Annotated in this window: 52 protein-coding genes and 1 pseudogene (1 of these 53 only partly in view); 36 read left to right on the forward strand and 17 right to left on the reverse strand. The window is 69.7% G+C overall.

The features are described 5' to 3' along the window. The 4 genes from OC490_RS18335 to serA form a co-directional block, all read left to right on the forward strand. Positions 1–1,737, forward strand: the 3' portion of a protein-coding gene (locus OC490_RS18335; RefSeq protein ID WP_200710221.1) for an acetolactate synthase large subunit. It extends 117 nt beyond the left edge of the window; 1,737 of the gene's 1,854 nt are visible here — the last part of the coding sequence; its start codon lies off the left edge, out of view; its stop codon occupies positions 1,735–1,737. A gap of 20 nt (positions 1,738–1,757) precedes the next feature. Then, positions 1,758–2,285 (forward strand): acetolactate synthase small subunit, encoded by a 528-nt coding sequence (ilvN, locus tag OC490_RS18340; RefSeq protein ID WP_262059039.1) that lies wholly within the window; start codon positions 1,758–1,760, stop codon positions 2,283–2,285. Between the two features lie 112 nt (positions 2,286–2,397). Next, positions 2,398–3,396 carry a ketol-acid reductoisomerase gene (gene ilvC / locus OC490_RS18345; RefSeq protein ID WP_043680264.1) on the forward strand — a complete coding sequence of 333 codons (999 nt, stop codon included), beginning with the start codon at positions 2,398–2,400 and terminating at the stop codon, positions 3,394–3,396. A gap of 232 nt (positions 3,397–3,628) precedes the next feature. Next, entirely contained in the window at positions 3,629–5,218 is a 1,590-nt protein-coding gene (gene serA, locus OC490_RS18350) for a phosphoglycerate dehydrogenase (protein WP_262059040.1), read from the forward strand. An 83-nt stretch (positions 5,219–5,301) separates the two neighbouring features. Here serA and OC490_RS18355 read toward each other — a convergent pair whose 3' ends face one another. Further along, positions 5,302–6,864: an MFS transporter gene (locus tag OC490_RS18355; protein WP_262059041.1), complete on the reverse strand. Its 1,563-nt coding sequence runs from the start codon at positions 6,862–6,864 to the stop codon at positions 5,302–5,304. A gap of 110 nt (positions 6,865–6,974) precedes the next feature. Here OC490_RS18355 and OC490_RS18360 point away from each other — a divergent pair, with 110 nt between their 5' ends. Continuing rightward, positions 6,975–7,550, forward strand: a complete 576-nt coding sequence (locus OC490_RS18360; RefSeq protein WP_262059042.1) for a TetR/AcrR family transcriptional regulator — start codon at positions 6,975–6,977, stop codon at positions 7,548–7,550. Here OC490_RS18360 and OC490_RS18365 read toward each other — a convergent pair. Continuing rightward, on the reverse strand, positions 7,501–8,736 hold the full coding sequence (locus tag OC490_RS18365; protein ID WP_262059043.1) for an MFS transporter: 1,236 nt from the start codon (positions 8,734–8,736) through the stop codon (positions 7,501–7,503). The genes OC490_RS18360 and OC490_RS18365 overlap by 50 nt on opposite strands. Before the next feature lie 338 nt (positions 8,737–9,074). Here OC490_RS18365 and OC490_RS18370 point away from each other — a divergent pair, with 338 nt between their 5' ends. Further along, positions 9,075–9,374, forward strand: a complete 300-nt coding sequence (locus tag OC490_RS18370; RefSeq protein WP_262059044.1) for a DUF6355 family natural product biosynthesis protein — start codon at positions 9,075–9,077, stop codon at positions 9,372–9,374. A 33-nt stretch (positions 9,375–9,407) separates the two neighbouring features. Here OC490_RS18370 and OC490_RS18375 read toward each other — a convergent pair whose 3' ends face one another. Continuing rightward, on the reverse strand, positions 9,408–10,610 hold the full coding sequence (locus tag OC490_RS18375; protein WP_262059045.1) for a PucR family transcriptional regulator: 1,203 nt from the start codon (positions 10,608–10,610) through the stop codon (positions 9,408–9,410). 143 nt (positions 10,611–10,753) lie between these two features. On the opposite strand from OC490_RS18375, the gene OC490_RS18380 reads away from it, so the two are divergent. From OC490_RS18380 to OC490_RS18400, 5 genes are all read left to right on the forward strand, one after another. Next, positions 10,754–11,680, forward strand: coding sequence for a proline dehydrogenase family protein (locus tag OC490_RS18380; protein ID WP_262059046.1), 927 nt, complete (start codon positions 10,754–10,756; stop codon positions 11,678–11,680). 59 nt (positions 11,681–11,739) lie between these two features. Next, complete coding sequence (gene pruA, locus OC490_RS18385; protein ID WP_262059047.1) at positions 11,740–13,371, forward strand: L-glutamate gamma-semialdehyde dehydrogenase; 1,632 nt, start codon at positions 11,740–11,742, stop codon at positions 13,369–13,371. A 54-nt stretch (positions 13,372–13,425) separates the two neighbouring features. Further along, the gene (locus OC490_RS18390) at positions 13,426–14,274 is read left to right on the forward strand and encodes an alpha/beta fold hydrolase (RefSeq protein ID WP_262059245.1); all 849 of its coding nucleotides are present in this window, start codon (positions 13,426–13,428) and stop codon (positions 14,272–14,274) included. Between the two features lie 75 nt (positions 14,275–14,349). Beyond that, positions 14,350–14,889, forward strand: a complete 540-nt coding sequence (locus OC490_RS18395; RefSeq protein ID WP_262059048.1) for a GNAT family N-acetyltransferase — start codon at positions 14,350–14,352, stop codon at positions 14,887–14,889. Between the two features lie 266 nt (positions 14,890–15,155). Further along, positions 15,156–15,287 (forward strand): hypothetical protein, encoded by a 132-nt coding sequence (locus tag OC490_RS18400; RefSeq protein ID WP_019068673.1) that lies wholly within the window; start codon positions 15,156–15,158, stop codon positions 15,285–15,287. A 58-nt stretch (positions 15,288–15,345) separates the two neighbouring features. Here the strand turns inward: OC490_RS18400 and OC490_RS18405 are convergent, their stop codons facing one another. Continuing rightward, positions 15,346–16,905 carry a purple acid phosphatase family protein gene (locus OC490_RS18405; protein WP_262059049.1) on the reverse strand — a complete coding sequence of 520 codons (1,560 nt, stop codon included), beginning with the start codon at positions 16,903–16,905 and terminating at the stop codon, positions 15,346–15,348. Between the two features lie 142 nt (positions 16,906–17,047). Here OC490_RS18405 and OC490_RS18410 point away from each other — a divergent pair, with 142 nt between their 5' ends. The 10 genes from OC490_RS18410 to cimA all read left to right on the forward strand — a co-directional run bounded on the left by OC490_RS18410 (position 17,048) and on the right by cimA (position 30,134). Then, entirely contained in the window at positions 17,048–18,091 is a 1,044-nt protein-coding gene (locus tag OC490_RS18410) for a 3-isopropylmalate dehydrogenase (protein ID WP_262059050.1), read from the forward strand. 264 nt (positions 18,092–18,355) lie between these two features. Further along, entirely contained in the window at positions 18,356–19,444 is a 1,089-nt protein-coding gene (locus OC490_RS18415; RefSeq protein WP_262059051.1) for a branched-chain amino acid aminotransferase, read from the forward strand. A gap of 106 nt (positions 19,445–19,550) precedes the next feature. After that, positions 19,551–20,621 carry a hypothetical protein gene (locus OC490_RS18420; RefSeq protein ID WP_262059052.1) on the forward strand — a complete coding sequence of 357 codons (1,071 nt, stop codon included), beginning with the start codon at positions 19,551–19,553 and terminating at the stop codon, positions 20,619–20,621. Between the two features lie 15 nt (positions 20,622–20,636). After that, a complete protein-coding gene (locus OC490_RS18425) occupies positions 20,637–21,953 on the forward strand; it encodes a KamA family radical SAM protein (RefSeq protein ID WP_262059053.1) in 1,317 nt (438 codons plus the stop codon). An 83-nt stretch (positions 21,954–22,036) separates the two neighbouring features. Further along, positions 22,037–22,720: an urease subunit gamma gene (ureA, locus tag OC490_RS18430; protein ID WP_262059246.1), complete on the forward strand. Its 684-nt coding sequence runs from the start codon at positions 22,037–22,039 to the stop codon at positions 22,718–22,720. Continuing rightward, complete coding sequence (locus OC490_RS18435) at positions 22,717–24,387, forward strand: urease subunit alpha (RefSeq protein WP_262059054.1); 1,671 nt, start codon at positions 22,717–22,719, stop codon at positions 24,385–24,387. The genes ureA and OC490_RS18435 overlap by 4 nt, the downstream gene beginning before the upstream one ends. Before the next feature lie 17 nt (positions 24,388–24,404). After that, positions 24,405–25,421 (forward strand): agmatine/peptidylarginine deiminase, encoded by a 1,017-nt coding sequence (locus OC490_RS18440; RefSeq protein WP_262059055.1) that lies wholly within the window; start codon positions 24,405–24,407, stop codon positions 25,419–25,421. Positions 25,422–25,446: 25 nt separating this feature from the next. Beyond that, positions 25,447–26,049, forward strand: coding sequence for a TetR/AcrR family transcriptional regulator (locus OC490_RS18445; RefSeq protein WP_262059056.1), 603 nt, complete (start codon positions 25,447–25,449; stop codon positions 26,047–26,049). A 120-nt stretch (positions 26,050–26,169) separates the two neighbouring features. Further along, positions 26,170–28,227, forward strand: a complete 2,058-nt coding sequence (locus OC490_RS18450; protein ID WP_262059057.1) for a hypothetical protein — start codon at positions 26,170–26,172, stop codon at positions 28,225–28,227. 302 nt (positions 28,228–28,529) lie between these two features. After that, the gene (gene cimA, locus OC490_RS18455; protein WP_262059058.1) at positions 28,530–30,134 is read left to right on the forward strand and encodes a citramalate synthase; all 1,605 of its coding nucleotides are present in this window, start codon (positions 28,530–28,532) and stop codon (positions 30,132–30,134) included. A 7-nt stretch (positions 30,135–30,141) separates the two neighbouring features. Here cimA and OC490_RS18460 read toward each other — a convergent pair whose 3' ends face one another. The 3 genes from OC490_RS18460 to OC490_RS18470 are packed head-to-tail and all read right to left on the reverse strand — an operon-like array spanning position 30,142 to position 33,081. After that, a complete protein-coding gene (locus OC490_RS18460; protein WP_262059059.1) occupies positions 30,142–30,600 on the reverse strand; it encodes a hypothetical protein in 459 nt (152 codons plus the stop codon). Positions 30,601–30,635: 35 nt separating this feature from the next. Beyond that, complete coding sequence (locus OC490_RS18465) at positions 30,636–31,166, reverse strand: hypothetical protein (RefSeq protein WP_262059060.1); 531 nt, start codon at positions 31,164–31,166, stop codon at positions 30,636–30,638. A gap of 40 nt (positions 31,167–31,206) precedes the next feature. Next, entirely contained in the window at positions 31,207–33,081 is a 1,875-nt protein-coding gene (locus OC490_RS18470) for a ricin-type beta-trefoil lectin domain protein (RefSeq protein ID WP_262059061.1), read from the reverse strand. A 134-nt stretch (positions 33,082–33,215) separates the two neighbouring features. Here OC490_RS18470 and OC490_RS18475 point away from each other — a divergent pair, with 134 nt between their 5' ends. Then, positions 33,216–36,227: a glycoside hydrolase family 3 protein gene (locus tag OC490_RS18475; RefSeq protein ID WP_262059062.1), complete on the forward strand. Its 3,012-nt coding sequence runs from the start codon at positions 33,216–33,218 to the stop codon at positions 36,225–36,227. 106 nt (positions 36,228–36,333) lie between these two features. Continuing rightward, positions 36,334–37,680, forward strand: coding sequence for a hypothetical protein (locus OC490_RS18480; protein ID WP_262059063.1), 1,347 nt, complete (start codon positions 36,334–36,336; stop codon positions 37,678–37,680). On the opposite strand, the gene OC490_RS18485 is transcribed toward OC490_RS18480, so the two are convergent. After that, positions 37,677–38,105, reverse strand: a complete 429-nt coding sequence (locus OC490_RS18485; RefSeq protein ID WP_262059064.1) for a MarR family winged helix-turn-helix transcriptional regulator — start codon at positions 38,103–38,105, stop codon at positions 37,677–37,679. The two genes, OC490_RS18480 and OC490_RS18485, sit on opposite strands and share 4 nt — an antisense overlap. Before the next feature lie 62 nt (positions 38,106–38,167). Here OC490_RS18485 and OC490_RS18490 point away from each other — a divergent pair, with 62 nt between their 5' ends. Then, positions 38,168–39,235 (forward strand): FUSC family protein, encoded by a 1,068-nt coding sequence (locus OC490_RS18490; protein WP_262059065.1) that lies wholly within the window; start codon positions 38,168–38,170, stop codon positions 39,233–39,235. On the opposite strand, the gene OC490_RS18495 is transcribed toward OC490_RS18490, so the two are convergent. Together OC490_RS18495 and OC490_RS18500 are read right to left on the reverse strand one after the other, a co-directional pair. After that, positions 39,199–39,861: a response regulator gene (locus tag OC490_RS18495; RefSeq protein ID WP_262059066.1), complete on the reverse strand. Its 663-nt coding sequence runs from the start codon at positions 39,859–39,861 to the stop codon at positions 39,199–39,201. The two genes, OC490_RS18490 and OC490_RS18495, sit on opposite strands and share 37 nt — an antisense overlap. Next, the gene (locus OC490_RS18500) at positions 39,858–41,021 is read right to left on the reverse strand and encodes a sensor histidine kinase (protein ID WP_262059247.1); all 1,164 of its coding nucleotides are present in this window, start codon (positions 41,019–41,021) and stop codon (positions 39,858–39,860) included. The genes OC490_RS18495 and OC490_RS18500 overlap by 4 nt, the downstream gene beginning before the upstream one ends. A 182-nt stretch (positions 41,022–41,203) precedes the next feature. On the opposite strand from OC490_RS18500, the gene OC490_RS18505 reads away from it, so the two are divergent. The 3 genes from OC490_RS18505 to OC490_RS18515 are packed head-to-tail and all read left to right on the forward strand — an operon-like array spanning position 41,204 to position 44,420. Beyond that, positions 41,204–42,145 (forward strand): ABC transporter ATP-binding protein, encoded by a 942-nt coding sequence (locus OC490_RS18505; RefSeq protein ID WP_262059067.1) that lies wholly within the window; start codon positions 41,204–41,206, stop codon positions 42,143–42,145. Beyond that, positions 42,142–43,674 (forward strand): DUF1349 domain-containing protein, encoded by a 1,533-nt coding sequence (locus OC490_RS18510; RefSeq protein WP_262059068.1) that lies wholly within the window; start codon positions 42,142–42,144, stop codon positions 43,672–43,674. Before OC490_RS18505 ends, OC490_RS18510 begins: the two co-directional genes overlap by 4 nt. Further along, positions 43,671–44,420, forward strand: a complete 750-nt coding sequence (locus OC490_RS18515) for an ABC transporter permease subunit (protein WP_262059069.1) — start codon at positions 43,671–43,673, stop codon at positions 44,418–44,420. Before OC490_RS18510 ends, OC490_RS18515 begins: the two co-directional genes overlap by 4 nt. Here OC490_RS18515 and OC490_RS18520 read toward each other — a convergent pair. Genes OC490_RS18520 through OC490_RS18530 form a run of 3 tightly spaced genes read right to left on the reverse strand, consistent with a single transcriptional unit; the run spans position 44,401 to position 45,733 of the window. Continuing rightward, complete coding sequence (locus OC490_RS18520) at positions 44,401–44,652, reverse strand: DUF397 domain-containing protein (protein ID WP_262059070.1); 252 nt, start codon at positions 44,650–44,652, stop codon at positions 44,401–44,403. The two genes, OC490_RS18515 and OC490_RS18520, sit on opposite strands and share 20 nt — an antisense overlap. Then, positions 44,649–44,915: a DUF397 domain-containing protein gene (locus OC490_RS18525; protein ID WP_262059071.1), complete on the reverse strand. Its 267-nt coding sequence runs from the start codon at positions 44,913–44,915 to the stop codon at positions 44,649–44,651. Before OC490_RS18525 ends, OC490_RS18520 begins: the two co-directional genes overlap by 4 nt. Beyond that, the gene (locus OC490_RS18530; protein ID WP_262059072.1) at positions 44,915–45,733 is read right to left on the reverse strand and encodes a helix-turn-helix domain-containing protein; all 819 of its coding nucleotides are present in this window, start codon (positions 45,731–45,733) and stop codon (positions 44,915–44,917) included. The genes OC490_RS18525 and OC490_RS18530 overlap by 1 nt, the downstream gene beginning before the upstream one ends. 112 nt (positions 45,734–45,845) lie before the next feature. On the opposite strand from OC490_RS18530, the gene OC490_RS18535 reads away from it, so the two are divergent. Continuing rightward, positions 45,846–46,259, forward strand: coding sequence for an ATP-binding protein (locus OC490_RS18535; protein WP_262059073.1), 414 nt, complete (start codon positions 45,846–45,848; stop codon positions 46,257–46,259). On the opposite strand, the gene OC490_RS18540 is transcribed toward OC490_RS18535, so the two are convergent. Continuing rightward, positions 46,252–46,698: a DUF1772 domain-containing protein gene (locus OC490_RS18540; protein ID WP_262059074.1), complete on the reverse strand. Its 447-nt coding sequence runs from the start codon at positions 46,696–46,698 to the stop codon at positions 46,252–46,254. The genes OC490_RS18535 and OC490_RS18540 overlap by 8 nt on opposite strands. Before the next feature lie 91 nt (positions 46,699–46,789). Here OC490_RS18540 and OC490_RS18545 point away from each other — a divergent pair, with 91 nt between their 5' ends. The 6 genes and pseudogenes from OC490_RS18545 to OC490_RS18570 form a co-directional block, all read left to right on the forward strand. Beyond that, positions 46,790–47,368, forward strand: a complete 579-nt coding sequence (locus OC490_RS18545; protein ID WP_262059075.1) for a TetR/AcrR family transcriptional regulator — start codon at positions 46,790–46,792, stop codon at positions 47,366–47,368. 106 nt (positions 47,369–47,474) lie between these two features. Further along, complete coding sequence (locus OC490_RS18550) at positions 47,475–47,801, forward strand: PadR family transcriptional regulator (RefSeq protein ID WP_262059076.1); 327 nt, start codon at positions 47,475–47,477, stop codon at positions 47,799–47,801. Next, positions 47,798–48,154 (forward strand): DUF1048 domain-containing protein, encoded by a 357-nt coding sequence (locus OC490_RS18555; protein WP_262059077.1) that lies wholly within the window; start codon positions 47,798–47,800, stop codon positions 48,152–48,154. The genes OC490_RS18550 and OC490_RS18555 overlap by 4 nt, the downstream gene beginning before the upstream one ends. Position 48,155: 1 nt before the next feature. Continuing rightward, entirely contained in the window at positions 48,156–48,458 is a 303-nt protein-coding gene (locus OC490_RS18560; protein WP_262059078.1) for a DUF1048 domain-containing protein, read from the forward strand. A gap of 111 nt (positions 48,459–48,569) precedes the next feature. Next, the gene (locus OC490_RS18565; protein ID WP_262059079.1) at positions 48,570–49,748 is read left to right on the forward strand and encodes a hypothetical protein; all 1,179 of its coding nucleotides are present in this window, start codon (positions 48,570–48,572) and stop codon (positions 49,746–49,748) included. Positions 49,749–49,828: 80 nt separating this feature from the next. Next, a pseudogene (locus OC490_RS18570) lies at positions 49,829–50,266 on the forward strand (helix-turn-helix transcriptional regulator); the annotation flags it as partial. Between the two features lie 14 nt (positions 50,267–50,280). Here the strand turns inward: OC490_RS18570 and OC490_RS18575 are convergent. Next, positions 50,281–50,889 (reverse strand): YceI family protein, encoded by a 609-nt coding sequence (locus tag OC490_RS18575; RefSeq protein WP_262059080.1) that lies wholly within the window; start codon positions 50,887–50,889, stop codon positions 50,281–50,283. Positions 50,890–51,266: 377 nt separating this feature from the next. Here OC490_RS18575 and OC490_RS18580 point away from each other — a divergent pair, with 377 nt between their 5' ends. After that, the gene (locus OC490_RS18580; protein WP_262059081.1) at positions 51,267–52,850 is read left to right on the forward strand and encodes an acyl-CoA carboxylase subunit beta; all 1,584 of its coding nucleotides are present in this window, start codon (positions 51,267–51,269) and stop codon (positions 52,848–52,850) included. 57 nt (positions 52,851–52,907) lie between these two features. Then, positions 52,908–53,099, forward strand: coding sequence for an acyl-CoA carboxylase subunit epsilon (locus OC490_RS18585; protein ID WP_262059082.1), 192 nt, complete (start codon positions 52,908–52,910; stop codon positions 53,097–53,099). Positions 53,100–53,164: 65 nt separating this feature from the next. On the opposite strand, the gene OC490_RS18590 is transcribed toward OC490_RS18585, so the two are convergent. Next, the gene (locus OC490_RS18590; RefSeq protein ID WP_262059083.1) at positions 53,165–54,826 is read right to left on the reverse strand and encodes an NACHT domain-containing protein; all 1,662 of its coding nucleotides are present in this window, start codon (positions 54,824–54,826) and stop codon (positions 53,165–53,167) included. 94 nt (positions 54,827–54,920) lie between these two features. Further along, a partial coding sequence (locus OC490_RS18595) for a GTP-binding protein (RefSeq protein ID WP_262059084.1) occupies positions 54,921–55,288 on the reverse strand: 368 nt, incomplete at its 5' end.

The following is a 55,288-nucleotide window of genomic DNA, read 5'->3' on the forward strand; positions in this document are numbered from 1 at the left end:
GAAGTCGGGGCCGACACGGTATTCGGCATCCCCGGCGGTGCGATCCTTCCGGCGTACGACCCGCTGATGGACTCGACGCGGGTGCGTCACGTCCTGGTCCGGCACGAGCAGGGCGCGGGTCACGCGGCCACCGGCTACGCGCAGGCCACCGGCAAGGTCGGCGTCTGCATGGCGACCTCGGGCCCCGGCGCCACCAACCTGGTGACGCCGATCGCCGACGCGCACATGGACTCGGTGGCGCTCGTGGCGATCACCGGGCAGGTCGCGTCCAAGGCGATCGGTACGGACGCCTTCCAGGAGGCGGACATCGTCGGCATCACGATGCCGGTCACCAAGCACAACTTCCTGGTCACCAAGGCCGAGGACATCCCGCGCGTCATCGCGCAGGCCTTCCACATCGCCTCCACCGGCCGTCCAGGACCGGTGCTGGTCGACATCGCGAAGGACGCCCTCCAGGCGAAGACCACCTTCTCCTGGCCGCCGGTCATGGACCTGCCCGGCTACCGCCCGGTGACCAAGCCGCACGCCAAGCAGATCCGCGAGGCCGCCAAGCTGATCACCGCCGCGAAGCGGCCCGTCCTCTACGTCGGCGGCGGCGTCCTCAAGGCCCACGCCACCGCCGAGCTGAAGGTCCTCGCAGAACTCACCGGAGCGCCCGTCACCACCACCCTGATGGCGCTCGGCGCATTCCCCGACAGTCACGAGCTGCACGTGGGAATGCCGGGCATGCACGGTGCGGTCACCGCCGTCACCGCGCTGCAGAAGGCCGACCTGATCGTCGCCCTCGGAGCCCGCTTCGACGACCGCGTCACCGGCAAGCTGGACAGCTTCGCCCCGCACGCCAAGATCGTCCACGCCGACATCGACCCCGCGGAGATCGGCAAGAACCGCGCCGCCGACGTCCCGATCGTCGGCGACGCCCGTGAGGTCATCGCCGACCTGGTGCAGGCCGTGCAGAAGGAGCACAGCGAGGGCCACACCGGCGACTACAGCGCCTGGTGGAAGGACCTCAACCGCTGGCGCGAGACCTACCCGCTCGGCTACGAGCAGCCCGACAACGGCTCGCTCTCCCCGCAGCAGGTCATCGAGCGCATCGGCCAACTCGCCCCGGAGGGAACGATCTTCGCGGCGGGCGTCGGCCAGCACCAGATGTGGGCTGCGCACTACATCCAGTACGAGAAGCCGGCCACCTGGCTCAACTCCGGCGGCGCCGGGACGATGGGCTACGCGGTCCCGGCCGCGATGGGCGCCAAGGCCGGCGCCCCGGACCGTACGGTCTGGGCGGTCGACGGCGACGGCTGCTTCCAGATGACCAACCAGGAACTCACCACCTGCGCCCTGAACAACATCCCGATCAAGGTCGCCATCATCAACAACGGCGCCCTCGGCATGGTCCGCCAGTGGCAGACCCTGTTCTACAACCAGCGCTACTCCAACACCGTGCTGCACAGCGGCCCGGAGGCGGACGGCAAGCAGCCGAGCGCGGGCACCCGCATCCCCGACTTCGTCAAGCTGTCGGAGGCGATGGGCTGTTACGCGATCCGCTGCGAGTCCCCCGACGACCTCGACAAGGTCATCGAGGAGGCGAACTCGATCAACGACCGCCCCGTCGTGATCGACTTCATCGTCCACGAGGACGCCATGGTGTGGCCGATGGTCGCCGCCGGCACCTCCAACGACGAGGTCATGTTCGCCCGGGACGTCCGCCCCGACTTCGGCGACAACGAAGACGACTGAGCGAGAGAGACCACAGAGAAATGTCCAAGCACACGCTCTCCGTCCTGGTCGAGAACAAGCCAGGTGTCCTCGCCCGGATCACCGCCCTGTTCTCCCGGCGCGGCTTCAACATCGACTCCCTCGCCGTCGGCGTCACCGAGCACCCCGACATCTCCCGCATCACGATCGTGGTGAACGTGATCGAGGCACTCCCGCTCGAACAGGTCACCAAGCAGCTCAACAAGCTCGTCAACGTGCTGAAGATCGTCGAGCTGGAGTCCGGATCGGCCGTTCAGCGCGAACTCGTTCTGGTGAAGGTGCGCGCCGACAACGAGACGCGCTCCCAGATCGTCGAGATCGTCCAGCTGTTCCGCGCCAAGACCGTCGACGTCTCCCCGGAGGCCGTCACCATCGAGGCCACCGGCTCCAGCGACAAGCTGACCGCCATGCTCAAGATGCTGGAACCGTACGGCATCAAGGAACTGGTCCAGTCCGGCACCATCGCCATCGGCCGCGGCGCCCGCTCCATCACCGACCGCTCGCTGCGCGCGCTCGACCGCTCCGCGTAGAACCCGTGTGCGGGCGGCCCCGGCCGCCCGCATTCCGAGACCCCCGAACTTCGATTCCGCCCGCCGTCATACGGTGGGACGCAACACCTGCACACCAAGGAGAGAACCCAAAGTGGCCGAGCTGTTCTACGACGCCGACGCCGACCTGTCCATCATCCAGGGCCGCAAGGTCGCGGTCATCGGCTACGGCAGCCAGGGCCACGCCCACGCGCTGTCGCTCCGTGACTCCGGCGTCGACGTGCGCGTCGGTCTGCACGAGGGCTCCAAGTCCAAGGCGAAGGCCGAGGAGCAGGGCCTGCGCGTGGTGACGCCGTCCGAGGCCGCCGCCGAGGCCGACGTCATCATGATCCTGGTGCCGGACCCGATCCAGGCCCAGGTCTACGAGGAGTCCATCAAGGACAACCTCAACGACGGCGACGCGCTGTTCTTCGGCCACGGTCTGAACATCCGCTTCGACTTCATCAAGCCCCCGGCCGGCGTCGACGTCTGCATGGTCGCCCCCAAGGGCCCGGGCCACCTCGTCCGCCGCCAGTACGAGGAGGGCCGCGGCGTTCCGTGTATCGCGGCCGTCGAGCAGGACGCGACCGGCAACGGCTTCGCGCTCGCGCTGTCGTATGCGAAGGGCATCGGCGGCACCCGCGCCGGCGTCATCAAGACGACCTTCACCGAGGAGACCGAGACCGACCTGTTCGGTGAGCAGGCCGTTCTCTGCGGTGGTACGGCCGCGCTGGTCAAGGCCGGTTTCGAGACGCTGACCGAGGCCGGCTACCAGCCCGAGATCGCGTACTTCGAGTGCCTCCACGAGCTGAAGCTCATCGTCGACCTCATGTACGAGGGCGGCCTGGAGAAGATGCGCTGGTCGATCTCCGAGACCGCCGAGTGGGGCGACTACGTCACCGGCCCGCGGATCATCACGGACGAGACCAAGGCCACGATGAAGCAGGTCCTCGCCGAGATCCAGGACGGCACCTTCGCGCGTGAGTGGATGGCCGAGTACCACGGTGGCCTGAAGAAGTACAACGAGTACAAGCAGAAGGACGCCGAGTCCCTGCTGGAGACGACCGGCAAGCAGCTCCGCAAGCTGATGAGCTGGGTCGACGAAGAGGCGTAAGTCCTGGGGCCGAGGGGCCGGAGCGAGTGCTCCGGCCCCTTTGTCCAACCCGTCCAGCCTCGGACGGGTGATCCTTCCGCAGAGGCGTAAGACGACTGTCGGCGCGCCACTACACTGCCGTACTACATACGCGTCAGGCCCACAGCGTCGTGCGTCTCCACGCGGCCCGTACCTCCACCGCCTGCGGCCGTCGGGACGGCCGTCCGCACGCAATGGACTTGTGAGGACTCACGTGAGCTCGAAACCTGTCGTACTCATCGCTGAAGAGCTGTCGCCCGCGACGGTGGACGCCCTCGGCCCGGACTTCGAGATCCGCCACTGCAACGGCGCCGACCGGGGCGAACTGCTCCCCGCGATCGCCGACGTGGACGCGATCCTGATCCGTTCGGCCACCAAGGTCGACGCCGAAGCGGTCGCCGCCGCACGGAAGTTGAAGGTCGTCGCACGAGCCGGCGTCGGCCTGGACAACGTCGACGTCTCCGCCGCCACCAAGGCCGGCGTGATGGTCGTCAACGCCCCCACCTCGAACATCGTCACCGCCGCCGAGCTGGCCTGCGGTCTGCTGCTGGCGACCGCACGCCACATCCCGCAGGCCAACGCCGCGCTGAAGAACGGCGAGTGGAAGCGCAGCAAGTACACGGGCGTCGAGCTGGCCGAGAAGACCCTCGGTGTCGTGGGTCTGGGACGTATCGGCGCCCTCGTGGCGCAGCGCATGTCCGCGTTCGGGATGAAGGTCGTCGCCTACGACCCCTACATCCAGCCCGCGCGGGCCGCGCAGATGGGCGTCAAGATCCTGTCGCTCGACGAGCTGCTCGAAGTCTCCGACTTCATCACCGTGCACCTGCCCAAGACCCCCGAGACGGTCGGTCTGATCGGCGACGAGGCGCTGCGCAAGGTCAAGCCGACCGTGCGCATCGTCAACGCCGCGCGCGGCGGGATCGTCGACGAGGAGGCGCTGTACTCCGCGCTCAAGGAGGGCCGCGTCGCCGGCGCCGGCCTCGACGTGTACGCGAAAGAGCCCTGCACGGACTCCCCGCTGTTCGAGTTCGACCAGGTCGTCTCCACCCCGCACCTCGGCGCCTCCACGGACGAGGCGCAGGAGAAGGCCGGTGTCTCGGTCGCCAGGTCGGTGCGCCTCGCGCTCGCCGGTGAACTCGTCCCCGACGCGGTCAACGTCCAGGGCGGCGTCATCGCCGAGGACGTCAAGCCCGGCCTCCCGCTCGCCGAGAAGCTCGGCCGCATCTTCACCGCGCTGGCGGGCGAGGTCGCGGTCCGCCTCGACGTCGAGGTCTACGGCGAGATCACCCAGCACGACGTCAAGGTGCTCGAACTCTCCGCGCTCAAGGGCGTGTTCGAGGACGTCGTCGACGAGACCGTGTCGTACGTCAACGCCCCGCTGTTCGCGCAGGAGCGCGGCGTCGAGGTCCGGCTGACGACCAGCTCGGAGTCCGCCGACCACCGCAACGTCGTCACCGTGCGCGGCACGCTGAGCAACGGCGAGGAGGTCGCGGTCTCCGGCACGCTGGCCGGTCCCAAGAACCTGCAGAAGATCGTCGCGGTCGGCGAGTACGACGTCGACCTCGCGCTCGCCGACCACATGGTGGTGCTGCGGTACGAGGACCGTCCCGGTGTCGTCGGCACGGTCGGTCGTGTCTTCGGCGAGGCGGGCATCAACATCGCCGGTATGCAGGTCTCGCGGTCGGTCGCGGGCGGCGAGGCGCTGGCCGTGCTGACCGTCGACGACACGGTGGCCGTCAATGTGCTGGCGGAGGTGGCCGAGGAGATCGGGGCGACGTCGGCCCGTTCGGTGAACCTGGCCTGAGGCCCAACCCGCGTCACATGTGAACGCCGGGCGGGTTGCGGAGAGAATCCTCAACCCGCCCGGCGTTCCTGTGTGTTGAGGCCTCATACCTGCGCTTCCTGCGGCTCCGGCGCCACCGGCTCCGGCGCCTGCACGCGCAGCCCCCGCAGGGTCCGCGTCGCCGCGAAGGCCGCGCCCAGCAGCAGTACCGCCCCGCCGATCGCCGCGCCGTGCATGCCGTCGGTAAAGGCCTGCCGTGCGGTTGCCGTCAGGGCATCTCCCGCGTGCCCCGGCAGTTGGCGGGCGACGGCCAGGGCGCCGCCGAGGGTCTCGTGGGCCGGGGCGGGGGCCGAGGCCGGGATGCCGTGGCGGTAGACGGCCGTACCGATGGAGCCGAGGACCGCCATGCCCAGCGCGCCGCCGAACTCCGCGCCCGTCTCCATCAGCGAGGACGCGACGCCCGCCTTCTCCACCGGTGCGCTGCCCATCGCGAGGTCCATGATCTGGGACATCACCATGACGATCCCGGAGGCGAGGACACCGGCGGCGGCCAGGGCCGGCCAGAGGGCGTCGGTGCCGGTGATGGCGAGCATGCCGTAGCCGCAGGCGGCGATCGCGAAGCCGGCCGCGACGACGTGGGCGCGGTCGACTCCCTTCTGGACGAGGGTCGTTGCGAGCGGGGCCGCCATGCCGATCGGCACCGAGGGGAGCAGCGCCCACAGGGCCGCCTCCAGCGGACTCTTGCCGAGCACCGACTGCAGGTACTGCGTGGTGAAGAACGCCGAGCCCATCATCCCGAAGGCGGAGACGAGGTTGAGCACGACGGAGGGGGCGAAGCCGCGGCCACGGAAGAGAGTGGGGTCGATCATCGGGGACGCTGCCGTGCGCTGGCGGTGCACGAACAGGGTCGCGAAGAGCAGGCCCACGGTGATCGAGACGACGTACTGCACGTGCCAGCCCTCGGACGGGATCTCCTTGAGGCCGTAGATCACGGGCAGTACGGCGGCCAGGGACAGCGGGACGCTCGGCCAGTCGAAGCGGCCGGGGGCGGGGTTCTTCGACTCGGGGAGCAGGAACGGGCCGATGAGCAGGAGCAGGGCCATCGCGGGCAGGTTGATCAGGAAGACCGAGCCCCACCAGAAGTACTGGACCAGCACACCGCTCAGCACCGAGCCGAGCGCGACACCGGCGGTCATCACGCCGGACCACAGACCGATCGCCTTCGCGCGCTGGCCGGGGTCGGTGAACATCGTGCGCAGCAGCGCCATCGTCGAGGGCATCAGGGTCGCGCCGCCGATGCCGAGGACGGCGCGGGCGGCGATCAGGGTCTCGGCGCTGTCCGCGTAGGCGGCGATGAGGGACGCGGTGCCGAAGGCCGCCGCGCCGATCAGGAGGAGCCGGCGGCGGCCGATGCGGTCGCCGATCGAGCCCATCGTCATCAGCAGGCCGGCCAGGACGAAGGCGTAGATGTCGAAGATCCACAGTTGCTGGGTGCCGCTGGGCTCCAGGTCCGCGCTGATCGCCGGGATGGCGAAGTAGAGGACGGAGACGTCCATGGAGACCAGCAGCAGCGGCAGCATCAGGACGCCGAGGGCGGTCCATTCGCGGCGCCCGGCAAGGGAGTTGGGAGTGCCGGCGAGGTTCGTCGAGCTCGGTGGGTTCGTCATGGCAGTGAATGTACGCGCGTCTTAAACGCTTGTCTATGACGTGTGTATAAATCGCTCGTGTAAATCGTGCGTCTAGGACAGTTGTATGGATCGGCGGTAGCCTGGCGCGCATGGGACACCGTGAGGATCTGCTCGAAGGCGCGAAGCGCTGCCTGCTGGAGAAGGGGTTCGCGCGCACCACGGCGCGCGACATCGTGAAGGAGTCGGGGACGAACCTCGCGTCCATCGGCTACCACTACGGCTCGAAGGACGCGCTGCTCGCGCAGGCCTACGTCTCGCTGGTGGACGACATGTCCTTCGAGTGGGGTGACCGGCTCGAAGGGGCGCCGGGCTCGCTGGAGCGGTTCAGGGAGGTGTGGTCGAACGTCGTCGCCTCCCTCCGTGAGCCGGGCTCGATGTGGCGGCTCAGCGGGGAGATCATGGCGATGGGCGACCAGCTGCCGGAAGCCCGTGATCAGTTGGCGCTCGCGCAGCGCGAGGGCGGCCGAGGACTGGTCTCGCTGCTCATGGCTGTGCCGGAGGAGGAGGTGTCGGACGAGACCGCCGACACGCTCGGCTCGTTCTACATGGTCGTGATGTCCGGGCTCATCATGCAGTGGACCTTCGACCCGAAGACCGCACCCGACGCCGACCGGCTCACCGAGGGTCTCCGTCAACTGCTGGAGGGCGCGCGGAAGGCACCGTGACCCGCCGGTTCCGCAGCGCCGGCGCCAGCGCCACCAGCATCAGCAGCGCGGTCAGCCCGAAGGCCCACGGGTAGCCGGTCAGGCCCGCCGTGATGCCGAAGCCGGCCGCGCCGAGACCCATACCGCCGTCGTAGGCCAGGTTCCACAGCGCGCTGACCGTGCCGTACGAGGCGGCGGAAGCGCGGGTGTACATCAGGGTCAGCGTGGCGTTCTGGGTGATGCCGAAGCCCGCACCGAACAGGGCGGTGCCCGCAATGACCGCTACTGGGTTGGTAGTTGGGGCGATGACCAGGACGCCCGCCGCCGACAGGAGCAGGCCGGGCAGCACGAGCCGCTCGCTGCCGTGCCGGTCGCCGTGGCGGCCTGCCAGCCAGCGCGTCAGGGTCGAGGTCGCGGTCTGCACGAACAGGGCCGCCGCGACGACTCCGGCGGACGCCGAGGGCACGGCCAGCGGCAGGAACGTGACGAGGATGCCGGCGGCGGTGGCGGTGGCCGCGAAGACCAGAACCGGCCGTAGCAGAGCGCCGGTTCGCAGTCCCCGTACGACGCCCAACGGCTGCTCGGAGCGGTCCGCGCGGTCCGGCAGTCCGAGTACGAAGACGATCGCGGCCAGTGCCGCGAGGCCACCGGCCACGGCGACCGGGCCGTAGCCCGCGCGCCCGGCCAGCCAGAGCCCCAGCGGCAGCGCGACCAGCGACGGTACCCCGGACACCACACCCACCAACGCGAGCCCCTCGCCCCGGCGTTCGTCCGGGATCAGCGACGCGGTGAGCGCACCGCCCGCGACGATCGTCAGCGCGAAACCGAGTCCGCGGACGAAGCAGACCGTCGCGATCCAGGCTGCCTGCCCGGAGACGGTCAGTACCAACGCCGGGGCACCGAGCAGGAACAGCCCGGCGATCAGGGTCGGTCGATAGCCGAAGCGGCCGACGAGCCGGGGAGTGACCAGCTCGCCCAGGACCGTCGCGAGCATCAGCGAACCGGTCGCGAGCCCCGCCGCGCCGCCGCCCCCGCGCTCGGCCGCATATGCCGGTACGACCGAGAGCAGCAGGAAGAAACTGAGACTGGCGCCGACCATGCTGATGAAACGGAGGAGGAGGGGGCGGGTGAGGAGCGGGGGGAACGAGGCCCGCTCGCTCGAAGTGGCCTCATCGGCAGGGGAGTCGGAGGTCGGGCCGGTCGTCATGACTTCGACACTAGATTCCGACCGGGCTGCCGGTCAGGTCCAATTCCGGGCCGGTGGACCGGTCCGTCGGCCGCGTTCCGCCGAGCCGGGGTCAGGTCGGCGGGCGGGGCGTTGCCCACCCACCGCGGCCTGATCGAGGACATCGAAGAGGGCCATTACCTCAGGTGAGTTGGCCGGCGGCGCTCCACGGGTGATTGTCACTCGATCGGTCCAGCGACAAATCGATTCCCCGGGTGAACGGCCCGGCGTTCGATCCACCGCGCCGGCCGACGCGGCGATCGTGGGGCCGGTATCAGACCGCCCGACCGCCCAACCGATCGCCGACCAAGGAGTTTCCTTTGCGAGTTCGTCGTGTCGTGACCAGCGCCCTCGGTGCCGCAGCCCTCGTGCTCACCTCGCTCGGCTCGGTGGCCGCCGCCCCCGCGTCCGCCGCCCCCGCGTCCGCCATCATCTGCGGCTTCTTCAAGACCAGTACCAACGCCTACTACAGCCACTGCACCAGGGACGGCTCGCATGTCGTCATCAAGGTCAAGGTCGCCCTGGCGCGCGACCACGAGCTGTGCGTCAGCCCCGGCACGACCTGGCTGGGCTCCGCCCGGAAGATCCAGGGCGCCTACTACGTCGGGCGAACCTGCTGACGCGTCGCGTCGCCCAGCAGCCCCCCAACCGCCTTACAGCCGCGCCCCCTTCAACACCATGTGCAGCAACAACCGGTCCTCCCCGTCGTCCAGGTCCAGCCCCGTCAGCTGCTCCACCCTTGACAGGCGGTAGTAGAGCGTCTGCCGGTGGATGCCCAACTCGGCTGCCGTACGCCCCGCTTGGCCCGCGCGGTCGAGGTACACCTCGGCGGTGCGGGCGAGTTCGTGATGGGCGGGGGAGAGGAGGGGGGCCACGGCAGGGTCGTGGGCGGACTCCGGGGGGAGGGAGGTCAGCAGGCGGTACGGGCCGATGCGGGACCATTCGGCCACCGGGGCGAAGCGGGGTTCCGCGAGGGCGGTGCGGGCCGCTGCCGCTGCCTCCTGCCAGGCGGTGGCGAGGTCGGTGAGGCCGACGCGGGGCCGGGCGACGCCCGCCGCACGGCGGGCGCCGGGCGGGCCGTCCTTCAGCAGACGGGTCGCCGCCGCCTCCGCCGAACTTCCCGCGTCCGTCGACCGCAGCCGTACCAGCACCGCCAGGCACTGCTGCTCCGCGGCCCCCCACGGAACCGTGCACAGCGCCGTCGCGTGCGGCACCGTACGAGCTGATGGGGCGTCGTCCGGGTCGGCGGTCGACGGCCAGGGGGCGACGCAGACCATCGTGTGCGGGCCGTCGCCGCGTGCGCCGAGGGCCGTGCGCAGCGCCGCCACCGCCATGTCCCCCTGCCAGCCGCGCTCGGCGGTCAGCACCGCCCGCAGCTCCCGGCTGAGATCCGCCCCGTGCTGCGCCTCGTCGGCGAGCAGCGCGCCGATGCGGGTCGTCACCTCCATGGCCGCGTCCAGCTGTGGGGCGGTGGGGCCGGGATCGTCGTCGTCCAGGAGCCAGACGTACCCGAGGACCACGCCCCGATGGCGGACGGGGAGGCAGATGCGGCCCCGGTAGACACCCGCCTCGGGGGTGGGCGGGATCCGGACCGGGCCGGTCGCCCGCGTGATGCCGAAGCCCTCGAACCAGGTGCGGATCGCCGCCGTGGAGCGCCGGGTCAGGATCGAGCGGGTGCGGACCGGGTCCAGCGCGGACGCGTCCAGGTCGCCCTCACCGTCGTAGGCCCCGAAGGCGATCAGCTCGAAGTCGCGGTTCTCCAGGGTCGCCGGGGCGCCGAGCAGCTCGGAGATCTCGTCGACGAGCTCTTGGTAGTCGCCTCTGGAATCGGATGTCACCCGGGCATTCTCGCGCATTCCTCCGCCGATCCCGTGCCGCCTTCATACATCTGTCTGAGATCCGTGGCACGGATGCGTGACAGCTGTCGATGGTCGACGATCGGAGACAACCCTAGGTTTCACGGTGGTTCCCCGTATGTCCGACCGCTTGGAGGTACCCCGTGCTGGGTCCCGTGATTCTCGCCGCCTCGCGCAGCGATCAGATGCGTCGGCTGATCTCGGCGGCGCCGGTGACCAAGCAGGTCGTGGACCGCTTCATCCCCGGTGAGACCGTCGACGAGATCGTGCCGATCGTCCAGGACCTCACCGCCAAGGGCCTGGAGCTGACGATGGACGTCGTCGGCGAGGACATCACCACCCCCGAGCAGGCCGCCGCCGCCCGTGACGCCTATCTCCAACTCGTCGACCGGCTCAAGGAGTTGGAGCTGGGTACCCGGGCCGAGATGTCCATCAAGCTGTCCATGTTCGGGCAGGCGCTGCCCGGCGGTCACGAACTCGCCCTCGCGAACGTCCGGCCCGTCGTCGAGGCAGCCGCCGCCATCGGTACGACCGTCACGCTCGACGCCGAGGACCACACCACCCTCGACTCGATGTTCGCGATCCACGAGGAGCTGCGGAAGGACTTCCCGCAGACCGGCTGCGTCATCCAGGCCTACCTGTTCCGCACCGAGTCCGACGCCCGCCGCCTCGCCGAGGCCGGCAGCCGCGTCCGGCTCGTGAAGGGCGCCTACAAGGAGCCCGCCGAGGTCGCCTACCAGCAGAAACACGAGATCGACAAGGCGTACGTCCGGATTCTGCGGATCCTGATGGAGGGTTCCGGCTACCCGATGATCGGGTCCCACGACCCGCGACTCATCTCCATCGCGCAGGAACTGGCCCGGCGCGCCGGGCGCAAGCTCGACGAGTACGAGTTCCAGATGCTGTACGGCATCAGGAGCGACGAGCACCTGCGGCTCGCCGCCGAGGGTCACCGCATGCGCGTCTACACGGCCTACGGCACCGACTGGTACGGATACTTCATGCGCCGCCTGGCGGAGAAGCCGGCCAACCTTCTCTTCTTCGCCCGCTCGACCCTCACCAAGGGCTGACCGAGGCTGACCAGGGATTGACCCCAACACCCGCTCACGTACAAGGAGTTACGGATCTCATGGACGCTGTGACCCAGGTCCCCACCCCCGTCAACGAGCCGGTGCACGGCTACGCGCCCGGCTCTCCCGAGCGCGCCCGTCTGGAGGTCAAGCTCAAGGAGCTGGCCGAGAACCCGATCGACCTGCCGATGACCATCGGCGGCGAGCGGCGGATGGGCGGCGGCGAGCGCTTCGACGTCGTACAGCCGCACAACCACAAGGCGCGGCTGGGCACTTACGCCAACGCCACCCAGGGCGACGCCCAGGACGCGATCGACGCGGCCCTCGCCGCCGCGCCCGCCTGGCGTGCCATGTCCTTCGACGACCGCGCCGCGATCATCCTGCGCGCCGCCGAACTGCTCTCCGGACCGTGGCGCGAGACCCTCGCCGCCTCCACCATGCTCGGCCAGTCCAAGACCGCCCAGCAGGCCGAGATCGACTGTCCCTGCGAGCTCGTCGACTTCTGGCGCTTCAACGTCAAGTACGCCCGCGACCTGCTCGCCGAGCAGCCCCCGGCGAACTCCCCGGGCGTCTGGAACCGTCTCGACCACCGCCCGCTCGAAGGCTTCGTCTACGCGATCACGCCCTTCAACTTCACCGCGATCGCGGGCAACCTGCCGACCGCGCCCGCGTTGATGGGCAATGTCGTCGTGTGGAAGCCGTCGCCGACGCAGACCCACTCCGCCGTTCTCCTCATGCAGTTGCTGGAGGAGGCGGGGCTCCCCAAGGGCGTCATCAACCTCGTGACCGGCGACGGCATCGAGGTGTCGAAGGTGGCTCTTGAGCACCGCGACCTGGCCGCGATCCACTTCACCGGGTCCACCAAGACCTTCCAGTACCTGTGGAAGACGGTCGGCACCAACATCGAGAAGTACCGCTCCTACCCGCGCCTCGTCGGCGAGACCGGCGGCAAGGACTTCGTCGTCGCCCACCCGAGCGCCGACCGCGCGGTGTTGAAGACGGCGTTGACCCGCGGCTCCTTCGAGTACCAGGGGCAGAAGTGCTCCGCGACCTCCAGGGCGTACATCCCGGCGTCGATCTGGAACTCCGGATTCAAGGAGGAATTCGCCGCCGAGGTCGAGTACTTGACCATGGGCGACGTCACCGACCTCGCGAACTTCATCGGTGCGGTGATCGACGAGCGCGCGTTCGCCAAGAACAAGGCGGCCATCGACCGTGCGAAGGCGGACCCCAACTGCACGATCGTCGCGGGCGGTTCGTACGACGACTCGGTGGGCTACTTCGTCCGCCCGACCGTCGTCGAGTGCAGCGACCCGGCCAACGAGGTGTTCACGACCGAGTACTTCGGCCCGTTCCTCGCGGTCCACGTCTACGAGGACGACGCCTACGACGAGATGCTGACCCAGATGGAGTCGGTGTCGGACTACGCGCTGACGGGCTCGGTCATCGCGGGCGACCGCGCGGCGGCGGCGTACACGATGGAGAAGCTCCGCTACGCGGCCGGCAACTTCTACATCAACGACAAGTCCACCGGCGCGGTCGTCGGCCAACAGCCCTTCGGCGGCGGCCGTTCCTCGGGCACCAACGACAAGGCCGGCGCCCCGCAGAACCTGATGCGCTGGACGCTGACCCGCGCCATCAAGGAGACCCTGGTGGCCCCGACGGACTACACGTACCCGCACATGGGCTGACAGCCACACAGTGAGCCCACAGCGGGCAGACTCCCCGTCATGACCCCAACCCGTATGCAGGACACGGCGGTTACGGCGGACGACGGAGTACGGCTGTGGGCCTCCCGGTCCGGCCGTGGCACACCCGGCACCTCACCCCTGGTGCTGTGCCACGGCGGGCCCGGACTGTGGGACATGTCCGAGGACGTGGCCGGGATGCTCGACTCCCGCGCCACGGTGGTCCGTTGGGACCAGCGCGGTGGCGGCCGGTCGGAGCCGTGCGCGGGCCCGTGGACCACCGAACGGTTCGTGGCCGATCTCGACGCCGTACGACGGCACTTCGCGCTGGAACGGCCGGTGCTGCTCGGCCATTCCTGGGGCGCGTCGCTCGCCCTGAACTACGCCCTTGCCCACCCGGACCGGGTCGCCGCGCTCATCTACGTCAGCGGCACCGGCATCGGCCCGGACGCCGACTGGCACGGCGCCTTCGAGGAGAACCTCCTCGCCCGGCTCGGCGAGGACCCCCAACGGCTCGCCCGCTGGCGGGAGTTGCCCGGCGACAGCCGGGAACGGGCCGTGCTCCAGTGGTCCGCCGAGTTCGAGGACCGGAAGCGGGCCGTCGAGCACGCGGAGCGGATGGCCGACCCCTGGTTCCCCATCAACTTCCCCTGCAACAAGTCCCTGAACGCCGAGGCGAGACAGACCGCCGGCACCCCCGCCCGGTACGCCGCCTGCCAGGCCCTCGACCTCCCCGTGCTCATCGTCGACGGGGAGCGGGACATCCGCCCCCGCTCGGCCGTCGACTCGCTGGAGCGGGCGCTGCCCCGGGTGCGGCGGGTGACCCTGGCGGGCGCCGGGCACCTCCCGTGGGTCGAGGACCCGCACGGGTTCCGCGAGGCGGTGCTGAGAGAGATGCGCTCATGACGTACGTCAACGCGGTCATGACAGCGATGCGGCGATGACGGCACGCCATGAGCCCGCGTCTCCGATACTGACCCCGTGACCATCCGTATGCGCACCGCCCACACGGCCGACCTCACCCCGGCCGACCTCCGCGCCGCCCGCGCCCTGCTGGACGCCGCCTTCGCCGGTGACCTCACCGACCAGGACTTCGAGCACGGCCTCGGCGGCGTCCACGCCCTGCTCGCCGACGAGGACGGGCTCGTCGCGCACGGCTCGGTCGTGATGCGCCGGGTGCGCTACCGCGGGCGCTGGCTGCGGGTCGGATACGTCGAGGGGGTCGGCGTACGGCCCGACGCCCGCCGCCGGGGGCACGGCGGCCGGATCATGGCCGAGCTGGAGCGGATCGTCGACCACGCCTACGACGTCGGTCTGCTCGGCGCGAGCGACGACGGCGCCCGCCTCTACACCGCGCGCGGCTGGCGGCTGTGGGGCGGCAAGATCTCCGCGCTCGGCCCGGACGGCATCGTCCATCTGCCCGAGGAGGAGGACAGCACCTACGTCCGCCCCGCGCTCGCCGGGCCCCTCGACCTCGACGCCGATCTCCTCTTCGACTGGCGGGACGGGGACGTGCTCTGACGCCTCGCCGCGTTTTGTGAAACCGCAGGTCAACGCCGCGTGACTCGTTTCACCGTCTCAGATAGTAGGAAGTCCGAGTAATTGTGGAGACAGATGCACGGTCCTGTCCTAGCTTTGTAGGAGCCGAACGTCTCGCTAGACCAAGCGAATGGCGGCCGTGAGCCGGACACCGCGCAGGCAACCCCTGCGGTCCGTGGCTCCCCGCCTCTTCCGGCGTCTCGTAACCCCCTCAGCACTCCAGGAATCATCGAAGGAGTCGATTCTCCATGGCCGAGACGACCGTCCGCCGCCGCGTCCGCCACGTGACCCGCACCAGCGAGTCCGAGCGCAAGAACGCCGCCGCCGCTCTCCAGCGCGCCCTCGACCGCCGGGACAACGGCGGCGAGACCGGCCACTGAGCCGTAGTAACACCACTCCACAGCCGGGAGCCGCGCCCGCACGGGGTGCGGTGCGGTCTCACCGACCGCGCCGCACCTCGAAGTGGTCGATGCGCTTGCCGTTCTGGTCCAGCGCCGACACCTTGAGCCTCGGGGTGCTGCCGCTCTCCGCCTCCACCGAGAGGAGGGAGAAGCCCCGGTAGCGCACCCGCGACCACTCCACCGTCTCCGCCTGGCTGTGCTGGCCCTTCGCCCACTGCATGGTGTCGACCGTCCCGTGCCGGGTGACGTGCCCCTCGTAGCTCTCCTTGACGCCCGCCGGGAAGCCGTACAGATCCCGGCCGCCGCCGCCCGCCGTGACGTAGACGATCCCGTCCTTCGTCGGATCGGTGGACGCGCCGATGGGTACCGCCCTGCCGACAGTGCCCTTCTTGATGGCGTCGGTCCGCTCGTACACGTGGTTGTGCCCGTTGATCACCAGGTCCACCTGGTGCTTGGCGAACACCGGCAGCCACTCGCTGCGGACCCCGCCGTCCGAGGCGTGCGCGGAGGTCGAGTAGGCGCAGTGGTGGAAGAAGACGACCAGGAAGTCGACGCCCTTCGTCGCCCGCAGGTCCTGCAACCTGCGGTCCAGCCACTTCGTCTGCTTTCCGCCCGTGTAGCCGAGGTTGGCGGTGATCTCGTACGACACGTCGTTCGCGTCGAGGGCCACGACGCCGACGTTGCCGTACACGAAGGAGTACACGCCCGGCGCGTGCGACGGGTCGAAGCCGTTGTCCGGGAGGGACCAGCGGGCGAGTTGGCCGCCGTAGCCGTCGGGGGAGTACCAGGCCTCCATGTCGTGGTTGCCGGTCGTCACCATCCACGGGACGGTCCGGGAGACACCCTCGTTCTGCTTGAGGAAGAGGTCCCAGTACGTCGGGTCGTAGCCGTCCGTCTTCTTGCCCTGCCCGTTGGTGTCGGCGTAGCAGATGTCACCGGCGTGCAGGTGGAACGCGGGGTTCTCGCGCAGGATCACCTGGTCGTTGGCGGCTGCCGCGTTGCTCACGCCCTGGTCGCCGAAGGCCGTGAACACGAACTTCTCCGGGCTCGCGGGCGCCGTACGGAACGAGCCGATCGTCGAGCGGTGGGCCGGGGCGGCCGGGTCGAAGCCCTCGTGGCCGACGCCGTAGTAGTACGTGGTGCCGGGGCGGAGGCCGTCCGGGGCCGCGTGGACGTAGTACTGCTCGACCGCGGGGCGGACGCCGGTCAGGCCGGGGGTGTGCAGGGCGCGGACCTCGGCGGTGATCCTGCGGCTGAGGCCGTCGGGCTTCGTCCCGATGCGCAGGTACGGCTTCTTGACCGCGAACGGGACCTGCCAGGAGACCCGCATCTCCGTCTTCGGGTCGGCGCCGAAGGCGAGATGGCGGCCGAAGGGGGTGACGACCGCACCGGGCACCTTCGACGTGGCGGGGGAGGCCGACTTCTGATCGCTCGTCGCCGTACCACTGGCGCACCCCGTCAGCAGCCCGCCCGCCACCGCGCTCGCCGTCACCAGCGTGCGGCGCCGGGACAGCTTGGTGCGCAGGTACTCGTACTGCTCGGCCATGCTCATGCGCACCGCGAGGTGCTCCGGGATGCCGACGTCAGGTGTCTCCATGTCGATGAAGCTCCCCCATAAGTCCAACGGGGGCCATGCGTAAGGGTGAACGTACGTCGAACGGCTGACGCCCCCGCTTCTCGGCTGTCCGTATCGCGGACACCCCGTGTCATCCCATGGGACGCGGAGTACGGTGTCGGGCATGTCTCGCAGCATCGATCTCGCAGTGATCCCCGGTGACGGCATCGGTCAGGAAGTCGTGGCCGAAGGTCTCAAAGTCCTCTCCGCCGTCCTTCCGCAGGACGTGAAGCTGGAGACCAAGGAGTTCGACTTCGGCGCCCGCCGCTACCACGCGACCGGTGAGACCCTCACCGAGGACGACCTGGCCGCACTGAAGCCGCACGACGCGATCCTGCTGGGCGCGATCGGTGACCCGTCGGTCCCGTCCGGTGTCCTGGAGCGCGGCTTCCTGCTGAAGCTCCGCTTCGCCTTCGACCACCACGTGAACCTGCGGCCGAGCAAGCTGCTCCCCGGTGTGGCGACCCCGCTCGCCGGTGAGCCGGAGATCGACTTCGTCGTGGTCCGCGAGGGCACCGAGGGCCCGTACACCGGCAACGGCGGCACCATCCGCAAGGGCACCGAGCACGAGGTCGCCACCGAGGTCTCCGTCAACACCGCGTTCGGTGTCGAGCGGGTCGTCCGGGACGCCTTCGCCCGTGCCCAGGCCCGCCCCCGCAAGAAGCTCACGCTGGTCCACAAGAACAACGTGCTGACCTTCGCGGGCCACCTGTGGACGAACGTCTTCAACAAGGTCGCGGCCGAGTTCCCCGAGGTCACCACCGACTACATCCACGTGGACGCGGCGACGATCTACCTCGTCACCGACCCGGCCCGCTTCGACGTGATCGTCACCGACAACCTCTTCGGCGACATCATCACCGACCTCGCCGCGGCCGTCTCCGGCGGCATCGGCGTCGCCGCGAGCGGGAACATCAACCCGTCCGGCGAGTTCCCCTCGATGTTCGAGCCCGTGCACGGCTCGGCGCCCGACATCGCGGGCCAGGGCAAGGCCGACCCCACCGCCACGGTCCTGTCCGTCGCCCTCCTGCTGCGCCACCTCGGCTACGAGTCCGAGGCCGTGCGCATCGAGGAGGCCGTCTCCGCCGACCTCGCGGAGCGCACCGGCAAGCCCGCCCGTTCCACCAGCGAGATCGGCGACGCGCTCGCCGTACGAGTAGCCGGCTGACCCCGCGCCCACTCGAAGAACTCTCGTAGTCTTCTGAAGCCGCCGGGTCGCAACCGCACCCGGCGGCTTTTCTTATGTCCCCGCCGGGTGCCACCATCATCCTCCGGGTCGCATTCACGCCGTTTTCGTCCACGGTCCTCCTCGCGCGATAATCGAACGCGGAGCCGCGGAATGAGGCAATGCTCGGACGTCCTAACACTGGCCACTGGCAGTCGAGGGCGTGAGCGCGGCCCGTCACACACAACCGGTGAAGGACAACCACTCATGACGACGCCCACGATCGAGCTCAAGCCCTCGGCCTCGCCACTTTCCGCCGCCGAACGCGACGCGATTCTGGCCAACCCCGGGTTCGGCCGCCACTTCACCGATCACATGGTGACGATCAAGTGGACCGAGGGCCGCGGCTGGCACGACGGCCAGCTCGTGCCGTACGGCCCGCTCTCCCTCGACCCCGCGAACATGACCCTCCACTACGCGCAGGAGATCTTCGAGGGCCTCAAGGCGTACCGGCAGGCCGACGGCTCCGTCGCCACCTTCCGCCCGGAGAAGAACGCCCGCCGCTTCCAGACCTCCGCCCGCCGCCTCGGCATGCCCGAGCTGCCGGTCGAGACGTTCATCGAGGCCTGTGACGTGCTGGTCCAGCAGGACCGCGACTGGGTCCCGGCACACGGCGGCGAAGAGTCCCTCTATCTGCGCCCGTTCATGATCGCGACCGAGGTCGGCCTGGGCGTGAAGCCCGCCAACGAGTACCTCTTCCTGGTCATCGCCTCCCCGGCCGGCGCCTACTTCCCCGGCGGCGTGAAGCCCGTCTCCATCTGGGTCTCCGAGGACCACGTCCGCGCCGTCCCCGGCGGCATGGGCGACGCCAAGACCGGCGGCAACTACGCCGCCTCCCTCCTCGCCCAGGCCGAGGCCGCCGAACAGGGCTGCGCCCAGGTCTGCTACCTCGACGCGGTCGAGCGCAAGTGGGTCGAGGAACTCGGCGGCATGAACCTGTACTTCGTGTACGGCAACAAGATCGTCACCCCCACCCTCACCGGCTCCATCCTGGAGGGCGTCACCCGCGACTCCCTCCTCACCCTCGCCCGCGACCTCGGCTACGAGCCCGAAGAGGGCCGTATCTCCATCGAGCAGTGGCAGCGCGACTCCGAGAACGGCACGCTGACCGAGGTCTTCGCGTGCGGTACGGCCGCGGTCATCACCCCGGTCGGCACGGTCAAGCGCACCGGCGCCGAGTGGCAGCAGTCCGCGGGCGAGCCCGGCGAGGTCACGCTGAGGCTCCGCGGCGCCCTCCTCGACATCCAGCGCGGTGACGTCGTGGACAAGCACGGCTGGATGCATCCCCTGGGCTGAGCGCGACTCCCGGTCGACCTCCGGAAGCCGGTTCGACGCGTATCGCCTCCCCCGTGCGGGTATCCACTGATTCCGCGGGACACGGGAACACGGGGGAGGGGACGCGGTGAGTGGTGGGCCGATACCGCGACTGCGGTGGCTGCTGCGGGCGTTACGCACGCCGCGCCGCCCGCAGAGCCTCACCGTCCTCGCGCTGCTCGCCGCCGGCGCGGGCGTGTTGCTGTGGTTCGCCAAGCACATGGACAACTACGGCGAGAACCTCGCCCTCAACCTGGGCACCGACCTGGTCGGCGTGGTCATCACCGTCTTCGTGATCGGTCCGCTGATCTCCCGCGCCCAGGAGGGCCGGGTCCGCGAACACACCCGGCTCGACTACGAGTGGTTCGCCGCGCAGGTGTACGGCTCCACGTCCAACGTGAAGGTCCTCGACACCTTCTCCAACCTCTTCGGCCCGCAGTTCTCCGAGCGCCTCTTCCGCGGTGTCCGCTCGGCCACCGCGCACGGCGCCCGGGTGCAGATCCTGCTCCTGGACCCCGACTCCCTCGCCGTGATCCTGCGCGGGCGTGAACTCGGCGAGCAGAGCGCCGACATCCGCCGCGACATCATGCGCAACCTGCGCACCCTGGACCGGTTCGCGCAGCGGCTCGACGAGCACTCCCGGAGTCTGCTGGAGGTACGGCTGTGCTCGACCTCCCCCGGAGTGACCCTCTACCGCTGGGACGAGCGCTGTCTGGTCTCCTTCCTCACCGTCGGCCGACTCTCCGGCGAGGGCGTCCAGTTGGAGGTCGCCGTCCGCTCCCCGCTCGGCACCTTCGTCGAGCAGCGCTTCGACGAGCTGTGGCAGCAGGGCAGACCGATGGACCGCTTCACCCATCTGCCGGTGACCCTGGTCGACGCGGCCGACGGACGGCGGGAGTTCAGCTGCCGCTTCGTCTACGTCGAGGACCGCCTGTACGTCGAGGCCCCCGACCTCGTCACCTACCTGGCCCGCCGCCGCCTCGACCAACTCTCCGCCCACAGCGGAGTGCTGGGCCCGGGCGAGGCGTACGAGGTCATGGTGGTCGACGACCGCAGCGAGCTGCACGGGCGGCTCATCCACCACTTCACGGAGAAGTACGATGCGCAGGCGGCGGCCTTCGTGGAACTACGGCCGCCTACGGTCCTGGTCACGGAATAGAGGGCCCCGGCACATATGAGTTCAGCGCACCACCCCCGCTTTCGCGCCTTCACGCCCCGCGACCTGGACGGCCTGCTGCAACGCGTGTCCTTGTCCGCCACCGAACGACTCGCCCTGAGGGCCGTCTCCTCGGTTCTGCCCTTCCGCACGAACGGTTACGTCGTCGACGAGCTGATCGACTGGTCGGCGGTACCCGACGACCCGATCTTCCGGCTGACGTTCCCGCAGGCCGGGATGTTGCCCGAACCCGACCTCAAACAGATGGCCGACCTCCTCTCCCAGGAGGCGCCGAAGGCCGAAGTCCTGCGCACGGCCCACGAGATCCGGATGCGGCTCAACCCGCACCCCTCGGGCCAGCTCGACGCCAACGTGCCCGTGCACGAGGGCGAGCGCCTGGAAGGCCTCCAGCACAAGTACCCCGAGACGGTGCTGGTCTTCCCGCGCCAGGGCCAGACCTGCCACGCCTACTGCACGTACTGCTTCCGCTGGCCCCAGTTCGTCGGCGAGTCCGAACTCCGCATCGCCACCGACGACATCGCGACCACCTCCGCCTACCTCCGCGCCCACCCCGAGGTCACCAGCACGCTCATCACGGGCGGCGACCCGCTGGTCATGAGCACCGAGGTGCTGAGCCGCTATGTCGACCCCCTCCTCGACATCGACACGATCCGCTCGATCCGCATCGGCACCAAGTCCCTCGCGTTCTGGCCGTACCGCTTCACGACCGACCGGGACGCCGACGACCTGCTCCGCCTCTTCGAAAAGGTGGTGGCAAGCGGCCGTCACCTGGCGTTGATGGCCCACTTCACGCACCCCCAGGAGCTGCGCCCGCCGGTCGTACGGGAGGCGATGCGCCGGGTGCGGAGCACGGGCGCCGTGATCCGCTGCCAGGGCCCACTGGTGGCCGGTATCAACGACAGCGCCGAGGCCTGGGCCGAACTGTGGGACGAGACGACCACGCTCGGCGCGGTGCCGTACTACCAGTTCGTCGAGCGCGACACCGGCCCCCAGGGCTACTTCGGCGTTCCGCTGGCCCGTGGCCACCAGATCTTCCGCGACGCCTACGCCCGCGTCTCCGGCCTCGCCCGTACGGTCCGCGGCCCGGTGATGTCGGCGATGCCCGGCAAGGTCTGCGTCGACGGCATCGCGGAGGTGGCCGGCGAGAAGGTCTTCGTCCTCCACCTGATCCAGGCCCGCGACCCGTCCCTGGTCGACCGCCCGTTCTTCGCGGCCTACGACGAGACCGCGACGTGGTTCACGGACCTGAGGCCGGCGTTCGGGGCGAGTGAGTTCTTGCCTGGGCTGGGATACCTGGAGCACCGCACAAGCTGACATCGAACCACTTCAAACGGACTTGTTTCCTTTTTCCGTGACCCACGTTTAGAGTGCTGCTCTAAATGAAGGGACGGATCCTCATGCGGCTCACCCCCACCGAACGCGACCGCCTTCTGCTCTTCGGTGCCGCCGAGCTGGCCCGCGCCCGCAAGGCGCGCGGCCTTCGGCTCAATGTGCCGGAGGCCACCGCGCTGATCGCGGACACGGTGTGCGAGGCGGCCCGGGACGGGCGGCGGCTGGCCGAGGCCATCGAGCAGGCCCGGTCGGTCCTGGGGCCCGAGGACGTCCTGCCGGGCGTCGCGGACGTCGTCACCGAGGTCCACGTCGAGGCGGTCTTCGACGACGGCTCCCGGCTCGCGATCGTCTCCGACCCCATCGGCGGGGGAGCACTCGCGGACCGTGCCCCGGGCGCACTCCTCCCCGGACCCGTGCACGCCGAGCCCGAGGCGGTCGTCCGGCTCGCCGTCACCAACACGGCGACCGTCCCCGTCTCCGTGACCTCCCACTTCCACTTCTTCGAGGCCAACCCGCGCCTCGACTTCCCACGCGCCGAGGCCTACGGCATGCGGCTCGCCGTCCCCGCCGGATCGTCCGTCCGCTTCGGCCCGGGCGAGAGCGCAGAGGTCGGCCTGCTGCCGATCGGCGGCGAGCGGATCGCGATCGGTTTCGCCGGGCTCGTCGACGGACCGTTGGACGCGCCGGGCGTGAAGGAAGAAGCCCTGCGCCGGGCAACTGCCTGCGGCTACCTGGGAGTCGAGCAGTGAACCCGTACGAGTACGCCGCCACCCACGGCCCCCGCGCCGGTGACCGCGTCCGCCTCGGCGACTCGGGCCTGACCGTCCGCGTGGAGTCCGACTCGCAGCGCTACGGCGACGAGTTCCTCGCCGGCTTCGGCAAGACCGCCCGCGACGGACTGCACCTCAAGGCCGCCGCCGTGCGCGAGACCTGCGACGTGGTCGTCAGCAATGTCGTCGTGATCGACGCCGTGCAGGGTGTCCGGAAAGTCTCCATCGGGATCAGGGAAGGGCGCATCTGCTCCATCGGGCGGGCCGGCAACCCCGACACCCTGGACGGGGTCGATGTCGTCGTCGGCACCGGTACCTCCATCGTGTCCGGCGAGGGGCTCATCGCCACCGCCGGTGCCGTCGACACCCATGTGCACCTGCTGTCGCCGCGCATCATGGAGGCCTCCCTCGCCTCGGGGGTGACCACGATCATCGGGCAGGAGTTCGGCCCGGTGTGGGGCGTCGGCGTCAACTCGCCCTGGGCACTGCGCCACGCCTTCAACGCCTTCGACGCCTGGCCGGTCAACATCGGCTTCCTGGGCCGGGGTTCGTCGTCCGACGCGGCCCCGCTGGTGGAGGCGCTGGCCGAGGGCGGGGCCAGCGGCTTCAAGGTGCACGAGGACATGGGCGCCCACACCCGCGCGCTGGACACGGCGTTGCGGGTCGCCGAGGAGCACGATGTCCAAGTCGCCCTGCACAGCGACGGGTTGAACGAGTGCCTGTCCGTCGAGGACACCCTGCGTGTGCTGGAGGGCCGGACGATCCACGCCTTCCACATCGAGGGCTGCGGCGGCGGACACGTGCCGAATGTCCTGAAGATGGCGGGAGTTGTCAACGTCATCGGCTCCTCCACCAACCCCACCCTCCCCTTCGGCCGGGACGCGGTCGCCGAGCACTACGGCATGATCGTCTCCGTCCACGACCTGAAGACCGACCTGCCCGGCGACGCGGCGATGGCCCGCGACCGCATCCGCGCCGGGACGATGGGCGCCGAGGACGTGCTGCACGACCTGGGCGCGATCGGCATCACCTCGTCCGACGCGCAGGGCATGGGCCGGGCGGGGGAGACGGTCCGCCGTACGTTCGCGATGGCCGGGAAGATGAAGGCCGAACTCGGCGCCCCGGAAGACCACGACAACGAGCGCGTCCTGCGCTACATCGCCAAGCTGACCATCAACCCCGCTGTCGCGCACGGACTTTCGCACGAGGTCGGCTCCATCGAGGTCGGCAAGCTCGCCGACCTCGTGCTGTGGCGGCCCGAGTACTTCGGCGCGAAACCGCAGCTGGTGCTGAAGTCCGGGTTCCCGGCCTACGGCGTGGTCGGCGACCCCAACGCGGCGACCGACACCTGCGAACCCCTGGTCCTGGGACCGCAGTTCGGCGCGCACGGCAGCACGCCCGCGGACATCTCCGTGGCCTTCGTCGCACAGGCGGCCCTGGACCAGGGCAACGACGCGATGCCGACTCGGCGCCGTCGTGTGGCAGTTCGCGGCACCCGTGGCATCGGCCCCGCCGACCTGCGCCGCAACTCCCGTACCGGAGCGGTCGACGTCGACCAGCGCACCGGGCTGGTCACCCTGGACGGCGAACCGATCCGCTCCGAGCCCGCCGACTCGGTCTCCCTCAACCGCCTCTACTTCCTCTAGGCCCCCCGGAGTTCCTCATGACCTATCGCATGCCGCCCGAGTGGGCCCCGCACGAGCGGACCTGGATGGCCTGGCCCGGGCCCAACCCCACCTTCGCCACCGACGAGGAACTGGCGGATGCCCGCGCCGCCTGGGCGTCCGTGGCCCGTGCCGTGCGCCGCTTCGAACCGGTGACGATGGTGCACGGCCCGGGTCAGGGCGGGTCGGCGCGCGAGCTGCTCGGCCCGGACGTCGACCTGGTCGAGCGCGACCTCGACGACGCCTGGATGCGGGACATCGGCCCCACATTCGTCACCGACGGCTCTCAACTGGCCGCCGTGGACTGGACGTTCAACGGCTGGGGCGCCCAGGACTGGGCCCGCTGGGAGCACGACTCCAAGATCGCCCGCCATGTGGCCGACCTGGCCGGAGTCCCGGCGTTCAGCAGCACCCTCGTCAACGAGGGCGGCGCGATCCACGTCGACGGCGAGGGCACGGTCCTGCTCACCGAGACGGTCCAGCTCGGCGCCGGCCGCAACCCCGGCCGGACGCGCGAGCAGGTCGAGGCGGAGATCCACGCCAGGCTCGGCACCACCAAGGCCGTCTGGCTCCCGCACGGCCTCACCAGCGACTACGGCGTCTACGGCACCCAGGGCCACGTCGACATCGTCGCGGCCTTCGCGCGGCCCGGCACCGTACTGGTCCACAGCCAGCGCGACCCGGCCCACCCGGACCACGCCCGCTCCCAGGAGTACCTCGCCCTCCTCCGCGCCGAGACCGACGCGAAGGGCCGCCCGCTGGAGGTCGTGGAGGTCCCGGCGCCGACCGTGCTCAAGGACGAGGACGGCGACTGGGTCGACTACTCCTACATCAACCACTACCTCTGCAACGGCGGGGTCGTGCTCTGCGCCTTCGACGACCCGCACGACGAGATCGCGGCCGGGATCTTCCGGCGCCTCTTCCCCGAGCGGACGGTCGTGCTGGTGGACGCCCGTACGATCTTCGCGGGCGGTGGCGGCATCCACTGCATCACTCAGCAGCAGCCGAAGATCTGAGGATCCGGAGCGAGGGAGACGGGCGATGGCCGGTGCACGGAAGAACGCGCCGCCGCGCGAGGAAGTCCTCGCCGCAGCCATGGGCATGATCGCCGAACGCGGTCTGGAGAAACTCACCATGGCGGCGCTCGGCCACGAGGTCGGCATGAGCAGCGGCCATCTCCTCTACTACTTCCATTCCAAGGACGAACTGCTCCTCCAGACCCTGGAGTGGAGCGAGGGCAGGCTCGGCGCGGAGCGCGGACGCCTGCTGACCCGCACGGCGGCGACGGCCCGTGAACGCCTCGACGCGTATATCGACCTGTACGTCCCCGAGGGCCACCGCGACCCGCACTGGACGCTCTGGCTGGAGGTCTGGAACCGCTCGCAGAACGCCGACGAGGAGGCCCGCGACCGGCAGGCCGCCATCGAGGGCGTCTGGCACCGCGACCTCGTCGCCCTGATCGCGGAGGGTGTCTCGCGCGGCGAGTTCCGCCCCGTCGACCCCGACCGCTTCGCCGCCCGCCTCCGCGCCCTCCTCGACGGCTTCTCCATCCACGTGGCGATCGGCCTGCGCGGCACGGACCGGGCACAAGTTCTCGGCCACGTAAGGGAGTTCATCGCCGAGAGGCTTCTCGCGGACTCCTGAGGGCGCGTCCGGGTTGTACGCAGACGAGCGCATTGACCCGAGGTGCCCGGTGCGCTTGCATCCCTGTGAGTCCCCGGTGCGGGACCGGGGGAAGACGAGGTTTCGGGGGAAACCATGTTGATGTCCAGACGCACCTCCAGCATGTCCTTGGGGGCCGCGCTGCTCCTGGCGCTGGGTGCCGCCGCCGTGCCGGCCGCCGCGGCACCGCACCGGCCGCCCCGGGTGGAACGGGTCAGTACCGCCGCCGACGGCAGCCAGGCCGACGGGTCGTCCGGCGACGTCGCGATCAGTGCCGACGGCCGGTATGCCGCGTTCACGTCGACGGCGCCGAGCTTCGGCTGCGCGCAGTACTTCACCTGCCTGCGGGTGAAGGACCTGGCCACCGGCGGGGTGACCGCGATCGACCTCGGCAGCGGCTACACGTACGGCTCGCCGGAGATGAGTGCGGACGGGAGCCGCATCGGGTACTCCGCGGGGGTCCGCTTCACCGCCCCGTACCTGTACGACCGCGCCACCGGCGGCTCGGAGAAGCTGTGGCCCGAAAGCCCGCCCGGCTTCAACGAGTTGGGCCGCGTGGAGTCGATCAGCCCGGACGGCACGCACGTCGCGTACACCATCGGCAACCGCAACGGCCCGCAGGCCACCCGGCTCCTGTACGTCCGCGACACGGCCACCGGCACCGACGAGCTGATCTCGCCGGCCGAGGAGGGCGACAAGGCCGGAGCCTCGGTGAGCGGCGACGGCGAACGGGTCGCTTACGGCGTCCGCAGCGACTCCGAGACGGATCCGGCCGACGTCTTCGTCAAGGACCGGAGGACGGGCGAGCGGACCCAGGTCGACACGGGCCTCGGCGCCGCCTCCCTGGTCCGCATCACCGCGGACGGCCGGCGCGTCCTCCTCGACGCCGAGAGCGGCCTGTACGTCCACGACCTGCGCACCGGTGAGACCCGGCGGGTGGCCGAGGGGCGTCCCCTGTCGGCCACGGCGGACGGCCGGTACGCCGTCGTCGCGGGTGCGGACGGCACGCGGGCGCGCGACCTGCGGACCGGGCGGAAAGGGGCCGCCCTCCCGGCGGACGCCCAGGTCGGACCGGACGCGCTGACCGCCGGCGGGCGTGCGGTGGCGTTCGGTTCGGCGGCGTCCTACCTGGTGCCGGGCGACACCAACGGAGAGTCGGACGCCTTCGTCTTCTCGGGCGGGCTCGGCACGCACCCGGACCCGATGCCGTACGTCACCGAACGGATCAGTCTGGCGCGGGACGGACAACAGCTCACCGGGGCGTCCCACGACCCGGCGGCGGCGGACGGCCGAGTCGTCTCGTTCACGTCGGACGGCGGTGTGTTCGTCAACGCGTCCGGCGGCATCTCCCAGGTCAGCGACGGCACCCAGAAACCGTCGTCCGACGGCACGGCCTGCACCGGCGGACGCATGGTCGGCTATGTGGCGCCGCACGCCACCGACGGCGCCCCGGAGGTCTTCGTCCGCAACCGCTCCGTCGGCAAACTGACCGGCCTCACCTCCTACCAGGGCGTCCGCTTCGCCTGGATGGGACAGCCCGAGGTGGACGCCAGCTGTCAGTGGATCACCTACACCGCCACCCTGCCCGCCTCCGACACCGACCCGCGACCCCAACCCCGGGTCTACCGCTTCAAGTTCAACGGCGGCACCACCGACGTCGTCAGCGCCCCCACGGGTGAGCCGGCGGGCCACCCGTCCATCGGTTACGACGGCCGGTACATCGCCTTCGAGCAGGGCGGCGCCGTCTACGTCCGTGACCTGGACACCGGCATCCTGGAGAAGGCCGGCGACAGCGCGTCGGCGCCCTCCCTCGGCGCGGACGGCCGCGAGGTCGCCTTCCAGCACGGCCGGGACGTCTACGTCCGCAACCTCGACACCAGGACCACGACCCGGGTCGGCAGGGGCACGCAGCCCTCGCTCTCCGGGAACGGCACACGGGTCGCGTACACCGCCGGCCGTTCCGTATATCTGCTCGAACTCGCCACCGGCGAACGGCAGTTGATCAGCGTGGACCGCTGGGGCGGCCGCAACGACCTCCCGGCCCTGCACCCCTCCGTGAACGCCGACGGCACGGCCGTCGCGTTCGAGTCGGCGTCACCCGATCTGGTGGCGGGGGACACCAACGGGGTGTCGGACGTCTTCCTGCGGACGGTGCAGTGATCGACCGCATCCTGAGACACCCATGAGCGGAGCACGGGGGCTGTGCCAGACTGCCTCCGTGTTCTCGTTCGCCACGATTATTGGCAGCAGGCGCGCCGGTCCGCAGTGACCGCCTCGTACGACCAGGTACGGGCGGCCACCGTCGTCACTCGACCCGCGCGCAGACCTCTCGCACCCGCGAGGGGTTTTTCGCTTTTCTGGCCCATCTTCAGCCGGGAACGCAGTGCGAGGGATCATTGAGGGACGGTGGAGCCGGTCATTCCGGTACAGACCGAGATTCAGATCCTCAGGAGCCAGACACCATGACGGAAACCAGCGCACTCGACGATGCGTTCCACGTCTTCGACACGACCCTGCGTGACGGCGCGCAGCGGGAGGGCATCAACCTCACCGTCGCGGACAAGCTGGCCATCGCCCGGCACCTGGACGACTTCGGCGTTGGCTTCATCGAGGGCGGCTGGCCGGGCGCCAACCCGAGGGACACCGAGTTCTTCGCCCGCGCCCAGCAGGAGATCGACTTCAAGCACGCGCAGCTCGTCGCGTTCGGCGCCACCCGTCGCGCCGGCGCCAAGGCCGCCGAGGACCCGCAGGTCAAGGCGCTCCTGGACTCCGGCGCCGATGTCATCACCCTGGTCGCCAAGTCCCACGACCGGCACGTCGAGCTGGCCCTGCGCACCACCCTCGACGAGAACCTGGAGATGGTCCGCGACACCGTCTCCCACCTGGTCGCCCAGGGCCGCCGCGTCTTCGTCGACTGCGAGCACTTCTTCGACGGCTACCGCGCCAACCCCGAGTACGCCAAGGCCGTCGTCCGTACGGCGTCCGAGGCCGGCGCGTCCGTCGTGATCCTCTGCGACACCAACGGCGGAATGCTCCCGGCGCAGGTCCAGGCGATCGTCGCCACCGTCCTCGCCGACACCGGCGCCCGGCTCGGCATCCACACCCAGGACGACACCGGCTGCGCGGTCGCCAACACCCTCGCCGCCGTCGACGCGGGCGCGACCCACGTCCAGTGCACGGCCAACGGCTACGGCGAGCGCGTCGGCAACGCCAACCTCTTCCCCGTCGTCGCGGCCCTGGAGCTGAAGTACGGCAAGAAGGTCCTCCCCGACGGCAAGCTCCGCGAGATGACCCGCATCTCGCACGCCATCGCCGAGGTAGTGAATCTGACCCCCTCCACGCACCAGCCGTACGTCGGTGTCTCCGCCTTCGCGCACAAGGCCGGCCTGCACGCCTCCGCGATCAAGGTCGACCCGGACCTGTACCAGCACATCGACCCCGAGCAGGTCGGCAACACCATGCGGATGCTGGTCTCCGACATGGCGGGCCGCGCCTCGATCGAGCTCAAGGGCAAGGAACTCGGCGTCGACATCAGCGGCGACCGCGAGCTGGTCGGCCGGGTCGTGGACCGCGTCAAGGAGCGCGAGCTCAAGGGCTACACCTACGAGGCGGCCGACGCGTCCTTCGAACTCCTGCTGCGCGCCGAGGCGGAGGGCAAGGCCCGCTCCTACTTCGAGGTCGAGTCCTGGCGCGCGATCGTCGAGGACCGCCCCGACGGCAGCCACGCCAACGAGGCCACGGTCAAGCTGTACGCCAAGGGCGAGCGCATCGTCGCCACGGCGGAGGGCAACGGCCCGGTCAACGCCCTGGACCGCGCCCTCCGTGTCGCCCTGGAGAAGATCTACCCCCAGCTCGCGAAGCTCGACCTCGTCGACTACAAGGTCCGCATCCTGGAAGGCGTCCACGGCACGTCCTCCACGACCCGCGTCCTGATCTCCACGTCGGACGGCGCGGGGGAGTGGTCGACGGTGGGCGTAGCGGAGAACGTGATCGCCGCGTCCTGGCAGGCGTTGGAGGACGCGTACACCTACGGCCTCCTCCGCGCGGGCGTCGAGCCCGCCAAGTAGGCCGCCCTCAGCAGGAGTTCTCGGCGAGTTTCTCGAACTCGCCGAGGCTCATGGCCTTGTCGTCGGCCCAGACCTGGCCGGGCTTGAGGGTGGACAGGTTCTTGGCGGTGAAGGTGACGGTGCCGGTGTACTCGTAGTTGGGCACGGCCTTGCCGAAGGCGAGTTCGTACGAGTAGCCCGGCATCACCCGCTGCGGGCCCACGGGCGTGGCGCGCCAGGCGGTCGGCGGTGAGAATAGGGGGAACCGCGCGTCGGCCCCGCTCCGGTCGACCGTCGTGTCCCAGCCCGAGAGGTTCTGTTCGGGGTCGCCGTGGGTGCCGAAGAGCGACAGCCCCGTGATCATGTCGTTGCCGCACGGCCGCAGCACCGCCGTGAAGCTCCCGCGCGCGTCCCGCTCCACGGCGACCAGCGGCAGTATCTCCGCCCCGCACCCACTGAGCAGCAGACCCCCCGCCACCACACCCACAACCGCCGCCGCGCCCCGTCGACCCCGCCCCCGGGTCAGCACGCGTCGTCCACGAGGTCGTCGAAGTCGTCCCGGCTCATCGCGCGGTAGTCGGCCCAGACCTGGCCGGGGCGCAGCGACGTGAGGTCCTTCGCGGTGAAGGAGAGGACGCCGGTGTACTTGACGCCGGGGCCGTCGATCACCTTGAACTCCAGGTAATAGGTGCGGTCGGGCGCCAGCGTCTGTGGCCCGACCGCCTCGGTTCGCCACGAGCGGGGCGGCTCGAAGAGCGGGAACGTCGTCGTGCCGAAGCGCTCCCCGGGGGGCCCTACGAGGGGTGTCCCCCAGCCGGTGTCCGAGTCCGGGTCCTCCGGTGTCTCGCTCGCCCCGTCCGCCATTTCTTTCTCGGTCCAACTGTTGAGGTCGATGCTCGCCGCGCGGTCGTGACCGCACGGCTTCACCAGCGCGACCGGCCGGCCGGCCGAGTCCAGCCAGGCCGCGGCCAGTGACAGCTGCGCCGGACTGCACGCGCTCAGCAACCCCACCCCGGCCGCCACACCCACGCCCGCCACTACGACACGTCTCATGTCCCGCCCCCCGTCGAGGGCGGGACACGACCCGCCCTGCCTACTGCAGATGCCACTTCTGGTTGGCAGCCCCCGTGCACGTCCAGATTTGCGCCCTCGCCCCGTTCGTCGACGAATTGCCCGTCACATCAAGGCACTTGTTGGCCGCCGTATTCACCACATCACCGGTCGTGGAGTTGTACGACCACTGTTGCGCGGCGGTTCCATTGCAGTCGTACAACTGCACCTTCGCCCCGTCCGCGGTCGAAGCCGACGTCACGTCAAGGCACTTGCCGAGCGAGCGCACCGTCCCGTCGGTCCCCACGGTCCACTGCTGCGCGGTCGAGCCGTTGCAGTCGTAGAGCTGGACGGCCGTGCCGTTGGTGGTCGAACCCCCGGCCACGTCGAGGCACTTGCTCGCGAGGCCGACGAACGCGCCGGTCCGGCTGTCGCCGCCGGACTGCGTGCCCGTCCAGGTGAAGGTCGCGGACGTCTTGCCGGGGAGGGAGTAAGTCGCGTGCTGGCCGCCCCAGTTGATGGTGACGGTCTTCGCGGTGGACGCGTCGTTGTACGCGATCAGCGCCTTCGAACCGTCCGGGTTGCGCCACGCCACGTTCGGCACGTTCGTGGAGGCCGTCGAAGCGATCCGCTGGGCGCCCGGCCGTACGAACTTCGTCAGCTGGCCCATCGTGTAGTACTCGACCGTGTAGTCGACGGTCCCGCTCGCGCCGTCCCCGTTGTGCACGGTGATCAGGCCCGTGCAGGTGCCGCAACCCCCGTTGTGCGGGCCCATGTTCTGGTCCACGGCCAGGGACCACTTGGTCACCGACTTCGCCCAGTTGCGGGTGTAGTCGATGATGTTGTTCATGTCCTCGCGCTGCTGGTTGGCGATCCAGGTGCCGCCGGAGTGCTCGGTGCCGAAGGCGTCGAGGGTGGGGTACTGGTTGTGGACGGTGGTCTGCTTGGTGACGCCGCTGATGTCGCTGTAGCCGTGCCAGGCGATCCCGCCGAAGTTGGGGTTGGAGCGGACGGCCGCGTCGTCCACGGTCGAGGCCGCGTAGGAGTCGTAGACGTCCCAGTTCCAGTCGTGCGCCAGCACCTTGGTCGTCAGGCCGGACGCGTTGAGCTTGGGCAGCAGTTCGCTCTTCGTGAAGTAGGCCAGCCCGGACGCGTTCCAGCTCATCGACGGGTACCCGGAACAGCAGGTCGGCTCGTTCTGGACGGTCACGTACGAGACCGGAACGCCCTGGTCCTTGTACGCCTGGAGGTACTTGACGAAGTAGTTGGCGTACGCCCCGTAGTCCTCGGACTTCAGCCAGCCGCCGTTGAGCGAGCCGCTGTCCTTCATCCAGGCGGGTGCCGTCCATGGCGAGGCCATGACAGTCAGAGAGGGGTTCAACGAGAGCGCCTGCTTGGTCAGCGGCACCACGTCCGCCAGGTCGTGCGCGATCGAGAAGGAGGTGAGGTTCGGGTCGGTCTGGCCGGCCGCCACGTCGTCGTACGAGTACCCGTACCGCGCCAGGTCCGAGGCGCCCATCGGGTTGCGCAGGAACGACAGCCCGATGCCGTCCGTCGGCGAGAACAGCTTGGTCATGGTCGCGTTGCGGGTCGCCGTCGACAGCGCGCCGCTGCTGTTCATCAGCCAGGCCGCGGTGTCCGTGAAGGACGCACCGCCGCCGGTGAAGGTCTGGTAGCGGGTGTTCTCGTCGACGGTGATGTTCTCGCCGCTGCCGCCCGTCCCGGACGAGAAGGCGAACGGAGTCTGGGCCTGGAGGCCGCGGGTGACATGGCGTCCGGCGGCGTCGTCGGTGGTGGTGAGCCAGGCCGTGACCTGTTCGCCGGCCGCGTGCGCGGGTGGTACGGCCGCGGTGAAGCCGGCCACGGAGAGCAGTCCGGCGAGCAGCAGCCGGGCCGTGCGGGGGGTTCTCCTGGACATGGATGCGTTAGCCCTTCCTGACGAGACGTCTTGACGGGTCTGCGGGCCGTTAGTTAACTCACGGCGTGATCTAAGTCATGAGTGAACTGTGCGAACCCAGAGTGAACCAGAGCTCCAGAGCCGAGGGAAGGTCCATGCCAAGAACCGCCCTGCTCGTTTCCACCGCCCTGTGCGCCGCGCTGCTGACACCGGCCGCCGTCTCCCGGGCGGCAGCCGCCGCCGACCCAGCCCCCACCCCCGTCGACCGCTTCGAGGGCGAGGTGCCCTTCGCGAGCCAGCCCGCCGAGGGCATCTTCACCTGGGGCGGTGACACCGACGACCCGCCGCAACTGGCCCTGACCGCGAGACCGGACGCCCCCGAGGGCGAACACGTACTCTCCGGCACCTACGACATCAGCGGCTACGGCGGCTTCACCCACGACTTCGCCGCGACCGAGCCCGCCCACGACTGGTCCGCCCATCAGGGCATCCGTTTCTGGTGGGACGGCCAGAACACGGGCAAGTCGACCAACTTCGAGATCAAGGACGGCGGCGTCAACGGCGAGGCCTCCGAGCTGTGGACGACGTCCTTCACGGACGACTTCACCGGCTGGAAGCAGATCGAGATCCCGTTCACGAACTTCGTCTACCGCACGGACTACCAGCCCGTCGGCGGCATCGACCACGTCCTCGGCCTCGACCGGATGTGGGGCTACGCGGTCACCCTCCCGGTCGGCATCCACAGCCAATTCGCCATGGACGACGTCGAGTTGTACGGCAAGGCGGATCAATCGCTGCGCGCCTCCGTCGTCACCGACTCCGCCGTCCACCCGGTGAAGGAGGGCGGTACGGCCACGGTCGGGGTCACCGTCGCCACCACCGGCGCGGTGCCGCTCGACGACCCGGTGACCGTCGCCTACTCGTCCGAGGGCGGCACCGCGGAGGCCGGCAAGGACTACACCCCGGTCTCCGGCACGCTCACCTTCCCGGCGGGCACCGCCTCCGGCACCACGCAGACCGTCAAGGTCCGCACCCTCAAGGACAAGTCCGCCGAGAACGCCGAGACGATCCCGCTGAAGCTCACGGTCACCGGCGCCAAGGCCCCGACCGAGACGCCCCAGGTCGTCATCGACGCGCACGGACTGCCGTACCTGGACAGCAAGTTGCCGATCAAGAAGCGCGTCGCCGACCTGGTGAAGCGCATGTCGCTGGAGGAGAAGGCCGGGCAGATGACCCAGGCCGAACGCGGCGGCATCGGGACCGGCGGCGACATCGCCACCTACGACCTCGGCTCACTGCTCTCCGGAGGCGGCTCGACCCCGACGCCCAACACGGCAGCCGCCTGGGCGAAGATGATCGACTCGTTCCAACTCCGGGCGCAGGCAACGCGGTTCCAGATCCCGCTGATCTACGGCGTCGACGCGGTGCACGGCCACAACAACCTGGCCGGCGCCACGATCATGCCGCACAACATCGGCATCGGCGCGACCCGCGACCCCCAACTCGCGGAGAAAACCGGGTCGGTGACGGCCAGTGAGGTCCGCGCGACCGGTGTCCCGTGGGACTTCGCGCCCTGCCTCTGTGTCACCCGTGACGAACGCTGGGGCCGCTCCTACGAGTCCTTCGGTGAGGACCCGGCGCTCGTGCAGTCGATGGAGACGATGATCCAGGGTCTCCAAGGCGCCGCGAACGGCAAGCAGTTGAAGGACGACGACAAGGTCCTGGCCACCGCCAAGCACTTCGTCGGCGACGGCGGTACGGCCTACGGCTCCTCCACCACCGGCACCTACACCATCGACCAGGGCGTCACCACCGTCACCCGGCAGCAGCTGGAGGCCATCCACCTCGCGCCGTACCAGACGGCCGTCGACCGGGGCATCGGCACGGTCATGCCGTCCTACTCCTCGCTCGACATCGTCGGCGACGGCCTCGGCCCGGTGAAGATGCACGCCCGCGCCGACATGATCAACGGCGTCCTCAAGAACCGGATGGGCTTCGACGGCTTCGTCATCAGCGACTGGAACGCCATCGACCAACTCCCCGGCGACTACGCGTCCCACGTCAGCACCTCGGTCAACGCGGGCGTCGACATGATGATGGTCCCGTACAGCTACAAGGACTTCACCTCGACCCTGATCGCCCAGGTGAAGGCCGGTGCCGTCACCGAGAAGCGGATCGACGACGCCGTATCGCGCGTCCTCACCCAGAAGTTCAAGCTCGGCCTCTTCGAGAAGCCGTACGCCGACACGAGCAACGCGGCGCAGATCGGCTCGACTTCGCACCGGGCCGTGGCACGGCAGGCGGCGGCGGAGTCGCAGGTGCTGCTGAAGAACGCGGGCGGCGTGCTCCCGTTGAAGAAGTCGCAGAAGGTCTACGTCGCCGGTTCCAACGCCGACGACCTCGGCAACCAGACCGGCGGCTGGACCATCACCTGGCAGGGCTCGTCCGGCACCAACACCACCGGCACGACCATCCTCCAGGGCATGAAGAACGCCGGCGGTGACGTCACCTACTCCAAGGACGCCTCCGCCCCGACCAGTGGCTACGACGTCGGTGTGGTCGTCGTGGGCGAGACCCCGTACGCCGAGGGCATCGGCGATGTCGGCAACGGCAACGACCTGACGTTGACCCCCGCCGACCAGGCAGCCGTGGACAAGGTGTGCGCGGCGATGAAGTGCGCGGTGCTGATCGTCTCCGGGCGCCCGCAGCTGATCGGCGACCGACTCCCCAAGATCGACGCCCTGGTGGCCTCCTGGCTGCCGGGCACCGAGGGCGACGGCGTGGCCGACGTCCTCTACGGCAAGCGCTCCTTCACCGGTCAACTCCCGGTCACCTGGCCGAAGTCGGAGGCCCAGCTGCCGATCAACGTCGGCGACACGACGTACGATCCGCAGTTCCCGTACGGCTGGGGTCTGACGACCGTGTCGAAGACGCCGACGGGTGGCGCGTCCACCCTGAAGGCGCTGGAGGCCGCCGCGGCGAAGGCCCGGTCGGCGGAGACGGGCAAGGCGCTCGTCACCCGGGCGCGGCTGATCGTCCAGCAGAAGGTGGGCCAGAACATCACCGCGGCGGTGTCGAAGCCGTTCGCCGACGCGGACCATCTGCTGCTCACCGGGAAGTACGCGGCGGCCGTGAAGAAGCTGGAGGAGGCGTACCGGGCGGCGTGAGCGCGCTGCTCGAAGGGGGCGGGGGCTGTCGGTCGGCTGCGGCACTGTCGTGGCTGGTCGCGCAGTTCCCCGCGCCCCCGTGGGGCGCGTCCGCTAGCGTCGGATTATGAAGGTCGTCGCTTGGAGCCGAAGCCTCCCGGGGCTGCTCGTGGCCCTGCTGCTCACCGCGCTGACCATGGCGTCCCCGGCCGCCGCGGACACCGGCGTCTCGACGATCGGCCGGGCCCTGCGCGAGGGCCCGGTCTACGTCGACCCGGCGGCTTCCGGACTGTCGTCCGCCGACGCGCTCGCGCAGCGGATCAAGAAGGCCGACAAGCCGGTCTTCGTGGTGGTCCTCCCGGCCGGCTACCCGACGGCGAACCTCTTCACGAACCTGCGCACCGCCACCGGCATCACCGGCCTCTACGCGATCCGCCTCGGCGACCGTTTCGACGCCCGCGCGGACTCCAGGGTCCTGTCGAACGCGGCCGTGAAGAACCTGGTCAGCAGCGTGCAGGGCGAGGATGCCAAGACCCAGCTCGACGACTTCACCGACCGCGCGCTCGCCAACATGGGCGGCTCGGCACCCGCGTCCTGGGGCGGCTCCTCGGACGGCGGCGGGGGAGTCTCCGGTACGGCGCTGATCGTCGCGGGCGGGGTCCTGGTGGCCGGTGGCGCGGGGGCGTACACCCTCGTACGCCGTTCCCGCCGCCGCAGGCTGGAGGAGCAGCGGGCCGCGCTGGACAAGCTGCGGGTGGTGGTCGACGAGGACATCACCGCGTTCGGCGAGGAACTGGACCGCCTCGACTTCCACCCGGCGGAACCGCACGCGGACGACGCGATGCGCGCCGACTACGAGCGTGCCCTCGACGCCTACGAGCAGGCGAAGTCGTACATGGCGGCGGCGGTGAAACCCGAGGACGTCCGGGCCGTCACCCAGGCCCTGGAGGACGGCCGCTTCTCGCTCGCACAGCTCGCCGCCCGCCGCGAGGGCCGCCCGCTGCCCGAGCGCCGCGCCCCCTGCTTCTTCGACCCGCGCCACGGCCCGTCGGTCGCCGACGCCACCTGGACCCCGGCCGGGGGCGCACCCCGCGAGGTCCCGGTCTGCGCGGCCGACCAGGCCCGGCTCGCGGACGGCCGGGACCCGATGATCCGCGAGGTCGACACGGACTACGGCCGCCGCCCGTACTGGGACGCGGGCCCGGCCTACGGCCCCTGGGCGGGCGGCTACTTCGGCGGCGGTCTCCTCCCCGGCCTGCTCGTCGGCACCCTGCTGGGCAGCATGATGTCCACCCCGTCCTACGCCTCCGACTACGGCACCGGTTACGGCGACTTCGGCAGCGGCGGCTACGACGGCGGCGACGTGTCCGGCGCGAACTTCGACTCCGACGACTTCAGCGGCGGCTTCGGGGGAGGGGACTTCGGAGGGGGCGGCGACGGGGGTGGCGGAGGGGACTTCGGCGGGGGTTTCTAGGCCTCCAGGTCCGCCAGCCGTTCCATAATCGCCCCCGCCAACTCCAGCACCCCCCGCTCCGTGGCGTTGAGCGAGGCCAACGCCCCCGCCAGCCACACATCCCGCTCGGCCATGTCCCGGTCCAGCGCCCGCCGCCCCGCCGTCGTCAGTGTGAGCACGGACTGACGCCGGTCCACGGTGCCCGGCTCGCGCGCGATCAGTCCCTCCGCCTCCAGTTCGGCGAAGGTCCGGGTGAGGGACTGGGCCCGCTGCCGCTCGGCCGTCGCGATCTCGCCGGGTGTCGCCGACCGATGCCGGTGCAGATGCCCGAGCACGATCAACTGGTTCGGACTGAGCCCGCTCTCATTGCCGCGCTCCTGTCGCAACCGCCGGTTCAGCCGTACGACACCACGGCGGATCCGGGCGGCTTCGGAGAGATGATCCATGCCGGATATCGTACGCACTTACTTACTATTCAGCTCGCCCAATGCCCGGTACTGTGGTGATAGTGACCGCCAAACTGATACGCAACGCGTACGAAGCGGCTCTGACGATGACCGCCATGCTGCTCTGCTGGGGCGTCGCCCTCTGGCTGGAGGGTGCCGCGGGACTGCACACCGACGTGCTGGTCCTCGCGGTAGCCCTGACCCTCACCCTGGCCCGCACCCAGCGCACCGCAGACACCCGTCGCCGGCTCACCGCGCTCGTCCTGCTGCCCGTCACGGCCGGCGCCTCGATCTTCGTGGGCCGGCTGCTCGCCTCCCACTACGTGCTCGGCGCCGCCGTCTACACGGCGGGCATGGCGCTCGCCATCTGGATCCGCCGCTTCGGCCCCACCGCCACGAAGGTCGGCACGCTGCTGGCCCTCCCGCTGGTGGCCCTCCTCGTCGTACCGGGTCCGGCGCTGCCGCCCAAGGCGCAGAGCGGGCTGGTCACTTGGGGCTGGTCCGCGCTGGTAGGGGCGCTGGTGTGCGGTGCGGTGTGGCTGGTGCAGGGGCTGGGCGACCGGTTCGGGCCGCAGGGCTGGCGTGCGGAATCCGATCCCGGACAACCGGCGCGCCGCTCCCGTCTCCATCCCCGTCCCAGTACCCGGATGGCCCTCCAGATGGCGGCCGGTATCGCCGCCGCCTTCGCCGTGGGGCGGCTGTTCTTCGACGATCACTGGCCGTGGGTGGTTCTCACCGCGTACGTCGCCGCGAGCGGCAACCGGGGCCGAACGGACGTACTGCGCAAGGGAATCGAGCGGCTGGCCGGAGCCGCGGTCGGCACCCTGCTGGCGGCGGGTGTCGCGTCGATCGGTGTCACCGGCGACACGTCGGTGGCGCTGATGTTCGCCGTCCTCGCGGTGGCGTTGTGGCTGCGTCCACTCAACTACGCCTACTGGGCCGCCGGGATGACCTGCGCCCTGTCCCTCCTCCTCGGCTACTTCGGCCAGGACGCGCTGCACCTGCTGCCCACCCGGCTCGAAGGGATCGCGGTCGGCGCGGTGTTGTCGGTGGTGTCGGCGTGGTGGCTGCTGCCGGTGCCGCGCGCCCGCCGTCAGCCCGTTCTCGGTACGACGAGCCCCGTCTCGTAGGCCATTACGACGGCCTGTGTACGGTCGCGCAGCCCCAGTTTGGACAGGATGCGGCTGACGTGGGTCTTCACGGTCTCCTCGCCGACGTGCAGGCGGACGGCGAGTTCCGGGTTGGACAGGCCCTCCGCGAGCAGTCGCAGGACGTCGGTCTCGCGAGGGGTGAGGGCGTCAAGTGCGGTGAGTACAGGGGCGGTTCGGGGGCGCTGGCGCGCGAACTCGGAGATGAGCCGGCGGGTGATCGCGGGTGCGAGCAGGGCCTCGCCGGCCGCCACGACCCGTACCGCGTCGAAGAGCCGCTCCGCCGTCACGTCCTTGAGCAGGAAGCCGCTCGCTCCCGCGGTCAGCGCGTCGTAGACGTGTTCGTCGAGGTCGAAGGTGGTCAGGACGAGCACGCGTGGCGCGTCCGGGCCCTGGAGCCTTGCCGTTGCCTCGATGCCGTCCATGACCGGCATGCGTACGTCCATCAGGACCACGTCGGGAAGCTGTTCGCGGCAGACGCGTACCGCCTCGGCGCCGTCGTGGGCCGTGCCGACGACGGTGAAGTCGGCCTGGGTGGCGAGGAGTCCGGCGTAGCCGGCCCGGACGAGTTCGTGGTCGTCGGCGACGACGATACGGATCGCCGTCATGCCGGTCCCTCCTCGTCCGGGTCGACGGGCAGGCGGGCCTCGACCAGGAATCCACCGCCGGGGGCGGGGCCGGTGCGCAGGGTGCCGCCCACGGTGGCGGCCCGCTCGCGCATGCCGAGCAGCCCGTGGCCGGAGTTGTGGGCGGCGGGCTGCCCGGGCCCGTTGTCGCGGACGCGCACCGCCAAGTCGGCTTCCCCGTAACGGAGTTCCACGTCCACGGCGGCACCGGGCGCGTGCCGGCGGGCGTTGGTCAGGGCCTCCTGCACGATGCGGTACGCGGTGACCTCGATGCCGGGGTCGAGCGTGGTGACGGGTCCGCTGACGATGAGGCGGGTGCGGGAACCGGCCGCGTCCCGTGACTCGTCGACGAGTTCCATGAGTTGGCGCAGACCGGGCTGGGGCCGTCGTTGGACCCCGGTGTGCGCGTCCTCCCGCAGTACGCCGAGCAGCCGCCGCATCTCGGTGAGCGCGGTGCGCGCGGTGTCGCCGATGGCGAGGAGGCGGGTGGCGCCCTCGGCCGGGAGTCCCGGGGTGGTGAGCCGGGCGGTCTCCGCCTGGACGGCGATCATCGAGATGTGGTGCGCGACGACATCGTGCAACTCCCGTGCGATGCGGGCGCGTTCACCCCGGGCGGCGTGTTCGAGGAGGGTGTCCGCGAAGGCCTGCTCGGTGACGCTGTGGGCGAGTGCGGTGCTGCGCACATGGTGGGCGATGCCGGTGGCCGCGGCGGCGGAGGCGAGGGTCGCCACGAGGACGGCGACGATCCGGGTGGGTTCCTCGTGCCCGGCGAGCGCGATCACGACGTACGGCAGGACGAACAGCCCGCCGAGCGCGGTGGCTCCGGCCCGTCCCAGTACGTACACGCAGACGAGCTGGGCCACGACCCCGCCGACGGTGAGCATGCCGAAGGGCATGAGGGACAGCACGCAGGCCGCGCTGATCGCGACGGCGGCACCACTCCGGGTGAGCCGTCCGGTCCCGGTCCCGAGGACGAAGGGGAGGGGGACGGTGGTGGCGAGCGCGAGCAGCAGCAGGGCGGCGAAGCCGCCGGCCAAGTCGGCGCTGCGCAGAAGGACTTCGGAGACCGCGAGAACGGCCAGGCCGACGGGGACGACGAGAACCGCGCGACGCGAGGCGGGGCCGAAGCCCGCACGCCCCATGGCGGCCAGCCGGTTTCGGCCCGGGCCCCGAACCGTCACCTGCCCAGGTCCCTCCGCACCCGACGACCCCTCCACACCCACCCCGTCATTGTGCCGACCCCCGTCCCGCCCGGCGTCCCCCTCGTGAGGGACCTCCCCGGCGTGACGACACCGTGTGGGGCGCGCCCCTAGCCTCCCTCACCATGAGCGACGCAAGCATCGAAGTCCGCGACTTACGGAAGCGGTTCGGCCGGACCCTCGCGGTCGACGGCCTCTCCTTCACGGTCGAGCCCGGCACGGTGACCGGGTTCGTCGGCCCCAACGGCGCCGGCAAGTCCACCACCATGCGCTCCCTCCTCGGCCTGGACACCCCCGACGAGGGCCGGGCCCTGATCGGCGGACGCCCCTACCACGCCCTGCGCACCCCGCTGTTGGAGGTCGGCGCGCTCCTGGACGCCGCCGCCCTGCACCCCGCCCGCCGGGGCCGAGACCACCTCCGCTGGCTGGCCCACTCGCACGGGCTGCCGATGCGCCGCGTGGACGAGGTCCTCGAACAGGTCGGCATGGAGCAGGCGGCCCGGAGGCGGGCGGGGGGCTACTCCCTCGGTATGCGCCAACGGCTCGGCATAGCAGCCGCGTTGCTCGGCGACCCGCCGGTCCTGCTCCTCGACGAACCCGTCAACGGCCTGGACCCCGAGGGCATCCAGTGGATCCGCACCCTGCTCCGCCACCTTGCCACGGAGGGCCGGGCGATCCTGGTCTCCAGCCATCTGATGAGCGAACTCGAAGACACCGCCGACCACTTGGTGGTCATCGGCCGGGGCCGCCTGATCGCCGACACGGCCGTGGCCGACCTCCTTGCGGCGGCCTCCGGCGACCGGGTGCGACTGCGCACGAGCAGTCGTACGGAAGCGATGGAACTGCTCGCCCGGGAGGGCGGCACGGTGGCCGTCGTCGACCGTGATCTCCTCACCGTCACCGGCCTGCCCGCCGAGCGGATCGTGGAGCTGCTCTCCGCGTCTCGCGTCCCCTTCGCCGAAGTGGGCGCGCATCGGGCCTCGTTGGAGGAGGCGTACATGGAACTCACCCGGGACGCGGTCGAGTTCACGTCGACGCCCGCCGAGCCTGACGAGGTGACCCGATGACGACGCCGACGAGGACGCCCGCGCCGTACCGCTCGGCGCTGCACCCTGCACGGGCCGGCTTCGGCCACCTGTTGCGTGCGGAGTGGACGAAGTTCTGGACGGTCAGGGCCTGGCTGCTGGTGCTGGCGATCGCCGCCGTTGTGACGGTCGTGGTCTGCCAGTTGGGCGCGAGCGGTTCCAGTGTCGGCGGCGGTCCCATGATCTCCGTCGGCCCGGGCGGCGAGGTCGTCAACGACGCCTTCCGCTTCACCCACCGTCCGCTGACCGGCGACGGCACCGTGACGGCTCGCGTCACCGGGCTGAAGAGCGCGGACGGCAGGGACCTTGAGCCCTGGGCCAAGGCCGGGATCATCGTCAAGTCGAGCCTGAAGCAGGGTTCGCCGTACGCGGCGGTGATGGCGACCCCGGCGCACGGCGTCCGCATGCAGTGGAACTTCACCCACGACACGGCGGGCCCGAGCAGCGACCTGGCGAAGGCCCCCCAGTGGCTCCGCCTGAAAAGGCTGGGGGAGAAACTAACCGGCTATGCGTCGGTAGACGGTCAGAATTGGACCCGGCTTGGGGAGGTACGGGTTGGGGGGCTGGGGGAGACGGTCCAGGTGGGCCTGTTCCTCACGGCCCCGGCTCACCAGGTCGTCCACCGCTCCTTCGGCGGCACGAGCGAGGTGCAGGGCGGCGGCGAGGCCACCGGCACCTTCGATCACCTCACCCTCCAGGGCACCTCGACCGCCACCCGCTGGACGGCCACGGACATCGGCGTCCCCGCCGACGGTCCTGGCCCGAACAGCCGACCGGGCACGACGACGGTGTCCGCGACCGGCACGTACACACTCACCGGCCACGGAGACATCGCCCCCGAGGAGAACAGCCCCGACATGGTCCAGATGAGCTTCCAGGGAGTCTTCGTCGGCCTCCTCTTCATGGTCGCCCTGGGCACGCTCTTCGTGACGACCGAATACAAACGGGGCCTGATCCGTACGACGTTCACGGCGACCCCGTCCCGACTGAAGGTGCTGGCCGCGAAGACAACAGTCATCGCGGCGATCACCTTCACAACAGGCCTGCTGGCAACGGCAGTCGGCTTCGCCTGGGCCCAGAAGACCCTGCGTTCCAACGGCTTCAAGCCCCCCGAGTTCCCCGACCTGTCCCTCCTGGAGAACCCGTCCCTGCGGGCGGTGGTGGGCAGCGCGGTACTGCTGTCACTGGTGGCGGTCCTGGCCCTGTCCTTGGGAGTGGTGCTGCGCAACAGCGCCGGCGCGATAGCGACGGTCGTGGTCCTGGTGATCCTCCCGCAGATCCTCTCCTTCGCCTTCCCGCTCCCAGCCGCCCAGTGGCTGCTGCGGGCGACCCCGGCGGCGGCCTTCGCGATCCAGCAGGGCATGACGTACTACCCCCAGGTCGAGCACAACTGCCTCCCGGAGAGCGGCTGTTATCCCCTCTCCCCGTACAACGGCCTGGCGGTCCTGGCGGCCTACACGCTGGCGGCACTCCTGCTGGCGGCCTGGACGGTAAGGAGGCGGGACGCGTGAGGTGGCCGGGTTCTCTTCACGCCGAGTGGACCAAACTCCGTACCCTGCCCAGCACTTGGTGGCTCCTGACCGCAACGGTCGCCCTCACGGCGGCGGTCGGCGCGGCGGCGGCCTCGTCGGTCACGACCAGGATCTGCCCGGCCCCGTGCGACGCGGACACGACCAAACTGGCCCTCTCGGGCGTCCAGTTGAGCCAGGCCATGTGCCTGGTCCTGGGCGCGCTGTCGATAGGCGCGGAGTACAGCACGGGCACGATCCGTACGACGCTCACCGCGATGCCGGGCAGATGGCGGGTACTGACATCGAAGGCGGCGACCCTGTCGCTACTCACGGCGCTGGCGGGAGCCCTGGGGATCCTGTCCTCCCTGGGCCTGGCCCGCCTGATCCTCCCGACCCCGCCGGACGGTGCCCTGCTCCGACCGGTGACGGGCTCGATCCTGATCCTCGTCCTGGTGACGCTCCTGGGCCTGTCTCTGGCGACCCTGCTCCGCGACACGGCAGGAGCGATCACGTTGGGGCTAGGCGTCCTCTACGTCGTCCCGATCCTGTCCCACCTGGTCAACTCCCCGACCTGGCAACACCGTTTGCAACGCTGGGCCCCGATGCCGGCGGGCCTGTCCATCCAGGCGACGAAGAACCTGTCTGCACTGGCGATCGCTCCATGGCCGGGCCTGGCCGTCCTGGCGGCGTACGCGGTGGGCTTGTTGGGGGTCGGGGGAGTGTGGTTCAGGCTGCGGGATGCGTGACGGTGCCGAGGAATGTGGCCCAGGTGTCGGGGGTGACGGTGAGGATGGGCCCGGCGGCGACCTTGGAGTCCCGGACGTGCACGGCGGAAGGGTGCGCGGCGACCTCGATGCAGTTCCCGCCCTCGTTGCTGCTGTAGCTGGATTTGTGCCAGGTGTAAGCGACTTCGAGGCAGTTGCCGCCTTCGCTGCCGCTGTAGCTGGACTTGAACCACTGCAGTGCTGCGCTGTTCATTGCATGACCGTGTCGAGGAAGGTGACCCAAGTGGCAGGAGCGACGGTGAGGATGGGCCCGGCGGCGACCTTGGAGTCCCGGACGTGCACGGCGGAAGGGTGCGCGGCGACCTCGATGCAGTCCCCGCCTTCGCTGCTGCTGTAGCTGGACTTCCGCCAGGTGTAGGCGACTTCAAGGCAGTCGCCGCCTTCATTGCTGCTGTAGCTGGACTTGAACCACGCCAGGTCGTCCAGGAGGAGGGGCTGCCGTGCTGCGGTGTTCATTACTCTCCTAGCAGTCTGTCCAGGAGGCACGCACTCTCGTGCGGAGAGAGGGCCTGTGACCGCAGCATTCCATACTTCAGCTGATAGACGCTGACCTCATCCGGATCGTCGATCAGGAAGCTCGCGCGCTGCACCTCCAGGTAGACCACGTGCTCATGGGCAGGAGTCTCCAATAGCAGCATGGGTCCCGCTAATCCCGCGTGCGGAACCTGCCCCATGGGCATGATCTGGATCCCCATGTGAACCAGATCGCAGTCCGCACGCAACTTGCGGATCTGCTCCCTCATGACGTTCGGCCCGCCGAGTGCCGTCCGCAGGATCGACTCCTCCAGGATGAAGTGACCGAACGGCGGCTGCTTGCGCTGCCAGATCTTCTGCCGTTCCATGCGAGAGGACACCCACTGCTCTGCTGTCTCGTCCTCGAATCGCGGGAAGCGGCTCTCGAAGGAGGCTCGGCAGTAGTCCTCTGTCTGGAGCAGACCAGGAATCATCTGCGTCTGATACGAGAGGATGCTGACGGCCACCTGCTCGATGTCGACGAGGCCCTGCGCGAACGCGGGCATTCGCTCCCGCACCGGCAACTTGTCCACCAACGCGAACAACGCCCCACCCGTACCGAGCAGTTCATCGAACTCCACCGCCCGATAGTCCTGCAGAGCAAGCCGCCCCTGCTCGATCGACCGGATCGTATCCACGTGCAGATTCGCGATCTCGGCGAACCGCTCCTGCGTGTACCCCGCCTTCCTCCGGAAGTGGGCGACCAGCCCACCCACCGCTTCCCAAGTGCCGACCTTCTTAGGCCTCTTCGCCGATTGCATGCGTGTCCCTTTCCCCCGCGCACACCCGAAGGCGTCGTAGTGGGGTCGTAGCAAAAAGAACTACGACCTCACTCACTGACCCACGATAGTGACTCCCTGTGACAGTGGTCCCGTGAATGAACAACTCCAACAAGGCCACACCCGCGAGGCGTTCTACCGCCGGGACCGCAGATCGGTCGCCCTGGCCCGCGACTTCACCCGGGAGGCGCTCACGTCCTGGTCGGTCACGGGCCGGATGGGCGACGCGCTGCTCTGCGTAAGCGAGTTGACGACCAACGCGATCCTCCACGGCGTACCGCCGGGGCGGGGCTTCGCCCTGCACCTGTCGCTGCACCCCGACGGAGTCCTCCGTGTCGAGGTCCACGACAGCGGCACCACCCAACTCCGCAGGGTCCGCACGCCGTACCGGCAACTGGACGCGGAGGAGGGGCGGGGCCTGATGCTGGTCGCCGCGCTGTCGGACAAGTGGGGGGTGGGGGAACGGTCGCCGGGCACGGTGGTGTGGTGCGAGTTCGCGCTCAGGTGAGGGCCGCCGCCAGCAGGGCGAACGCGGCGACGATGACGGCGACGCGGACGTAGTGGTAGCGGTCCCAGCGGTGCAGCTGCTCCTTCCAGTCTGCGGGCCGGTTCTCAGGAGTCCATGCCTTGCCCCGGTTGTTGATCGGGACGAGCAGCAGGATCGACATGACCACGCTCACGACCAGCAGTGCGGCGGCGGTGACGACGAGGCCGGCGCCGGAGTGGTGCCATTCGGTGACGGCCCAGACCGCGCTCAGGACGAGCGAGCCGATGTACCAGAACGGCATCACGGCGCCGAGCATCCGGCCCCCGTGGGCGCGGCCGAGCTGGCCGCTGTCGCCGGGGAGCGCGTCGAGGATGCGGTTGATGACGAAGGCGACGGAGAACTCCACCCCGACCATCACGCCGACGACCACGGTGGTGAAGACCTCAAGTGCGGTGATCATCACTACTCTCCTTGTTTTCTAGCGTTGCTAGGTGATGAGGCAACGCTAGACCTACTGCCGCTCGAATGTCTAGCGGTGCTAGGATCGAATCATGTCGGTACAGGAACGCAAGGAGCGCGAACGGGCGGGCCGTGAGCGCCTCATCTTGGCGACGGCCCGCGAACTCGCCGAGCAGCAGGGCTGGGACGCGGTCACCACCCGGCGGCTCGCGGAGCGCATCGAGTACAGCCAGCCCGTCCTCTACAGCCACTTCCGCGGCAAGCGCGAGATCATCGGCGCCGTGGCCCTCCAGGGCGCTGCCGAGATGGCCGTAGAGCTGCGGGCCGCGGCCTCCGCCGCGAAGGGCCCGCACGCAAGGGCCGCCGCCCTCGCCCGCGCCTACCTCGACTTCGCCGAACGCAACCCGGCGGTCTACGACGCCATGTTCCAGCTCGACGGCGGCCTGGCGTTCGCGCAGGAGGACACCCCGGAGCCGATGAAGGACGCCTTCGCCGCGCTGCTGGAGAACCTCGACGCGGTCGCCGGGGAGGGTGTCCAACCGGGCCTGTTCACCGAGGTGTTCTGGGCGTCCCTGCACGGCCTGGCCACCCTGACCCGGGCGGGACGGCTGCCGCCGGAGGATGCCGAGCGGAGGACACGGCTGCTGGTGGAGCGGCTCGCCGTGGTCTGACGCAGTTCACTGCTCACCGTCCGCCTCCGGCCGAGCTACTCGGTGATACCGTATAGTGGTACTCGGTATTACGCAGTACTGGGAGCGGGCGGAGAGGAGACCGGCGATGGACGACCTGACGGAGATGCTGAAGGGCACCCTTGAGGGCTGCGTGCTCGAAATCATCGGCGGCGAGGAGACCTACGGGTACGCCATCACGCGCCGGCTGAATGAACTCGGCTTCGCCGACGTCATCGAGGGCACGGTCTACACGATCCTGCTGCGGCTCGAGAAGAACGGGCTCGTCAAGGTGACGAAGCGACCGTCCGGGGTGGGTCCGCCGCGCAAGTTCTACGCGCTCAACGAGGCGGGCCGTAAAGAGCTCACGCGATTCTGGGCGAAATGGGACTACCTCTCCGCGCGCATCAACAAGCTGAAGGAGGGCGGGCGATGAACTACTGGCAGACCATCACCGGCAGCGACCTCACCCGGGAATGGAAGGGCTTCGAAGCCCGGGCCGAGGCATTGCCGGACGACCACCGGGCGGCGTGGGAGGAGATCAAGGTCCACCTCTCCCCGTACTCGGGCTTCACGGGCCGCAACCTGATGCCGATCGTCGACAGCGCCCTGGGGCTGCTCGAAGAGACCGCGGCGGACGGCCAGAGCGTTCACGACGTACTGGGCGACGACATCGCGGGCTTCTGCGCGGCGCTGGCCGGCGGAGAGGGGACCCGGAGTTATCGCGACCGGTGGCGCGAGCAGTTGAACCGGAACGTCGCCAGGAAATTGGCCCGGCTGGGAGGCTGACGTGAGCATTCAGGACATCATCGAGGGCAAGAAGCACTGGTGGGCGCACGTGACACGGGTCAAAGCGCTCCCGCCGGACTACCAGATCGTCTACAAGGAAATACAGAAGTACTACTTCAAGGTCGGACCGGTCGAGCTGCCCGACCTGACCCTGCTCCCGGGAATTGTCGATTTCTTCGAGGAGGGCGCCGCGGACGGCAAGGGAGTCCTGGAACTCATCGGCACCGACGTCGCCGCCTTCGCCGACGACCTGATCAAGGACCAGCGCACCTACGGGGACATCTATCGGGAGTCCCTTCTGTAGCCGGTGCTTTTACCAGACCGGAAGAGGCGTGGGCGCGGAAGAACGAAACGACGCGCGGCACGCCGGTCGGGTGCCCATGCTGCTCCCAGCGTCGAGAACGGGGGAGCGAACGTGCAGGCGTTTCTGGCGGGGGTCGTACTTCTGGTGTGTCTGAGCGCGCCGCTGATCGGTGGGGTGCAGTTGCCGCGGCTGAGGCGGAAGCGGCCGACATCCGAGTACTCGGGAGGGGCGCCGTTCGCGGTGGGGTGCGGCTCGTGGGTGATGTGGTTGCTGATGATTCCGGTGTTCCAGCTCGGCTTCACCGGCACCAGGAACACCTGGATCTGCGTGGCGCTGCTCGTGCTGTGCGTGCTGGTGGCCCGCCCGATGGTCCGGATGGTGGCGCCCGCGCGGCTCAAGGGGAACCGCCTGCTGGTCGCGGCACGCGCGGTGGGCCTCTGCTGTGTCGTGACCGGCGTCATGGCACTCCTGGCCACGGGGATCGGCACGCAGCTCATGGCCGGCCTGGCCGTGGTCTACGCGACGTCCGCCGCCGTACTGGGTCTGATGCGGGCGGTGGACCACGGCTACTTCCCGCTTGTCGTGTTGTGGTCGGCGCTGCAGAAGGCGCTCCTGGCGGTCGTGACCGGGTACTGGATCGACGACACCGGCGGCACCCTCGTCCCCGACCCGGACCACGCCACCCCGGGGGCGCTGCTGCTCGCCGTCCTGTGGTGGTCGACGGTGGGACTGTCCGCCGGGTGCGCGGTGACCGCGGCCGTCCGCCTGGTGCCCTGGCTGAGGACCGGGCCGCCGGCCCGCCCCGCACCTCCCGGAGTGGAGTCCTGGCCGCCGGCCGTGGGCGATGTGTGGACAGCCGAACTCACCCACGACGACAACAACTACAAGGAGCGTCCGGTGCTCGTGCTGGAGCACACCCCGGGCTTCGTCCGCGTGCTCGGCGTCACCAGCGTCGACAAGTCCGACCGGCGGCACGGATATCTGAAGCTCCGCGCGTCCGAGTGGGCGGGCGTGCTGAAGAAGGACGGCTGGCTGAACCTGGAGATCGCGCACATCCCGTACTGCGACTTCCTCTGGCGGCATGGGGAGTGCCCGGACCGGGTGTGGAACCTGGTGTGCACGAAGGCCGATGTGCGGGAGCGGCGGGCGAAGGCAGGACCGGCTCCCGGGTTCACGTTCCATCACCGGTTGCGGTCGGCGATGAACGGGCACGTCGGCCGTGACGCGCGCAAGGTCCGTGCCGACGCCGGCAGCCGGGTGCGCCAGCGGTGGACGCGGGAGCGGGTCTGAGCCGACGCGGCAACATGCCCTGAGAACCATGGGCGTTGATCCTCGCCTGCACGCAGACCGCCGACACGCACACCATCGACACGCCCGTTCCGGACGACGGCAGTCCCGAACGCGCCCGCCTGCGAGCCGTGCTGCTCGACCAGTTGAAGGCCTCGCCCCAGCAGCCCCTGCACCTGCCCACCCCAACTGCCCCTCTCCTACGGGCAGTCTGCGAGATCCTGCGGGCGAACCCGGCCGACGACCGCACCCTGGCCGCGCTCGGCAGAGAGGTCGGGGCGAGCGACCGTACGCTCTCCCGGCTGTTCAGGTCCGACCTCGGGATGACCTTCCCGCAGTGGCATACCCAACTCCGGCTGTACCGCGCCCTGGTGCTGCTGGCCGAGGACACCCCGGTCACCGCCGTCGCCCACCGGTGCGGCTGGTCGTCCGCGAGCGCCTTCATCGACGTCTTCCGCCGCACCTTCGGACACACCCCGGGAACACATCAACCCCGCCGACGGGCATCGTCGACGGGGTGAAGGGGGGAGTGACCTCAGGCGCTCTTGATCGCCGAGATGTCGAAGTTCAGCTTGATCTTGTCGGAGACGAGGACGCCACCGGTCTCCAGGGCCGCGTTCCAGCTGAGGCCCCAGTCGGAGCGCAGGATCTCGGCCTTGCCCTCGAAGCCGACACGCTCGTTGCCGAACGGGTCCTTCGCGGCGCCGTTGAACTCCAGGTCGATGGTGAGCGGCTTGGTGGTGCCGAGGATCTCCAGGTCACCGGTGATGCGGTAGTCGTCGCCGCCGAGGGCCTCGGCCGAGGTGGAGCGGAAGGTCATCGTGGGGAACTCCTCCGTCTTGAAGAAGTCCGCGCTCTTGAGGTGACCGTCACGGTCCTCGGAGCCCGTGGTGATGCTGTCCATCTTGACGTCGAGGGACGCGGTGGACTTGGCCGGGTCGGAGCCGTCCAGGTGCAGCGTGCCGGTGAAGTCGAGGAAGTGGCCCTTGACGTTGGTGACCATGGCGTGACGGGCGACGAAACCGAGCGTGGTGTGCGACGGGTCGATGGTGTACTCGCCGGTCAGCGCGGCCAGGTCGGGGTTGACGGCGGCGGGGGCCGAGGTGGTTTCGGTCTCGTCGCTCTTGCGGCCGAAGATGCCCATGACGTGCTCCTAAGGGGGACGGGGGTGGTGCGGGTGCGAAGCTGTTGAATGTTCAACGATGCCAACACGAAGCACCGTAGACCTATTCCATTCAATGTTCAACATCATCCGCAGGGTATTGCGCCAACTACTACGAGTACGCCCTCCCGGTGGGGTCGGCAACGCGAGAATCACTCCGGAGATGTCATCCTCTCCATGTGAATGTGAGGTGGCTCTCAGCTGACGCCTTTGTGTGACTCCTACAACCGGCACGCCCCCTGAGCAGTCGGAACGGCTGCATGCCGGTGCGGTTCTGTTCGGTCGCACCAGGAAAACGGGCCCGAGACTGTGCAGAGTCGACGGCGCACAATCCTTGGTGTGCTTCGTAGGGTCGGTACATGACCGTTTTGGATGAGGCGCCGGGTGAGCCGACGGACGCGCGCGGGCGAGTGGCCGAACTGCACGAGATCCGTGCCCTGGCACTGGCCGGCCCGAGCGAGAAGGCGACCGAGGCGCAGCACGCCAAGGGGAAGCTGACCGGCCGGGAGCGCATCGACCTGCTCCTCGATCCCGGGTCCTTCCGTGAGGTCGAGCAGTTGCGCAGGCACCGCGCCGTCGGCTTCGGCCTGGAGGCCAAGAAGCCCTACACCGACGGTGTCATCACCGGTTGGGGCACGGTCGAGGGCCGCACGGTCTTCGTCTACGCGCACGACTTCCGGATCTTCGGCGGCGCGCTGGGCGAGGCCCACGCCACGAAGATCCACAAGATCATGGACATGGCCATCGCGGCCGGTGCCCCGCTGGTCTCGCTCAACGACGGCGCCGGTGCCCGTATCCAGGAGGGCGTCTCCGCCCTCGCCGGCTACGGCGGCATCTTCCAGCGCAACACCAAGGCGAGCGGGGTGATCCCGCAGATCTCGGTGATGCTCGGCCCGTGCGCCGGCGGCGCGGCCTACAGCCCCGCCCTCACGGACTTCGTCTTCATGGTCCGCGAGACGTCCCAGATGTTCATCACCGGTCCGGACGTCGTGAAGGCGGTGACGGGCGAGGAGATCACCCAGAACGGCCTGGGCGGCGCCGACGTGCACGCCGAGACGAGCGGCGTCTGCCACTTCGCCTACGACGACGAGGAGACCTGCCTCGCCGAGGTGCGCTACCTCCTGTCGATGCTCCCGCAGAACAACCGCGAGAACCCGCCCCGCACCGAGCCCGGCGACGAGGCCGACCGCCGCTCGGACATCCTGCTCGACCTGGTCCCGGCGGACGGCAACCGGCCGTACGACATGGCCAAGGTCATCGAGGAGATCGTCGACGACGGCGACTACCTGGAGATCCACGAGCGCTGGGCCCGCAACATCATCTGCGCGCTGGCCCGCCTCGACGGCCAGGTCGTCGGCATCGTCGCCAACCAGCCGCAGACCCTGGCAGGCGTCCTGGACATCGAGGCGAGCGAAAAAGCTGCGCGCTTTGTCCAGATGTGTGACGCTTTTAACATTCCGATCGTTACGTTTCTGGACGTCCCGGGATTCCTTCCCGGCGTCGACCAGGAACACGGCGGAATCATCAGGCACGGAGCGAAGCTGCTCTACGCGTACTGCAACGCCACCGTGCCGAGGATTTCGCTCATCCTGCGCAAGGCGTACGGAGGCGCCTACATCGTCATGGACAGCCAGTCCATCGGTGCGGACCTCACTTACGCCTGGCCCACCAACGAAATCGCCGTGATGGGCGCCGAAGGTGCCGCCAACGTCATCTTCCGCCGCCAGATCGCCGACGCCGAGGACCCCGAGGCGATGCGGACGCGCATGGTCAAGGAGTACAAGTCCGAGCTGATGCACCCGTACTACGCGGCTGAGCGCGGACTCGTCGATGACGTCATCGACCCGGCCGAGACGCGGGACGTACTCATCAAGTCGCTCGCGATGCTGCACACCAAGCACGCCGACCTGCCCTCCCGCAAGCACGGCAACCCCCCGCAGTAACCCAGCGGACTCTCCGCGCTACCCCCGCGGAAACCTCATCCACGGAGACTGAGACCTATGAGCACCCCTGACATTCGTGTCGAGAAGGGCCACGCCGAGCCCGAGGAAGTCGCCGCGATCACGGCGATCCTCCTGGCCCGCGCGGCGGCTGCCCCTGCCGATGCCCCGGCCCACTCGGCCCACCGCAAGGCCGGCTGGCGCCGGCTGGAGCGCGAGGGCGGGTTCCGGGCGCCGCACAGCTGGCACTGAGGCTTTTCCAGCGCGTTCACGGCCCCACTCTTCTTCGGGAGGGTGGGGCCGTTGGCGTTTGCGGGTCAGGTGATGGTGAGGTTCTTGACCGGGAGGTCGAGGGCTGTGATGGGGGTGCCGTCGGGGGACTGGCAGGAACTGAGGGACAGCGAGTCGAGGGAACTGAGGTCGCGGTAGGCATGGGAGTCCCCGGGCGCGAGGCAGTCATACAGCGTGAGCGTCCGCAGGTTGACCGGAAGGGGGTCACGTGCTGTCAGCCACGCTGGCAAGTGCATGTTGCTGAAGCTGAGGTCAAGGAGTCCAGGCATGGCAGAGACGCTGCTCAGGCCACGCGGCGTGCATGGGCTCGCGGCCGACAGATAAAGGTTCTCGACGTCGGGGAAATTGCTCAAAGCGGTCAGCTCGCTGGTCTCGTTGAGCTTGTAGAGGCTCAGCCAGGAAGTTGATGGCCCAAGACGCAGACTATCGAGGTCGGCCGCAACCTGCTGGCCAAGCCCCAGGTGGAAGAGGTCCCGCAAGTTGTCCAGGGAGTCGAGTCCGTGCAGCTTTCCTCGCCCTACGACCGTGAACCCCTGCAACTGTGGGTGAGCCGTCAGCACTGTGAGGTCTGAGGAGCCGCGGAGGTTGAAGACCGACAGACCCACCACGGGTGGGAGCTGATCTACGGCATCGAGCGTCGGGAGCGGGTAATGGATCGCCAGCCTCGTGACCGACTTCAACTGAGTTGCTGCGCGCCACTGCTGGGAGTGCGTGAGACTCACGCGGTGGCCCTCCAACGGCAGCCCAGCCAATACCTGCTCGCCGTAGGCGTCCGCGTCGAAGTACGCCCAGGCCGCGATGATTTCGTCGACGACAGCGTGGCGCCGGTCCTCCGCATACCCCACCATCAACGCCAGCGCTTCCTCACCGCCCACCATCGCCACGGTCCGCACCGTCTGCATCGCGGCCTTCTCCGTCAACTCGCCCAGCGAGCGCGGCAATCGCCGCAGCAGGCTCGTCCCCACCGCCGCCAGAGCCGCTGGGTCCGTACGCCGACGAGCCGGAAGCAGCGCCGCCATTGCCCCGTCCAGCCGCCCCGCCAGCCCGTCCGGAATCGTCGGCAACGTCTCCTGACAAGAAGCCGCGAGCAGCCGCAGCACCCGCGCATGCCGAGGCTCTGCCTCCGCCCGGTCCAGGATGCCGTCCAACAGCTCCTGCCGCTGGCGGGAGTTGGCATGCCCCGCCGCCATGATGATCGTCTCGCGCCACAGGTCCAGGTGGGCCCGGCCGACCAGGTTGCCGATCCGGTCCTCCTCCGTGGCCTCCTTCGCGGCCAGGTACTCCTGGAAGGTCCGGTGGACGAAGTCGAGGCGGCCCTCGACGGGGGAGCGGAGGATGCCCGAGCGGTCCCGCAGCTGTTCCAGGATCCCGTGACCGTCCTCTACCTCCAGGTGCCGCATCGCCGTGAGCTTGGCCGTGACATGGACCGCGGCCTCGCGGCTGCTCTCGTCGAGACCCCGGAACTTCTGGGCCAGAAACGGCTCGATCCGTTCGGCGACGGCGTCGGCCATTCCCTCGAACTGGCGCCGGACGCTGCGTTGTTGGCGTAACCCCGGCACCCGCAGCCGTAGGAGATCCTCCATCGGCAGGCGGCGCTCCTGGTCCCGTCGCTTGCCCCCGAGCCACAGCTGCGCCGCCGTGTTCGCCACGGTCGTCCCCAGACGTAGTGCGGCAACTTCCGCGCTCATCCCCGTACCCCTCCCGCATATGACCTACGGCCCCCGTTCCTCCCACAGGAGGAACGGGGGCCGCAAGCCGAACGAGCCGGATACAGCGGAATTGCTACCGCAGGCGCGCCATCAGCGCGTGCTCGACCAGCGTGATCAGTGCCGACTTCGCGTCGGCGCGGTGCCGGGCGTCCGTCGTGATGATCGGAGTGTCCGGACCGATCTGCAGGGCCTCGCGGACCTCGTCCGGGTTGTACGGCTGCTGGCCGTCGAAGCCGTTGAGGGCGATGACGAAGGGGAGACCCGAGTTCTCGAAGTAGTCGACCGCGGGGAAGCAGTCGGCCAGACGGCGGGTGTCCACGAGGACGATCGCGCCGATCGCGCCTCGTACCAGGTCGTCCCACATGAACCAGAAGCGGTCCTGGCCGGGTGTACCGAAGAGGTACAGGATCAGGTCCTGGTCCAGGGTGATACGGCCGAAGT

Source organism: Streptomyces sp. STR69, from assembly GCF_024519455.1.
Lineage (GTDB): Bacteria > Actinomycetota > Actinomycetes > Streptomycetales > Streptomycetaceae > Streptomyces.

Coding starts and splice junctions, on each gene's coding strand:
- ilvN (WP_262059039.1), top strand. CDS start 1,758: ATGTCCAAGCACACGCTCTCCGTCCTGGTCGAGAACAAGCCAGGTGTC.
- OC490_RS18355 (WP_262059041.1), bottom strand. CDS start 6,864: ATGACGAACCCACCGAGCTCGACGAACCTCGCCGGCACTCCCAACTCC.
- OC490_RS18360 (WP_262059042.1), top strand. CDS start 6,975: ATGGGACACCGTGAGGATCTGCTCGAAGGCGCGAAGCGCTGCCTGCTG.
- OC490_RS18365 (WP_262059043.1), bottom strand. CDS start 8,736: ATGACGACCGGCCCGACCTCCGACTCCCCTGCCGATGAGGCCACTTCG.
- OC490_RS18375 (WP_262059045.1), bottom strand. CDS start 10,610: ATGCGCGAGAATGCCCGGGTGACATCCGATTCCAGAGGCGACTACCAA.
- pruA (WP_262059047.1), top strand. CDS start 11,740: ATGGACGCTGTGACCCAGGTCCCCACCCCCGTCAACGAGCCGGTGCAC.
- OC490_RS18390 (WP_262059245.1), top strand. CDS start 13,426: ATGCAGGACACGGCGGTTACGGCGGACGACGGAGTACGGCTGTGGGCC.
- OC490_RS18400 (WP_019068673.1), top strand. CDS start 15,156: ATGGCCGAGACGACCGTCCGCCGCCGCGTCCGCCACGTGACCCGCACC.
- OC490_RS18405 (WP_262059049.1), bottom strand. CDS start 16,905: ATGGAGACACCTGACGTCGGCATCCCGGAGCACCTCGCGGTGCGCATG.
- OC490_RS18410 (WP_262059050.1), top strand. CDS start 17,048: ATGTCTCGCAGCATCGATCTCGCAGTGATCCCCGGTGACGGCATCGGT.
- OC490_RS18415 (WP_262059051.1), top strand. CDS start 18,356: ATGACGACGCCCACGATCGAGCTCAAGCCCTCGGCCTCGCCACTTTCC.
- OC490_RS18425 (WP_262059053.1), top strand. CDS start 20,637: ATGAGTTCAGCGCACCACCCCCGCTTTCGCGCCTTCACGCCCCGCGAC.
- ureA (WP_262059246.1), top strand. CDS start 22,037: ATGCGGCTCACCCCCACCGAACGCGACCGCCTTCTGCTCTTCGGTGCC.
- OC490_RS18440 (WP_262059055.1), top strand. CDS start 24,405: ATGACCTATCGCATGCCGCCCGAGTGGGCCCCGCACGAGCGGACCTGG.
- OC490_RS18445 (WP_262059056.1), top strand. CDS start 25,447: ATGGCCGGTGCACGGAAGAACGCGCCGCCGCGCGAGGAAGTCCTCGCC.
- OC490_RS18450 (WP_262059057.1), top strand. CDS start 26,170: ATGTCCAGACGCACCTCCAGCATGTCCTTGGGGGCCGCGCTGCTCCTG.
- cimA (WP_262059058.1), top strand. CDS start 28,530: ATGACGGAAACCAGCGCACTCGACGATGCGTTCCACGTCTTCGACACG.
- OC490_RS18465 (WP_262059060.1), bottom strand. CDS start 31,166: ATGAGACGTGTCGTAGTGGCGGGCGTGGGTGTGGCGGCCGGGGTGGGG.
- OC490_RS18470 (WP_262059061.1), bottom strand. CDS start 33,081: ATGTCCAGGAGAACCCCCCGCACGGCCCGGCTGCTGCTCGCCGGACTG.
- OC490_RS18475 (WP_262059062.1), top strand. CDS start 33,216: ATGCCAAGAACCGCCCTGCTCGTTTCCACCGCCCTGTGCGCCGCGCTG.
- OC490_RS18480 (WP_262059063.1), top strand. CDS start 36,334: ATGAAGGTCGTCGCTTGGAGCCGAAGCCTCCCGGGGCTGCTCGTGGCC.
- OC490_RS18485 (WP_262059064.1), bottom strand. CDS start 38,105: ATGGATCATCTCTCCGAAGCCGCCCGGATCCGCCGTGGTGTCGTACGG.
- OC490_RS18495 (WP_262059066.1), bottom strand. CDS start 39,861: ATGACGGCGATCCGTATCGTCGTCGCCGACGACCACGAACTCGTCCGG.
- OC490_RS18500 (WP_262059247.1), bottom strand. CDS start 41,021: ATGGGGCGTGCGGGCTTCGGCCCCGCCTCGCGTCGCGCGGTTCTCGTC.
- OC490_RS18505 (WP_262059067.1), top strand. CDS start 41,204: ATGAGCGACGCAAGCATCGAAGTCCGCGACTTACGGAAGCGGTTCGGC.
- OC490_RS18510 (WP_262059068.1), top strand. CDS start 42,142: ATGACGACGCCGACGAGGACGCCCGCGCCGTACCGCTCGGCGCTGCAC.
- OC490_RS18520 (WP_262059070.1), bottom strand. CDS start 44,652: ATGAACAGCGCAGCACTGCAGTGGTTCAAGTCCAGCTACAGCGGCAGC.
- OC490_RS18525 (WP_262059071.1), bottom strand. CDS start 44,915: ATGAACACCGCAGCACGGCAGCCCCTCCTCCTGGACGACCTGGCGTGG.
- OC490_RS18530 (WP_262059072.1), bottom strand. CDS start 45,733: ATGCAATCGGCGAAGAGGCCTAAGAAGGTCGGCACTTGGGAAGCGGTG.
- OC490_RS18540 (WP_262059074.1), bottom strand. CDS start 46,698: ATGATCACCGCACTTGAGGTCTTCACCACCGTGGTCGTCGGCGTGATG.
- OC490_RS18545 (WP_262059075.1), top strand. CDS start 46,790: ATGTCGGTACAGGAACGCAAGGAGCGCGAACGGGCGGGCCGTGAGCGC.
- OC490_RS18550 (WP_262059076.1), top strand. CDS start 47,475: ATGGACGACCTGACGGAGATGCTGAAGGGCACCCTTGAGGGCTGCGTG.
- OC490_RS18555 (WP_262059077.1), top strand. CDS start 47,798: ATGAACTACTGGCAGACCATCACCGGCAGCGACCTCACCCGGGAATGG.
- OC490_RS18575 (WP_262059080.1), bottom strand. CDS start 50,889: ATGGGCATCTTCGGCCGCAAGAGCGACGAGACCGAAACCACCTCGGCC.
- OC490_RS18580 (WP_262059081.1), top strand. CDS start 51,267: ATGACCGTTTTGGATGAGGCGCCGGGTGAGCCGACGGACGCGCGCGGG.
- OC490_RS18585 (WP_262059082.1), top strand. CDS start 52,908: ATGAGCACCCCTGACATTCGTGTCGAGAAGGGCCACGCCGAGCCCGAG.
- OC490_RS18590 (WP_262059083.1), bottom strand. CDS start 54,826: ATGAGCGCGGAAGTTGCCGCACTACGTCTGGGGACGACCGTGGCGAAC.